The sequence below is a fragment of the Streptomyces cyaneochromogenes genome, from assembly GCF_003963535.1.
In the GTDB taxonomy this organism is placed as follows: Bacteria; Actinomycetota; Actinomycetes; order Streptomycetales; family Streptomycetaceae; genus Streptomyces; species Streptomyces shaanxiensis.
Map to the genome: position 1 here is coordinate 8,153,796 of NZ_CP034539.1, position 57,671 is coordinate 8,211,466.

The following is a 57,671-nucleotide window of genomic DNA, read 5'->3' on the forward strand; positions in this document are numbered from 1 at the left end:
CGCTGTTGTCCCAGAAGCCGGGGCGCAGCCGCCCGGGCAGACCGGAGTGCGTGACGGTGTGCCAGCAGCGGTCGGCGAGGGCCGACCAGGCGGGATCGGCGGTGAGGTCCCGCAGCAGCCGGAAGGCGTGCGCGTCGCCGGCCGGGCCGTGGCACCAGCCGTAGCTGTGGCGGTCGATCAGGTCGGGCAGCCGCTGGGGGTCGGAGTGCGGCACGAGGAACCCCTCGGGGCCGCCCTCGTCGCGGGCCACGACGTCCGCGACCCCGGCCAGCCCCAGCTCGGTGAGATCCGTACGGCCGGTCGCCGACCCCACGGCGGCCAACGCGTACGCGATCCCGAGCGTGCCGTGCGACATGTGGTGCAGCCGCGACTCGACACCCCGCCGGAACTCCCATGTGACGCCCGCGCTCGTCGCCTCGGCCGTCCGCGCGTACGGCTCCAGCGCCAGTACGGCCAGCTCGGCGTCGCCCGCCGCCAACGCGCCCAGCCCGATGCCCGCGTTGCCGCCCATCAGCTCGAACAGCTCGCCCCAGCGCGTCCCGTCGAACCGTGACCGCACCCGGTCGAGGGCACGACCGGCGGCCAGGCCGGCGTCCGCGCAGCCGAGTTCACGATGGAGGGTCCGCAGGGCGAGCGCGATGCCGGTGAGACCGAAGTAGAGCGAGTCGTCCGGGTACGCGTCGACCACGTCCGCGAGGGAACGCGCGGCGCGCAGCGCGAGGTCGGCATACGCGTCGTCACCGAAGTGCCGCCACGCCTCCAGCAGCACCGGCACGACCCCGGCCGTACCGTTGTAGAACATCGGGTCGACCTCGGCGTCCGACCTCCGGACGGGCCAGCCGAGCCCACCGTTCCCCGCCTCCCGCGCACCCGACAGCAGCCACCGCAGCCCGTCCACGGCGAGCGCCTCGACCTCGTCCGGCCCCATGCCCGTTGCCTCAGCCTCCGTCATGGCGCCCACTCTGGAACGGCGGATTCCGGGGCCTCACGCCCGCAGCAGGAAACACCGCGCCTCGCCGGGTGCCGGCACCTCCCGCCCTCGCTCCCCGACCGCCCGCTCCGCCATGAAGGCGATGACGAGTCGCATCGCCACGAGGTCGAAACCGGCTCGCGGCAGTCTGGCCCGCACCTCGGCCGCGTCCTCGAAGTCCAGCCGATGCCCAGGGCCCGGGTGCCCGCGCGGGGCGCACCGCCTGGCCGGGCAGCCGCAGTTCCCGCTCACGGACGCCCCGAAAGCCTCGCCCCCGCGCGAAGTGGTCGTCCCAGCGGGATCGTTCGACGGGCGTCACGCCCGCCTCAGCAACCGGTTCATCGCCCGCCCGAACACATACCTGGCCGCCCGCTCCACCACACCGTCCAAGACCCCCGGCACGAACCGCACCCGCAGCTCCTCCCGCCACACCACCCGCGCACGTCCGCCCGGCCCGGGCCGCACCTCGATCTCGGCCCAGCCCGTGATCACGCGCCCGCGCTTCTCCAGCCGGCACCGGCCCGGGGTGTCGTCACCCGGGGGCTGCCACACCGTGACCTCCATCGGGTCCTCGAAGGAGAGCGGGCCGAGACCGGAGCGGGCCACGAAGCGTGTGCCCTCGTGGGTCGGTTCGGGGGTCGTGACGCGGACGCGGGTCAGGGGGACGACGTCGGCATGGCGGGGCCACTCCGTCAGGCGGCGCCACGCCTCCGGGAGGGGGAGCGGAACCGTGCGTTCGAGGAGGAAGTTCGCCACGGGGGCGATCTTACGGAACGGTCCTGTGGAATCCGGGCTGGTCACGGCGCGGTCGTATACGGGTCGTGCAGGCGGTCCAGCCGGATGTCGGCGGGCGGACGTACGTGAGGTGAACTCGGCTTCGGACACCGGGCCCTGCCCTTACGCTTCCCCCCAAGGGTGGGCATTCCGCCCGCCTTCAGGGGGAGTTGGTCGCCATGCCACTGAAGACCTACGGCGTACTCATCGCACGGGCCGTCGACACCCGGCGCGAGGGCGCCGACGACACACCGCACTACCAGATCCACCTCACCGACGACAGCGGCACGAACTACCGTGCCGCAGTCAACGTCCTCTCCCAGCAGCAGCCTTCCGAACTGCTCTACTTCGTCAGCGAGGACTTCCGGCACCCGATCACGGACCGTCTGGCGGGGCTGGGAAGCGGCTGGCACACCCTGCCGGCCGGACCCGGCGGCCCGAACCTCGACTACGTGCGCGGCAACCTCTTCGACCCGGCCCTGCTGCGGAAGCTGCCCCCGGACCTCGAAGGCCCCGACAACGACCTCGCCGACCTCCTCGACCACTCCGTCCGCCGCGCGGTGGCCGACTCCGAGGCCCGCGTGTATCTGTTCGGCGAGCGCTGGGGGCCCGAGGCCAGGGTCAAGGACAAGGTCTTCGGCTTCCAGCCCGGCAACGGCGTCCACGACATCCACATGAACCAGGGCAACAGCCGCCGCTTCCGCGACGACGACGGCGTCTGGCAGGACGGCGGGATGCTCATCCACTTCCCGGCGCGGTCCCGCTGGGTCGGCATCTTCCTCGCCTTCCAGAGCCAGTCCTGGAAGACGGACGACGTCACCGGCCATGCCGTCGAGGACGTCGACGGCTCACGTCCGGTGCCCGGCAGCCGGCCCGTCCGGATCGTCGCGGCCCTGGTCAACCCGCGCGGCCCGGCCCCCGAGGCCGAGACGGTGACCCTTCTCAACGCCTCGCCCGACGCCGTCGACCTGACCGGCTGGCACCTCCAGGACCGGCTCGGTCAGCGGTCCGCCGTCCCGCCCGGCCCGCTCGCCGCCGGCGCCTGCCTCACCGTCCGACTGAGCGGGGGCGCCCAACTCGGCAACCATGGCGGGGAGATCAGCCTCCTCGACGCCAGGAGGAGCAAGGTCGACGGAGTCTCCTACACCGCCGAGCAGGCCGGGCGGGAGGGCTGGTCCGTCGTCTTCTGACGGAGCGTGCGGGCCGGGGGCGGCCGCCGATACGCCGTCTACCGCATCCGTACACCCGTACGGCACGATGAGCGCGACCCGCACCACCGTCGGGGGAGGGGCGTTTCGTGGACGGTCAACCGCACGACGTACGCGACGAGTTGCAGCGCGATCCCTACCCGCACTACGACCGCGCCCGCCGTGCGAAGGGACTGACCCGCGTCCCCGAGCTCGATGCCTGGCTGGTCGCCCGGGACGCCGACGTACGCGAAGTGCTGCGCAGGCCGCAGGACTTCTCGTCGGCGAACAGCCTTCTGCCCGACGTGCTGCCCTCGCCCGCCGCGCTCGCCGTCCTCGGCGGCGGATTCGGCGGGCGGCCCGTCGTCGTCACCTCCGACGGCGCCCGGCACCAGCGGTTGCGGGCCCCCATCGTGCGCGGGCTGTCCCCGTCCCGGGTCGCCGCCGTCCTGCCCTACGCCGCCGAGCGCGCCGCCGCTCTGGTCGACGCCTTCGCCCTGGACCCGAAGAACGGCCGGGTCGAGCTGATGTCGGCCTACGCCCAGCGCCTTCCAGGCGACGTCATCGGCAGGATCGTCGGCCTCGACCCCGCCGACGTGCCGGCCGTCGTGCACGGCGGCCGTCGCGCCGAGGAACTGCTGTTCCGTCCGCTGGAGGAGGACGAGCAGATCGCCGCCGCCGAGGACGTCGTGGCGATGCAGCACATCCTCGACCGGTACGTCCGCGAGCGGCACGCACGGCCCCGGGAGGACCTGGTCACGGAGATCGTCGCGTCGGTCGCCGAGGGCGCCGAGGCCACCGGGGCCACCAAGGGCACCGAGGGCGAACTCACCCTGGAGCAGCGGCACGAAGCCGTCGCCCACCTCCAGAACCTGCTCATCGCGGGCCACCTGACGACCACCGCCCTGATCGGCACGAGCGTCATGCACCTCCTGCGGCATCCCCGCCAGTGGGAGCTGCTGTGCGCCGAGCCCGAGAGGATCCCCGCGGCGGTCGAGGAGGCCGCCCGCTACGACAGCGCCCTCCAGGGCTTCCGCCGGGTCACCACCCGCACGGTCACCGTGGCGGGCACCGAACTCCCGGCCGGATCCGAGGTGTTCGTGGCGTTCGGCGCCGCCAACCGCGATCCCGGGCGCCATCCGGACCCGGACACCTTCGACATCACCCGCACCCCCGGCCGCCACCTCGCCTTCGGCCTCGGCGTGCACGGCTGCCCGGGCGCACAGCTCGCCCGCGAGCAACTGCGCCTGACCCTTGAGGAGTTGACCCGCAGACTTCCCGGCATACGGCTGGCGGTGGACCACCCGGTCACCATGCGACCGACGATGATCCACCGCTCTCCGTACCGTCTGCACCTCACCTGGTGAGGTGGTGCCTCACTGGGCGTAGAACGTGGCGTCCGCCCTGTCCGTCGCCGTGCTCGGCGTCTGGATGTACAGCAGGTACGCGTAGTGCCTGATGTAGCGCCCCGTGTAGTTGTACGACTCGTACGAGACCCCCGCCGAGTCGGACAGTCCCGCCCGCTTGTAGAAGCTGGCGTCGGACGCGAACGACGCCGTGCCGTCGTTCTTCTCCACCCACACCTCGGAGTTCTTGTGCCGCAGGTAGTAGCCGGGGAAGTTCGCCGACTCCAGGGAGACCGTGCCGGTGCCGGCGAGACCGGTGACGACCCGGAACTGCGAGTCGGCGAGCGGCGAGACGTTCGCCTCGATCTTGGCGCGGTACTCCCAGTGCCGGATGAACCGGTCCGCGAAGTTGTACGACGAGAAGCGCTGCGGCGTGACTCCGTCGGCCACCGGGATGCCGAAGTCGGGGGTGCCGTCGGCCTTCCAGTACAGCTTCTGGAAGCGGGTGCGGCGGTTGGGGTCGGCGAGCGCGTCGCCGCTGATGTTCTTGTAGTCGCGGTCGTGGTAGACGAGGATGTCCGACTTGCCGTCCTCGGAGACGGTGAAGCTGTTGTGACCGGGACCGTACTGGCCGGTGGCGTCGTTGCTCTTGAAGACCGGCTCGGGGTTCTTGGTCCAGGACGCCGGGTTCATCAGGTCGGCCGTGGCGTCGGCGGTCAGCAGGCCGAGGCAGTAGTTGGCGTCGGTGGCGCTGGCGGAGAAGGTCATGAAGACCTTGCTGCCGTGCTGGATGAAGGCCGGGCCCTCGTTGACCGTCGCGCCGACCTTCTCCCAGGCGTGGGTGGGCCGGGCGATCATCACGGGGCTGCCGGTGATGGTCCATGGGCTGGACATCCGGGCCAGGTAGATGTTGGTGCCCGCGCCGACGGCGGGGTCGTTCTGCGCCCAGCTGAGGTAGCGGGTGCCGTTGTGCACGAACGTCGTGGCGTCGAGCGAGAAGGTGTCCAGGGGCAGGGAGATGCGGCCCTTCTCGGTCCAGGTGCCGGTGAGCGGGTTGGCGGAGCTGGACTCCAGGACGTACGGCCGGATCCGCCACTTGTCGTTGGACCAGCCGGCGGTGAAGTAGACGTACCACTTGCCGTCGATGAAGTGGATCTCCGGGGCCCAGATGTGGGCGCCCATCTCACCGCTCGCGTGCTTGGTCCAGATCGTGGTCTCCGGGGCGGTGGAGAGCCCCTGCAGAGTGGTGGCCCGGCGCATGACGATCCTGTCGTACGCCGGAACGGTCGCCGTGAAGTAGTAGAAGCCGTCGGTGTGCTTGAAGATGTGTGGATCGGCGCGCTGCAGCGCGATCGGGTTGGTGAAGGTCACGGCGGGGGAGGCGGGCACGGCCGCCCGGGCGGCGGGACCGGGCCCGGCGAGGCAGGCCGCGAGGGCCATCAGGACGGCCATGAGCAGCCGTACGGCATTGCGTCTCAAGGTGCTTCTCCAATGCGGGAGTCGGAAGATCAGGTCGCGGGTACGAGGCGCCACTGCTGGCAGTTGTTGTTCAGCCACGTCCACTGCCGTACGTCGGTGCCGTTCGCGGTGCCGCAGTCGGCGACGTCGGCGACCTTGCCGCTGGACTCGTTGACGATCCGCACGTAGTCGCCGCTCGCGGTGAACACGAGGCGGTAGCGCTGGCACTTGTTGTTGAGCCAGGACCACTGCCGGATGTCGGCGCCGTCGGCGGCGGAGCACGCGGCGGTGTCCATCACCTTGCCGGTGGCGACGTTGACCAGCCGGTTGGTGTCGTCGCCGAGGTCCTCGACCCGCCACTTCTGGTTGGCGCCGCCGGTGCAGGTCCACTGGAAGATGTTGGTGCCGTCGGCGGTGTTGCCGCCGTTCACATCCAGGCACTTGCCGCTGCCCCGGTTGACGAGGGTGTACGACGTCGGCGTCGCGGCCGTCTCGCCGGACGGGCCGGGGAGCGTGGTGCCGAGGGCGACGGGGGTGCCGAAGTTCGGGGTGCCGTCGGCGTTCCAGGTGAACTCCTGGGCGCGGGTGGCGCGTCCGTTGCCGCAGCCGCCGTTCGACGCGGAGTTGGCGTGGTAGACGATCCAGTTCTCGGTGCCGTCGGGCGAGGTGAAGAAGCCGTTGTGGCCGGGGCCGTAGACGCTGTTGGCGTCACTGCGCTGGAAGACGGGCGTCTGCTTCTTGGTCCAGGATGCCGGGTTGAGCGGGTCGGAGCCGGTCAGCTCGAGCTGGCCGAGCTTGTAGTCGGCGGTACCGCAGAAGCTCGCGGAGTACGTCAGGAAGGTGCGGCCGTTGTGGTAGAGCGGCTCGGGGCCCTCGTTGACGGGGCTGCCGGAGCGTTCCCAGTCCAGGGTCGGGCTGGAGATGATGGTGAAGGTGCTGCTCGCGAGGGTGTACGGATTGCTCATGGGCGCGATGACCAGGCTCTGCGTGCTGCCGTTGATGAACCCGCTGCCCACCAGGTACAGCTTGTTGTTCGCCTGCAGCACACTCGCGTCGATCAGCCAGCCGCCCGGCGTGAGATTGGAGCCGGTGAGCGAGCCCTTGTAGGTGTACGGCCCCATCGGGTCGGTGCCGGCGCTCTCCAGGACGTGCGTGCGCTGCGAGTCGCAGCAGGCGACGCCGCTCTGGCCGGCCGAGTAGTACACGTACCAGCGGCCGTTGAGGAGGTGCATTTCCGGGGCCCAGAAGTTGGTGTTGCGCGTCGACGTGGTGTCCGCATACACCTGCACGTTGGGCGCGGTGGCGAGGCCCGCGAGGGTCGGCGACTTGCGGATGCCGAGGATGCCGGTGAACGTCGTGGTGATCAGGTAGTAGTTGCCGTCGTGGTACTGCAGCCAGGGGTCGGCGCCCTTGAACGACTTCAGCGGGTTCGTGTACGGGCGGCCGTCCGCCGCGGACGCCGGTTGTGTGGTCGCCACCAGGGCCAGCAGGGCGGTGAGCACACAGAGGATCAGTGATCTGCGGCGTTTCCTGAGCGACCGGTGAGACATCCGGGGCATACGAAACCGTCCCTATCCGTAATTCTGTCCGTGATTTCGAACGGAGTTCGTGATTCCGATCGTTGCTGGGTCAGAAGATAAAAGTGGGGCATGTCTCCGTCAACGGTTTCGTCATACGTGCTTTACAAACCCGCGTGCGGACGCACGCCCGGCGCGGGTGTGCGATGGTGCGCTTGCCCGTTCAGGTGATCAACCGACGGATGGCTCCCGAAACCCCAACTGCCCCCGTATCCAGGGCATATGGAAAATCACCGCGCGTCCGACGGCCCGACTTCCCTCTCCCGGCGGACGTTCGCGACCGCGTCCGCCACGACGGCCGTCGCCCTCGCCGCTTTGACTCCCGCGTCGGCGGCCGCCGCACCCGCGGCGCCCGCCGCCCCTCACCGACCGAAGTCCACCGCCGACTGGGACACCTGCCTGGCCGTCGCCCGCGCCCTGCTGGTGGTCGACGAACACGACCGGCCGCTCGTGCCGGAGTACCGCAGGATCCTCGACTCCGGACTCCCGCGCACGGCGACGAAGACCGCGAGAAAGATCCTCGTCGTGGGCGCAGGACCGGCCGGCCTGGTCGCCGCCTGGCTGCTGAAGCGGGCCGGGCACCACGTCACCCTCGTCGAGGCCAACGGCAACCGCGTCGGCGGCCGTATCAAGACCTTCCGCACCGGCGGGCACGAGCACGCGGCGCAGGCCTTCGCCGACCCCGCCCAGTACGCGGAGGCCGGCGCCATGCGCATCCCCGGCAGCCACCCGCTGGTGATGCAACTGATCGACCAACTCGGTGTGAAACGCCGCCGGTTCCACCTCGTCGACGTCGACGGCGAGGGCAAGCCCGTCAACAACGCCTGGCTGCACGTCAACGGCGTCCGCGTGCGCCGCTCCGCGTACGCGAAGGAGCCGCGCAGGATCAACCGCTCCTTCGGCGTGCCCCGCGAGTACTGGGACACGCCCTCCTCGACCATCCTGCGCCGGGCCCTGGACCCCGTACGCGACGAGTTCAGCACCGTCGGCCCGGACGGCAAACGCGTCGACAAGCCGATGCCCGAGCGGGTCAAGGGCTGGGCGCGGGTCGTGCAGAAGTACGGCGACTGGTCGATGTACCGCTTCCTGACCGAGGAGGCCGGCTTCGACGAGCGGACCATCGACCTGATCGGCACCCTGGAGAACCTCACCTCACGGCTGCCGCTCTCCTTCATCCACAGCTTCATCAGCCAGTCGCTGATCAGCCCGGACACCGCGTTCTGGGAGCTGGTCGGCGGCACGGCGACGCTTCCCGACGCGCTGCTGAAGGAGGTCGCCGACGTCCTGCGCCTCGACCGGCGGGCCACGCACATCGAGTACTGGGCCCCCGGCCGGCCCGGCGCCGACGACACCTCCCACGTGGGCGCCAAGGGCCCGCACGTCTGGATCGACACCGTCTCCGAGGGCCGGGACGGCAAGGTCGTGCGCGAGGGGTTCACCGGTGACCTCGCGATCGTCACGGTGCCGTTCTCGGGGCTCAGGCAGGTGCAGGTCAGCCCGCTGATGTCGTACCGGAAGCGGCGGGCGGTGGCCGAGCTGCACTACGACAGCGCGACCAAGGTGCTGCTCGAATTCGGCCTGCGCTGGTGGGAGTTCACGGAGGCCGACTGGAAGCGCGAGCTCGACTCCGTACGGCCCGGCCTCTACGACGACTACCGCAAGGGCAAGGCGCCCGCCGACGGCAGCCTCCTCGGCGCCCACCCCTCCGTCCCGGACGGCCACATCAGCGAGGCGCAGCGCGTGCACTACGCCGCCAACCGCTGGGGCACCCGTGACCAGCCCGAGGCGGCGCACATCATCGGCGGCGGCTCGGTCTCCGACAACTCCAACCGGTTCATGATCAACCCCTCCCACCCGATCGAGGGCAGCAAGGGCGGCGTCGTCCTCGCTTCCTACAGCTGGGCCGACGACGCCTCCCGCTGGGACTCCCTCGACGAGGACGCCCGCTACCCGCACGCGCTGCGGGGCCTGCAACAGGTCTACGGCCAGCGCGTCGAGGTGTTCTACACCGGGGCCGGGCGCACACAGAGCTGGCTGCGCGACCCGTACGCGTACGGGGAGGCGTCCGTGCTTCTCCCCGGCCAGCACACGGAACTGCTGGAAGCGATCCGCACCCCCGAGGGCCCGTTGTACTTCGCCGGGGACCACACGTCGGTGAAGCCGTCGTGGATCGAGGGTGCGCTCGAGTCGGGCGTGCGGGCGGCGCTGGAGGCGCACGGGGACTGAGCCCCCGTGCGGCTAGGCGGCGTCCGCCTCCGCCCTGGCCCGTACCGCGTCGGCCGGATCCCATCCCCGGCGCGGTACGGAGGCCGGCGACGGACGGGTGTACGGGTCCTGGGGCGCGCCGAGCACCCGGTCCGTCGGGCCCTGCTCGACCAGCGTGCCGCGCCGCATCACCATCGTCTCCCTGAGCTGGGAGAGGTCTTCGAGGACCGGGTCGACGCCGTCCTCACCGCGCCCCACACCCCGACCGGCAACACGAACGAGGCCCTCACCGGCCTGGTCGTCGCCGACGCGCTCGTACTCGCCCTGACCACCCTGGACGAGACCCGGGCCGGGGAGCACTCCCACCAGCTGACGGCACTGCGCGAACAGCTTCTCGCGCAGAAGGAGCCGCGTACGCGCAAGGCCTGAGGCCACTGACTGCCGTCGTATCGCGCGTTACGGCCGTTACAGCGCGGTCGGGTCGCTCCCTGGGCTTCCCGCCAGCGGCTGCTCCGTCCAGATCACCTTGCCGTGCGCCGAGTACCGCGTGCCCCAGCGCTCGGCGAACTGGGCCACCAGGAACAGCCCCCGGCCGCCCTCGTCCGTCGTCGCCGCGCTGCGCAGATGCGGGGCGGTGCTGCTGGCGTCGGAGACCTCGCAGATCAGGGCGCGGTCGCGGATCAGGCGGACGCGGATGGGGCCGGTGGCGTGGCGCAGGGCGTTCGTGACCAGCTCGCTGAGGATCAGCTCGGTCGTGAACGCCTCCTCCGTCAGGCCCCAGTCGTCCAGCGTCCGCGTGGCCGCCGCCCGGACCCGGGCCACCGCGGCGGGATCGTCCGGGACGTCCCAGGCCGCCGTGCGGTCGGGGCTGAGCATCCGCGTCCGGGAGACGACGAGGGCGACGTCGTCGCGCGGCCGCTCCGGGAGCAGGGCCTCCAGGACCGCCTTGCAGGTCTCCTCCGGCGTCCGGCCGTGCGTCGGCGGCGCCGCGGCGAGCGCCCCGCGCAGCAGCTCCAGCCCCTCGTCGATGTCCCGCGCCTGGTGCTCGACCAGCCCGTCCGTGTACAGGACCAGCCCGCTGCCCTCGGCGAGCCGCAGCTCGGTCGCCTCGAAGGGCAGGCTGCCGCTCAGGCCCAGCGGCGGCCCGCCCGGGACGCTCGGGAACTCGACCTCGCCGTCCGGGTGGACGAGGGCCGGTTCGAGGTGGCCGGCGCGGGAGAGGGTGCACAGCCCGGTGGACGGGTCGTACACGGCGTACAGGCACGTCGCTCCGGTGACCGGCGCGATCTCGCCGTCGCCGCCCTCGTCCTGGTCGATGCGGGCGACCAACTCGTCCAGATGGCCGAGGAGCTCGTCGGGCGGGAGGTCCAGGGTGGAGAAGTTGTGGACCGCCGTACGCAGCCGCCCCATCGTGGCCGCCGCGTGCAGGCCGTGCCCCACGACATCCCCCACGACCAGCGCCACCCGCGCCCCCGGCAGCGGGATGACGTCGAACCAGTCCCCGCCGACGCCGCCCTGGGCCGCGTGCGCGGGCAGATAGCGGTAGGCGACGTCCAAGGCGCTCTGCTCCGGCAGGGCCCGGGGCAGCAGGCTGCGCTGGAGGGTGTCCGCCAGGGTGTGCTCGCGGGTGTAGCGGCGGGCGTTGTCGATGCTGACGGCGGCGCGCGCCACCAGCTCCTCGGCCAGGGAGACGTCGTCCTGCTCGAAGGCCTCGGGCCGGTCGGCGCGCCAGAAGGTGGCCATGCCCATGATGACGCCGCGGGCGCGCAGCGGAACCGTGAGCATCGTGTGGATCCCGAAGCCGACGATCCTGCGGGCGTTGTCGGGATCCTGCTCCTGCCAGCCGGAGAAGGCGGGCATGTCCGCCTCCAGCACGGTCCTGCCCGTGCCGAAGCCGAAGGCCTGCGGGGTGGCCGGGGCGAAGTGGATCAGCTTGCCGATCGGGAAGAGCGGGCTGCCCTCCCGCACGCCGCGGAAGGCGACCCGGCGCATGTCGGTGCGGCCCTGCTTCGGCTCCCCGCCGCGCAGGACCGGGTCCGCGAGATCGACGGAGACGAAGTCGGCGAACCGCGGCACCGCGAAGTCGGCCAGCTCCTGCGAGGTGCGCGTGACGTCGAGGGTGGTGCCGATCTCCAGCCCCGCGTCGTACAGCAGCTTCAGCCGCTCCTGGGCCACGTCCGCCCGGCCGGTCATGGTGCGCAGCTCGGTGGTGTCCCGCAGCGTCGCCACACTGCCGGGGGGTCCGCCGTCCCGGTCGGTCGAGCGCTGGCTGACGGCGAGCAGCCGGCCCTGCGTGAGGTGCACCTCGTCGGTGGCTTCCCGGCCGGAGGCGAACAGCCGGGCGAGGTCGCTGCCGATGCCCAGGGCGAGACAGGGCCGCCCCTCCGCGTCCGGGGTCAGCCCGAGCAGCCGGCGCGCCTCGTCGTTCGCCAGCGCCAGGCGCCGCTTGCCGTCCAGGATCAGCACGCCCTCCCGTACGGCGTGCAGAACGGCGTCGTGGTGTTCGTACATCCGGGTCATCTCGGCGGGCCCCAGCCCGTGCGTCTGCCGCAGCAGCCGCCGGCTGACCAGCGCGGTCCCGGCGGTGGCGAGGACGAGCGCGGCGGCCGCCGCGCCGAGCAGCATCGGCAGCTGGTTGTCCACGACGCCGCCCACGCTGGCCAGCGTCACCCCGGCGGCCACCAGGCCGACGACCTTGCCTTCGCCGTCGGTCACGGGGACCACGGCCCGCACGGACGGGCCCAGGGTTCCGGTGTACGTCTCCCGTACGATCCCGCCCGCCGCGGCCGGGGCGATGGTGCCGACGAAGTGCCGGCCGATCCGGTCGGGGTTGGGGTGGGTGTAGCGGATCCCGTCCTTGGTCATCACGACGACGAAGTCCACCTCGGTCGCCTTGCGGGCCGCCTCCGCACGCGGCTGGAGCAGCGCGGTCGGGTCCGGGTCCGCCAGGGCCTCGACGAGACCGGGCGCGTTCGCGAACGCCTCGGCCACGGCGAGGGAGCGGTTGCGGGCCTCCCGCTCGGTATCGGTGCGGACCTGCAGCACCAGGGCCACCACCGCGGCGACGACGAGGAGCGCGACGATCGCCGCCTGCAGTATGAAGACCTGCCGGGCGACGGTACGCGCGCTCAACAGCGAGCGCAGGCGGCCGAGGAATCCGGCCATGCGTCTTTTTTAACACCGTTGGGTGGGGGTGGGCAGGGTTACGGGGACGGGGACGGGGTTCGCCCCGGGCTGACGGGGGGAGGATCGGGCGGTCAGCCGATCCGGGGCGAGCACGAGTCCATTTCGTGGGACTCGGCCGGCGCGTGGAGGACGGGGGCTTCGGGGGCGGCGGCCGGCTTGTGGAGGAGAAGCAGGGCAGCGTCGTCGTGGAGGCGGCCGCCCACGTGGGCCAGCAGTTCGTCGTGGAGGGCGGTGACGGTGCGGGACGGCTCCTCGCAGGTGTGCCGGGCCAGGCCGTCGGCGAGCGGGTAGAACTCGCGGGCGTGGTTGCGGGCCTCGGTGACGCCGTCGGTGTACAGCAGCAGCTGGTCGCCGTCGGCGAAGGGCAGCACCTGCAGCGCGGGCGTCTCGCCCGAGAGCGTGCGCAGCCCGAGGGGCGGGGCCGGACGGTCCGGGTCGACCGGGACGACGCCGGAGTCGCGCACCAGCAGCGGCGGCGCGTGGCCGCAGTTGACCACCTCCAGCTGCCCTTCCCGCGGGTACCCGGCGACCACGGCGGTCACGAAGTCGTCGCTGCCCAGGTTGCGCGCCAGGCTCCGCTCGATCCGCGCGACGACGGCGAGGAGGTCGGGCTCGTCGTAGGCGGCCTCACGGAAGACCCCGACCACGAGCGCGGCCGTACTCACGGCCGGCAGCCCCTTGCCGCGCACGTCGCCGACGATCATCCGGACCCCGTACGGCGTCGACACGAGCGCGTAGAGGTCGCCGCCGATCCGGGCCTCCGCGGCGGCGGCGCTGTAGCGCACGGCCACCCGGAACGGTCCGACCGTCGCCGGTATGGGCTGCAGCAGCGCGTGCTGGGCGGCCTCGGCGACGGAGCGGACCGCCGCCAGCACCCGCTCGCGCCGCCCGCGCAGCGCGCTGGCCAGGCAGCCCGCCAGGGTGACGGCCAGCAGCGCGGCCAGGACGACCGCCAGCTGGTCGTCGGGAGCATCGTCGCGGATGCCGAGGACCGCGCCCACGGCCGCGCCCAGCAGCCCCACACAGAGGACCCCGCGCGGCCCGTTGGTCGTCGCGGCGAGCGCCGGTCCCGTGGCGAGCAGCGGCAGCCAGGTCATCCCGGAGCCGCCGAGGTCGACGAGCACGACGGCGGAGACGATCACGATGGGCAGAAGGGGCAGAGCGGCGACCGATCGCCTCGGCCAGTGATCGTGACCATGGTGCGGGGCCTGGCGCATGTCTCGTCCGCTGTCCTCACCTGTGCGGGGGTGCTGCACCCGGGGCAGGGCGCACGAACCCTTGGAAATGTCCGTTTCGTCTAGGAAACGGGCTCGACCCCGGACGGGACAAGGCGCGGGATTTCAGATAGTGAGCGACAGCCCCCTGGTCACACGGCTCGCGGTCGGGATCAGCCGCGCCCTGACCTCCTCCAGCCGGGAGAGCCGGTCCTTGCGCAGCGAGACGCCGAGCGAGCCGAGCGTGGTCCCGCTGTAGACGGGGACCGCGACGCAGACCGTGCCGAGGGAGTACTCCTCCATGTCCGTGACGGCCGGCGCCATGGGCGAGGAGTCGATCCGCCGGATCAGCTCCGGGGCATCGGTGATCGTCCTGGGCGTGAGGTCGGAGAGGGTGTGCCGGGACAGGTACTCCTTGCGCGACTCGGTGTCCAGCTCGCGCAGCACCGACTTGCCGAGCGCCGTGGCGTGCCCGGCGTCCTCGAACCCGACCCAGAGATCGACCCGGGGAGCGCGCGGCCCGTCGACGATCTCGGCGACCCGGATCTCCCCCTCCTCGTAGAAGGTGAGATAGGCCGCGGTCGACAGTTCGTCCCGCAGCGCGGCGAGCGTGGGCCGGATCCGGCTGAGCAGCGCCTGCGTCCGGCCCGCCGTGTGCAGCGTCTGGAGCCGCTCGCCCAGGATGAACCCGCCGTCGGCGAGCTTGCGCACGTATCCGTCGTGGACCAGCGTGCGCAGCAAGTGGTACGCCGTGGCCAGGGGCAGGCCCGTCTCCCGGGCCAGCTGTTTGGCCGGCGCGCCGTTCTCGTGCGCGCTCACCGCCTCCAGCAGGCGGAACGCGCGCTGGACGGAGCTGATGAGCGTAGGGCCAGGGCCGTTGTCAGCACCCATGACAACAGGGTGCTCCGGGTGCGGCGAGGGGGCAAGCCGCCGCCTGCCCGGTGGCTGGCGTGTGCGGCTAGAGAACCCGCGCGACGAGCAGGGCGACGTCGTCGTGGTCGTCGGGATGACGCAGGCCGTACAGCAGGAGGTCGCAGATCTCCTCCAGGGGGCGGCTGGGTTCGTCGAGGAAGCCGAGGAGCACGTTCAGACGGTCGTCGATGGGGTGGAGGCGGGTCTCGACGAGGCCGTCGGTGTAGAGGACCAGCAGGTCGCCGGGGTCGAGGGCGACGGTGGTGGTCCCGAAGGGAATGCCGCCGACGCCGAGCGGGGCTCCGGCGGGCAGCTCGAGCAGTTCGGGCGGGTGGCCGGGGCGGGAGAGCGCGGGCGGCATGTGTCCGGCGTTGGCGATCTGGCACCGCCTGGTGCGGGGGTCGTACGCGGCGTAGAGGCAGGTGACGATGTAGTGCTCCAGATCGCAGGTGATCTTGTCGAGGTGCTGGAGCACGGCGCCGGGTTCGAGGTCGAGGTCCGCGTAGGCGCAGGTGGCGGTGCGCAGCCGGCCCATGGTGGCGGCGGCGTCGATGCCGTTGCCCATGACGTCGCCGACGACCAGGGCGGTTCTGTCGTCGGCCAGCGGGAGGACGTCGTACCAGTCGCCGCCGACCTCGCTGGTGGCCTGGGCGGGCTGGTAGCGGGAGGCGAGCTCCAGGCCGGTGTGGTGCGGGGCGTGGTCGGGCAGCAGGCTGCGCTGCAGGGTGAGGGCGGTGTTGCGCACGCTCTGGAACCAGCGGGCGTTGTCGATGGCCACGGCGGCACGGGAGGCCAGCTCGCCCGCCAGGACCACGTCGTCCTGGTCGAACGGCACCGGGTTGCGGGTTCGCTTCAGGTCCAGGGCGCCGAGCACCTCGCCGTGGGCGATCAACGGCACCGCCAGATAGGAGTGGACGCCGGCCCGCGCCAGCAGGGAGGTGCCCTCCTCGTCCCGGGCGATGCGCCGCAGATCGTGCTCGCCGACATGGCGCACCAGCACCGGGCGGGCCGTGTGCACGCACAGGGTGACCAGGCGGTCGCCGTCGTAGGCGGCGAGGTCACCGGGCGGGTCGGCGGCGCGCAGGGCCACGCTGGGGTAGGCCGCCTTCAGGGCGAGGGCGCGGAACAGCTCGGGGCCGTTGTCCGGCCTGCGCATACGGCGGCAGGCCAGGGCGGAGTCCAGGACGTCCACGGCGACCACGTCGGCCAGCTCGGGGGCGGCGATCTCGGCCAGCTCGCGGGCGGTCTGCTCCACCTCCAGCGTGGTGCCCACGCGCGTGGAGGCGTCGGCGACGAGGGCGAGGCGCCGGCGGGCCCGGTCGGCCTCGGCGGCCGCGCGGTGCCGCTCGGTGACGTCGACGAACGAGATGGCCGCGCCCAGGACCCGCCCGCCGGAGTCGTCCAGCCGGTAGAACGACAGCGACCAGGCGTGCTCGTGGTCGGGGTCGGCCGGCGGCCGGCCCACGTGGTACTGGTCCAGCAGCGGGGTACCGGTGGTGAGCACCTGGCGCAGCGCGGACTCGATGGTGTCGATGTCGGGCAGCGGCAGGGTCTCCCGCAGCCGGCGGCCGATGTGCTCCTCGGCCGGGGTGGCGTCGATGCGCTCCAGTGCCGGGTTGACCAGCAGATAGTGCAGGTCGGGGTCGAGGAGGGCGATACCGATCGGGGACTGGCTGATCAGCCGCTCGCACAGCGCCAGGTCGGTCTCGACCCGCTTGAGCAGGGAGTGGTCGGCCGCGATGCCCAGCGCGTAGACGTCGCCGAGATCGTCCAGCAGCCGCATGTTGCGGAACTCCGTCAGCCGGGTGCTGCCGTCCTTGTGCCGCACCGGGAACGCGCCGGCCCAGCTGCGGCCCGTCTCCAGCACCTCGGCGAACAGCTTCGCCACAGCCGGCAGGTGCTCGGGCTGGATGAACAGCCGCGCCGCGTACGTACCGAGCGCCTCCTCGGAGGTGTAGCCGAAGAGGTCCTCGGCCTGCGGTGTCCAGAACACGATGCGCCCGGCGGCGTCGACGACCACCGCGGCCACGCTCAGCACGTCCAGCAGACCGGTCGGACGCGGCGGCTGCGGGCCGTACCCGCCACCGTCGGGTTCGTAGGATTCGGATTCGGCTGTCATCCCAGCTCCTCCGCCACAGACCGCCACACCCTGCCGCCCCCGGCCCCACCCGGGTACCACGACAAGGCCGACCGGCACCTCCATGCTCCCTCCGCTGTTGCGCCTTGCCCAGTCAGGGTGGGGCGGGGGGCTTGGAGGGTCGGGGGTGGAGCCGTCGGCCGGGGTGGCTTGGGGGCGGGGCGCCCCGTTTGCGGAGGTCGTTTCGACGTGCTCGGCGTGGGCCCTGGCGTTGGTGGTGTCGCCTTGGGGCCGTGGGGCTGCCTCCGACTCCGGGCCCAGCCCGGTCCGGGTAGGCCGGGGCGGCTTCGAGGAAGCCTCCGCCCTGCAGACCAGGCTGCCTCCACCCCCCGCAGACCAAGGCTGCCTCCGCCCGCGCAGACCGGACCCCCGCGCCCCACCCCTCGCCCACCCCCACGCACGCAGCCCCGTCCTCCGGGCGGGACAGTGGTCGTCGGGCCCGTGCACATCGGGCGGACTAGCAGGAACATGGTCGTGTACGGGATGGGACCCATGGACGCTGCGTGAGGACCCATGGATGCTCCGCGAGAGGAACCGGACGCGCTCACGTCCGAAGGAGCGCGCGCGCCCTTCGACGCGTCCTCCGACGCGGCTGCGGTGGTGTCCGGTCACGGCGTGGTGCTCGGCTGGACCAAGGCCGCAGAGGAACTGCTCGGCCACCCCGCGTCGGAGATCGTCGGCGGTCCGGCCGCGCGCCTGCTGGCGATGCCCGGCGATCCGGTGCGGGTGGCCGGGGTCGCGGAGCGCTGCCGTGCCGGCATGGGGTGGAGCGGGCTCATCCCCCTACGGCACCGCGGCGGCCGCCGTATCGAGGCGCACCTGCGCGTCTCCGCGTCCTTCCGGCTCGGCGCGGACGAGTGCTTTCTGATCTCCGCACGGGAGCAGCGCCAGCAGTGGACGGTGGACCAGTCCGTCCTCGACGGCTTCCTGACCCGCTCGCCGGTCGGCATGGCCATGATGGACACGCAGCTGCGCTACGTCTGGCTGAACGACACCCTGGAGCGCTTCGGCGGAGTGCCCCGCGAGCAGCGCCTCGGCCGGCGGCTGAGCGAGCTGCTGCCCGGGCTGCAGGCGGAGACCATCGAGGGCCTGATGCGCAAGGTCATCGACACCGGAGTCCCGGTCACCGACTACGAGTACGTCGGCTGGAGCTGGGCCGACCCGCACCGCCGGCACGCCTACTCCACGTCCTTCTTCCCGCTGGTGGACTCCGACAACTCGATCACCGGGGTCTGCTACATGGTCCTGGACGTCACCGAGCGCTGGAACGCCCGCCAGCTGCTCGCGCTGGTCAACGAGGCCGGCACCCGGATCGGCACGACGCTGGACGTGCTGCGCACCGCCCAGGAGCTCGCCGACTTCGCCGTCCCACGCTTCGCTGACTTCGTCGTCGTGGACCTGCTGGAGCCCGTTCTCAGCACCGAGGGACACGGAACGTGGCTCACCGACGCGGGACCCGCCCCCGTCAAGCCCGTCATGCGCCGGGCCGGCCTGAGCTCCGTGCGCGAAGGCGCCCCCGAGGCCGTGGCGCAGGTCGGCGACCGGGTGGACTTCGTGCCCCCGCCGCACGACGCGCATCTGCTCATCGACGGCGAGCCGATCCTCATCCCGGTCCTCGATCCGTCCGACGAGCTGTGGGCCACCGAACAGCCCGAGCGGGCGGCCAGCATGCGCGAGTTCGGCCTGCACTCCCTGATCTCCGTGCCGATGCGGGCCCGGAACACCGTCCTCGGCCTCACCACGTTCGTACGCTCGCTCAACCCCGTGTCGTTCCAGCCCGACGACGTCCTGGTCGCCCGCGAGCTGGTGGCCCGCGCGGCCCTGTGCGTCGACAACGCCCGCCGCTACACCCGGGAACACACGGCTGCGGTCACCCTGCAGCGCAGTCTGCTGCCCCAGGCCCTGACGGGCGGTACGGCGCTGGAGGTGGCGTCCTCCTATCGCCCGGCGGACGCGACGGGCGGCGTCGGCGGCGACTGGTTCGACGTGATCCCGCTGTCCGGCGCCCGGGTGGGTCTCGTCGTGGGCGACGTCGTCGGCCACGGCATCACGGCGGCCGCGACCATGGGCCGGCTGCGCACCGCCGTGCAGACCCTCGCCGACATGGAGATGCCGCCCGACGAACTGCTGGCGCACCTCGACGACCTGGTGCTCCGCCTCAGCGAGGAACAGCCCGGCGAGGCGGTGGCCGGGGCGGCCGACGAGGCGGTGACGGGGGCGGCCGGGACGGCCGAGGCGGCCCACCGCAGCGCGACCGCCTTCCTCGGCGCGACGTGTCTCTACGCCGTCTACGATCCGGTGACCCGGCGCTGCACGATGGCCCGCGCCGGACATCCGCCCCCGGTCGTCATCACCCCCGACGGGCAGGTCTCCTTCCCCGAGCCCCCTGCCGGCCCGCCGCTCGGCCTGGGCGGGATGGCGTTCGAGGCCGCCGAGATCGAGCTCGCCGAGAACAGCCTGTTCGGCCTCTACACCAACGGCCTCGTGGAGGCGGCCGACGGCGACATGGAACGGGGCATGTCCCGGCTCGGCGATCTGCTGTCCCGCCCCGAACTCGACCTCCGTGCCCTGTGCTCGTCCGCGGTCGGGCAGCTGGTGCCCGTGCCGCAGCCCGACGACATCGCCCTGCTCCTGACGCGCACCCACGCCCTGGGCGCCGAACACGTCGTCTCGTGGGAGGTGCCCGTGGACCCGGCCGCCGTCGCCGACGTCCGGGCCCGGGCGACCCGCCAGGTGGAGGCATGGGGCTTCGAGGAACTGGCCATGACGACGGAGCTGATCGTGAGCGAGCTGGTCACCAACGCGATCCGCTACGCCGACCCCCCCATCCGCCTACGACTGCTCCGCGACTCCCGGCTGACCTGCGAGGTCGCCGACGCCAGCAGCACCGCACCACGGCTGCGCCATGCCCGCAGCATGGACGAGGGCGGCCGCGGCCTGTTCCTGGTGGCGCAACTCGCCCACCGCTGGGGCGCCCGCTACACGGCCGACGGAAAGATCATCTGGGCCGAGCAGGAGATTCCCTAGGGATTTGACGGCAGGACAGCGACAACGGGGCATGGGCAACGGGGCGGCGACGGGGCAGCGACGACCGGGTGGCCCGGACCGTCAGTGTCCGCCTGCCCCGGGAGCACGCCGTGCATGACGGTGACCGCTCACGAACGCAGCGCGTCCGAGAGCGACTTGACGCCGCCGTGCGCCGTGAGGCCCCCGTCCACGGGGATCTCGGCGCCGGTGATGAAGGACGCTCCGTCGGAGAGCAGGAACACCACGAGCGGGGTGATCTCGTCCACGGTCCCGGTGCGGCCGAGCGGGGTCTCGCGGATGTTCGCCTCGCGGAAGGCGGGGGCCGCGGAGGCGGTCATCTCGGTCTCGATGTAGCCGGGGTGGATGATGTTGACGCGTATGCCGCGCGGGCCGAGCTCCAGGGCGGCCGCCTTCGACAGGCCCCGCAGCGCCCACTTGCCGGCCGTGTAGGCGACCGGGTAGTGACCGGTGAGCGCGGCCGTCGAGCCGACGTTGACGATGGACGACCCCGGCGGCATCAGCGGGGCGAGGCGCTGGATGCCGAGCAGCGGGCCGGTGACGTTGACCGCGTGGACACGGTCGAAGTCCTCCGGCCGCACCTCACCGATCCGGGCCCGCCAGGTGATGCCCGCGTTGTTCACCAGGCCGTGGACCTGGCCGTACGACTGCCTGAGGTCGGCGGCGAGTTCGGCCCACTCCTCGTCGCTGGTGACGTCGAGGCGGCGGCAGCCGGGGGCGTCCGTCACGTCGGTGGCGATCACCCGGGCGCCCTCGCGGGTCAGCGCCTCGGCCTCGGCGGCGCCCTGGCCGCGGGCCGCGCCCGTGACGACCACGACCTTGCCGAGGAGCCGCCCGGCGGGGAGGCCGTTCACGGCCGCTCCCTGGGACGACGTCGAGCGACCGGAACCGGCACCGGATCAGGGCCGGCCACCACGGTGTTGGACACCGAACCGATGCCCTCCACGGTGAGGGTGACGGTGTCGCCGGGCTTCAGAGGCGGCGGGTCCTGTCTGCCGCGCACCCCCCCCACAGCTCGGCCAGACAGCCGCCGTTGCCGCAGGTCCCGGAGCCGAGCACGTCCCCGGGACGCACCCACGTCCCGCGCGAGGCGTACGCGACCATCTCCTCGAAGGTCCAGCTCATGTTGGACAGCAGGTCCTTGCCGATCACCTCGCCGTTGACCTCGGCGGTCAGCGCCAGGCGCAGGAAACCGTCGGTGTCGCGTTACGGCTCCAGCTCGTCGGCGGTGACCAGGTACGGCCCCAGCGTCGTGGCCGTGTCCTTGCCCTTGCACGGGCCCAGCCCCACCCGCATCTCCGCCGACTGAAGGTCGCGGGCCGACCAGTCGTTGAAGACGGTGTAGCCGACGATGTGCTCGCGGGCCTGCTCCGGGGTGAGGTCACGGCCCTCGCGGCCGATCACGGCGGCGACCTCCAGCTCGAAGTCGAGCACGGCCGACCCCGGCGGCACGGGGATGTCGTCGTGCGGGCCGTACACGGCGTAGGGGTTGGTGAAGTAGAAGGTCGGCGCCGCGTACCAGCGCTCCGGCACCCCCGCGGCGCCGTCCACCGACCGCCGTACACCCTCCACATGCTCCTCGAAGGTGACGAAGTCCCGCACGGTGGGCGGCTGGAGGGGCGGCAGCAGACGTACGTCCGACAGCGGGACGGCCGCGCCCAGGGGGTGGGCGCCGATGGCGTCGAGGGGGGAGGTGCCGTCCGGCAGGGCCCGTACGACGGTGCCCTCCACGACCCCGCACCGACGGCGTCCCTCGTACTCGTAGGTGGCGATGCGCACTGGCCGGCGCCCCTTACACCGGCGGGGCGACGAACACGCCGCGGTCGACGTCGTTGAACGACTCCTTGGCGACCAGCTCGTTCATCGGGTTCGCCGTGCCCCACTGGTCGGTGACCTCGGGCTGGGAGAAGTCGTAGACGTGCGGGTGCCAGGTGTCCTCGTCCAGCTCCTCCAGTTCGGTGGTGTACTCGACGGTGTTGCCGTGCGGGTCGAGGAAGTACGTGAAGGTGTTGTCGCCCGCCATGTGCCGCCCGGGACCCCATATCTTGCGGACACCGGCCCGCATCACCCGCCCCGAGCCGCGCATGTACTCGTCCAGGCCACGCATCTCGAAGGAGATGTGATGCAGGGAGGTGTGCGGGCACTGGGCGATGGCCATCGAGTGGTGCTGGTTGCTGATCCGCATGAAGTGCATGACCTCGCCCATGTGCGGCGAGCTGAGCGTGTCGGAGAGACGGAAGCCGAGGTGGGTCTCGTACCACTGACGGGTCTTGTTCAGGTCGGGGGAGTTGAGGACGACGTGCGACAGGCGGACCGGGATCGCCTCCTTCTCCTCGATGCGACGGTGCCGCCGCGCCGCGACGTCGGCGGAGACCTCGACCGTACGGCCGTCGCCGTCGAAGAAGCGGAAGCCGTAGCCGCCACCGGGAGTGTCGAGCTTCCCCGGCCGGGACACCAACTGCACGCCCCGCGCGAGCAGTTGCTCGGCGAGCGTGTCCACGTCGGCCGGGCTGCCCGCACCGTACGAGACCAGGTCGAGGCGCTTCTCCTCGGCCTTGCGAAGCCGTACGACGTACTGCTCGGGCGAGCCCTCGGCGGCCAGGAAGGAGATGCCGGAGTCCTCGGCGACCTTGGTCAGGCCCCAGACGCCGGCGTAGAAGTCGAGTTGCCTGTCGTAGTCGGGTACGGCGAGGTCGACGTGGCGGAGGTGGGTGAGCAGACGCATGGTGTCAGTCCTTCCGGAGGAGCAGGGCGGCGTTGCCGCCTCGTACGGCGTCGAAGTCGGCATCGGACAGCCGCGCGGCGCGCAGCGCGCCGACGGGGTCCTCGGTGCCCATGTCGAAGGGGAAGTCGGAGCCGAGCAGGACCCGGTCGGCACCCGCCACCCGGATCAACTCCCGCAGGACGTACGGGTCGTGGACGAGGGAGTCGAAGTACAGGCGCTTGAGATAGCTGCTGGGCAGGTGGGCGCAGCCCGCACCCGCGTCGGAGCGCGCGGACCAGGCGTGGTCGGAGCGGCCGAGGTGCGTCGGCAGATAGCCGCCGCCGTGCGCCGCGATCAGCTTGAGTCCTGGATGGCGGTCCAGGACGCCCGAGAAGATGAGATGGGACAGCGCGACGGCGTTCTCCGTCGGCTGCCCGACCGTGTTGGACAGGTACCACCGGTCCAGGCGTTCGTCGAGCGTGCAGCCGAAGGGGTGCAGGAAGAGGATCGCGCCCGTGTCCTCGGCCCGCGTCCAGAAGGGTTCGTACGCCGGGTCCGACAGCTCGCGGCCCGGGGCGTGCGAGGAGATCTCGACTCCCAGCAGGCCGAGCCCCATGGCGTGTTCGAGGGTGCGCACCGCCAACTTCGGGTGCTGCAGGGGCGCGAGACCGAGGCCGTGGAGCCGGCCGGGCGCCCGGGCGCAGTGCGCGGCCGTCGCCTCACCCGCCAGCAGGCAGAGCTTCTCGGCCGTCTCCTCGTCCGCCCAGTAGTGGTAGTGCGACGGGGAGGGGCTGACGAGCTGCACGTCCACGCCCTGCGCGTCCATCGCGGAGAGGCGCACGGCGACGTCGGTCAGGGCCGGGACGCGCTCGCGCACCATGGGGCCGTTGACGGCGAGCGCGGCCGGGCCGTTGCGGAGGGCGTCCAGCGCCCTGGCCTCGGCGAGTCCGGGCCGGCCGGCCACCAGGGCGTCGACCTCGGGGAGCAGGACGTGCGCGTGCACGTCGACGGTGGGCGCGGTCACGGACGCTCCTTCAGCAGGGTCATCGTGCGGCCGAGCAGCCCGGCCATGTCGGGGTCGCGCACGCCGTCCAGCTGCCACTGGCCGATCTGCACCGACGCCTCGACGACGGTGCGCACTCGGGCGATGCGGCGGTCGTAGTAGGCCTGGAACAGCTCGTCGTCCCACTCCCGACCGCTGCTCAGCAGCTCGGCGAGGACGGCGGAGTCCTCCAGGGACATGGCCGCGCCCTGCGCGATCGTGGGCGGGCAGCAGTGGGCGGCGTCGCCGACGAGCACGACCCGGCCCCGGTGCCAGGAGCCCTCGACCAGCAGCCGGTCGAACCAGGTGTAGTTGACCTGCTTCGGATCGGTGATGTGCTCGGTGATCTCCGGCCAGACCCCGCCGTAGGCCCGCGCCAGCCGGCGCATCTCGTCGGCGTACGCGGCCGGGTCGAGCGCGGCGCGGTCGCGGCACGCCTCGACGACGTAGGCATAGAGGGTGTGCTCGCCGGTGGGGGTGTAGCCGGCGATGTAGGCGGGGCCGCCGTAGGCGAGGTCGGTGCGCGTCACGCCCGCCGGCCGCGGGGCGGCGATACGCCAGATGGCCATGCCCGTGGGCTCGGGTCTCTCGGTGATGCCGATCGCGGCACGGGTGGCGGAATTGAGCCCGTCGGCGCCGATCACCAGGTCGTAGCGGCCCTCGCTGCCGTCGCTGAAGCGCACCGAGACCCCGTCGGCGCCCTGCTCCAGGGACTCGGCGGTGGTGCCGAGCCGAACCCGCGCGCCGGACTCACGGACCGCGTCGATGAGGATCTGCTGGAGCTGCGGGCGCTGCATGCCGAGGGTGGCGGGCAGGTCCTCCCCGCCGGTCCGGAAGTCCTCGGCGACGAAGAGGACGGTGCCGTCGGGGGTGGTCACGCCCAGCGAGCCGTACGGGTAGCCGCAGGCGGCTATGCGCTCCCACACGCCCAGTTCGCGCAGGACCCGCAGGGCATTGCCCTGGAGGGTGATGCCGGAGCCTGTGGTGGCGTTCCAGTCGGGCCTGGCCTCGATCAGGTCGACGGCGATGCCGGCGCGGCGCAGCAGGATGGCTGCGGCGTTGCCGGAGGCGCCCCCGCCGATGACGAGGACGGTGGGGGTGGCGGTGCCCCCAGCGGGAGGCTGGGGGAGGGTGCGGCTGTCGGTCATGTCGGGGTCCCTCCCGAGGTGGGGCCGCGCGGCGTCGGGCGGCGGGGGTGCGGGTGTGCAGGGGAGACGCGGTGTGCATGGGAGTGCGGGGGTGCATGGGAGTGCGTGTGTGCGGGGGTGCGGCTCGTGCGCTCCGAGTGCGAGCCGGACAAATCCGGCGGATACTCGGTTGCGGTGGTGTGAGAGGCCACCCGTCAGTGAGCGGACTGACGGGTGGCCAGGGGGCCGGATGCCGGACGGGCCACCGTGGCGGGGGAGAAGGACGTGGCCGACAGGCGTGCGGGCGCTACTTGACGGCGATGGGATTGACGGGGGAGCCCACGGCCCCGGTGATGGGCAGCGGAGCGGCGGTGAGCCAGAACTCGTACACGCCGTCCGTCGCGCAGTCCCCGGCGAGCGCCTCCAGGTCCCACATCTCGCCGATCAGCAGTCCCAGGTGGGGGATGACGACCTGGTGCAGCGGCTGGAAGGCGTTCTCGAACTCGTTCGGCCGTACCTCGAACCCCCATGTGTCGGTGGCGATCGCGGCGATCTCGCCGCGGTGCAGCCAGCCGGCCGTGGTGAACGACAGCCCCGGCGCGGGCCCGCCCGCGTAGTCGCCCCAGCCGTCGCGGCGCACCCGGGCCAGCTGCCCGGTCCGTACGACGACGATGTCGCCGCGGCCCACGCTCACCCCGTGCGCCGCGGCGGTCGCGGTCAGGTGCTCCTCGGTGACGGCGAACCCGTCGGGCAGCTCGCCGTCCTGGCCGACCACGCGGCCCACGTCCAGCAGCACACCACGCCCGGCGACGTGGGGCGCCATGTGCTCGATGCCGGTGACCAGGTCGCCGTCGGAGGTGACGACCTTCTCCGCCGCCCGCCCGTTCCAGGCGTTGCCGTGGTCGAAGATGTGCCCGAGCCCGTCCCACTGGGTGGAGCACTGCAGCGGCATCGCGATCACGTCGTCGGCGCCGCCGATGCCGTGTGGGAAGCCCTGGTTGCCCAGCGCCGCGTCGGTGCCCGTGTCGAGCATCGTGTGCACGGGGTTGGTGCGCCGGCGCCAGCCCTTCTGCGGCCCGTTCATGTCGAACCGCTGCGACAGCGAGAAGCTCACGCCCCGCCGCACCAGCGCGGCGCCCTCCCGGCGCTTGGCCTCGTCGAGGAGGTTCAGGGTGCCGAGCACGTCGTTCGCGCCCCAGCGCCCCCAGTTGGAGTAGGCCTTGGCGGCTTCGGCGATCGCGCCCTCGGGGTCGGTCCGGTCCAGGCTCACGACGCCTCCTCCACACACCGCGTGCGCTGTACGCCCAGCCCGGTGATCGTCCCCTCCATGACGTCGCCGTCGCGCAGCAGCCGCCCCCAGTGCAGGCCGTTGCCGGCCGGGCTGCCGGTCAGCACCAGGTCGCCCGGCAGGAGCCGGGAGGTCTGCGAGATGTACGACACCAGCCGCGCGACGCCGAAGAGCATGTCCTTGGTGGACTCGTCCTGCATGGTGTCGCCGTTGAGCTTGAGGGTGACCCGCAGACCACCCGGGTCGGCGATCGACTCGGCCGGCACGAGCCACGGCCCGAGCGGGGTGAAGCCCGGCGCGTTCTTGCAGCGCAGCCAGTCGGTGCCGATGGCCTTCATGTCCCGCCGGAACACGGTCGCACGATCGGTGAGGTCGTTGGCGATGGTGTACCCGGCGACGTGCCCCAGCGCCTCCTCCACCGACACCCGGTAAGCGGGCTCGGCGATCACGGCCGCCAACTCCAGCTCCCAGTCCGGCTGTTCGGCCCACGCGGGCAGGACGACGTCGTCGTACGGACCGGCGACGGTGCTCGGCAGACCGATGAACACGTACGGCAGGTCCTCGGCGGCCCGCCGGTCCATGACCGCCGCTACCTCGGCCCGCGCCTCCTCGACCGTGCGCGGATCGTCGGGGGAGCGGTGCGCGACCTCCAGGTCGATCACGTGCTGCCGGTAGTTGGCGCCGGACTGGAAGATCTGCCGGGGCTCGACCGGGGCGTGCACCCGCAGCCCCTCCAGCGGCTGCCAGTCCCGGGCGTCGTCGTCGGCCAGGGCGCGCAGCAGGGGGAGCGTGTCCGCCCACCGTCCCAGTACGGCACGCACGTCGGACGGCGCCGAGTCCAGGGCCCGGCTCAGGTCGAGCACTCGTTCCCCGGCCAGGAGACCGGGGAACGGGTCCCCGTCCGGGGCGGAGAACGTGCCGAGTGCGAACGGGCCGGCAGGTTGCACGAGCGTTGCCATCAGATTTCCTCCTGCTGGGTTGCGGTCTACTCTGGCCCTGGTCGACGAATCACGGAAATCAATCTTGTGGATGTGCCGTATCCACGACACGGATGGCTTTCGCTCGCTAGGTGGTGCCCGGTGAACCTGTCCCGACTCGACCTCAACCTGGTCGTGGCCCTGCGCGCGCTGCTGGAGGAACGCAACGTCACCCGGGCCGGCGAGCGCATCGGACTGAGCCAGCCGGCGATGAGCGCGGCCCTGTCCCGGCTGCGCCGCCATTTCGACGACGAACTGCTCGCCCGGACCGGCAACGCCTACGAACTGACGCCGCTCGGCGTCGCGCTGCGGGACCGCAGCGCCACCGCCTGCGATCTGCTGGAACGCGTCTTCGCCAGCCAGGCCGACTTCGACCCGGCCGCCGAGTCACGCGAGTTCACCCTCCTCGCCTCCGACTACAGCGCGTCCGTGTTCGGCTCCGCGCTCGCCCGCGCCGTACACCACGAGGCCCCCGGAATCCGGGTCGCCTTCCAGCACCCGGCGCCCTCCGTCGACGAGAACACCGCCGCCCTGCTGAGCACCGTCGACGGACTGCTGATGCCGCACGGTGTCATCGACGGCTTCCCCTCCATCGACCTCTACCAGGACCGCTGGCTGTGCATGATCGCCGACGACCACCCCGAGGTCGGCGACGCCCTCACCCTCGACAACCTCGCCCGACTGCCCTGGGCCGTCTACCAGCGCCCCTACGACGCCCCGGCCGCCCGCCAGCTGAGCATGCTCGGCATCAGCCCCCAAGTGGAGGTCTCCGTCCAGACGTTCCAACTGCTGCCGCACATGGTCGAGGGCACCCGCCGGGTCGCGATGATCCAGGAACGGCTGGCGCGCAGGGCGGTGCGCTCGGCGGCGGTGCGTGTGCTGCCCTGTCCCTTCGAGGCGGTGCCGGTGCAGGTGGCGTTGTGGTGGCATCCGGTGCATGCGCAGGACGCGGCGCACATCTGGCTGCGGGAGAAGGCGGCGGAGGTGGGGGCGGGGCTGATGGAGGGGGGGTGAGACGGGCCGAGGCGGGCCGGCTGCGGGCCCGTCCTGGCCGGCCGCGCTCACGCGGCGGGGCCGCATGTCTCATTGCGGCCCCGCGCCCCTGGGGCGTTGCCGCGCCGCCGTCCACAATCCGGCCGCGGCCAGCGCCGCGGCCAGCCCCAGCACACCTACCGCACCGACCAGCGAACCCATCCACGCCTCCAAGGCCAGCAGCACCAGCGGGCAGACGAACTCACCCCCGAAGAAGGCCGCCGTCCACAGCCCCGTCCCGCGCCCCCGGTCCTCGAACGCCAGCCGGGACATCGCGCTCGTCAGCAACGCGGGCAGCAGCATCCCCGTACCCAGGCAGTTGACCACCGCTCCGGCCACCAGCAGCGGCGCGTTCTCCGCGAGGAACATCACCCCGAAGCCGACCGCGCAGATCGCGAAGACGGCGGGCAGCATCGGGTCCGGGGCGCGCTTCAGCCGGGCGAACGCTATCGCTCCGCCCACGGTCGCGGCACTGGCGATCGCGGTGGCCAGCCCGATCACACCGGAGTTCTCCACTCCGAGGTCGTCGAGCAGGTACGCCATCTCCACCGGGACGGTGTAGAAGACCATCGCCCCGAAGAAGGTGAGGGCGCTGATGCCCGCCAACTGTCGCCAGGGGAAGGGGCGTTGGAGTCGAGGTGTGGCCTCGTAGGTGTCCCCGGCGGTGGCCGCGTCGGTGGCTTCGTCGGTGGCCGCGCGGGCCGCCGGTCTGGGGAGCGCGGAGGCCATCAGCGGGGCGAGGGCGAGGCTCACGGCGTAGACCCAGAAGGGCACCTTCCAGCCCGCCGCGCCCACGGCGCCGCCGAGCACGAAGAAGACGGTGGCCGACGCGGAGGCGCACATCGTCTGCAGCGCCAGGTACTTCACCCGACGGTGACCGGTGTAGTAGTCGCCGATGAGGGTGGTGCAGCAGGTCATGATGGCGGCCTCGGCGACACCGACCAGGGCCCGGCTCGCGATGATCGCGCCGAGCGAGTCCAGCCAGAGCGGTGCCGTGCCGAACACGGCGTACAGGACGGTCGTGACGACCAGCAGCCGCTTGCGGCCCAGCCGGTCCACGATCACCCCGGCGAACGGGGCCAGCAGCGCCAACGACAGCGCCGGAACGGTCAGGGCGAGGGGGACGAGCGCCTTGGCGCCCGGCGTCGAGGCGAAGTGGTCCTGCATCTTCGGCAGCACCGGGGCGATCAGCACGGCCCCCAGGATCGGCAGACAACTGCCCGCCATCAGCAGGGTCACGCGCAGGAGGTGGGCGGGGCCCGACACGGCGAGGGGCGACGGGGCGGCGTCGTCGACCGTGGCGGAAGGCGGGGTCGGGGACACGGAACCGGGCATGGCGACTCCAGGGGACGGCGTACGGGAGCGGGCATGCCTTTCACGGGCACCGACGGCGCACGGCATGCTGTGGACGCCCACACGGCGGATGCGGTGGACGACCGCGCGCCGGCGGCTGGTCCGGACAGCGGCGTGCGGGTAGGGACGACTATGAGCCGCCCGGCTCCCCGCCGCCATCCTCCGGGCGATCCGAATCGCGGATCGGTCTCATCCATGCCCTGGATGACCTCCTGGAACGCCGACTTCGCACCGGACGGCCCGCGCCGGCCACCCGAGGCGCCTGCGAGCCTGCGCACCCGGCCCGGAACAGCGCAGTGCCGGGCCCGGATACCCGGGCCCGGCATACGGCCGAACCTGCGCCGTCCCTTGAGGGACAGCGGATCAGCTTCTCCTTGTCCTGGTCACCAGTCCTGGTCCTTGGAGTGGTCGGACTTCTTCGGGTGGTCGGGCTTGGAGGGCTTGTCCGGGAGCGACGGCTTGGAGGGCTTGGAGGGAAGTGAAGGCTTCGAGGGGATTGAAGGCTTCGAGGGGATTGAGGGCTTGGAGGGGATTGAAGGCTTCTGCGGGATCGTCGGCTTGGAGGGGATTGAGGGCTTCGCCGGGATGGTGGGCTTGGAGGGGATTGAAGGCTTCTGCGGGATCGTCGGCTTGGAGGGGATTGAGGGCTTCGCCGGGATGGTGGGCTTGGACGGGAGTGAAGGCTTCTGCGGGATCGTCGGCTTGGAGGGGATTGAAGGCTTCGCCGGGATCGCGGGCTTGGACGGGAGCGAAGGCTTCTGTGGAATGGTGGGCTTGGACGGGAGCGAAGGCTTCGCCGGGATGGTGGGCTTGGACGGGAGCGAGGGCTTCTGCGGGATCGCCGGTTTGGCGGGAAGCGAGGGCTTCTCGGGGAGCTTGGGCTTTGCCGGTAGTTCTGGCTTGGCGGGGAGTGCGGGCTTCGCGGGCAGCTCTGGCTTGGCCGGGAGCGAGGGCTTCTCGGGGAGCTTGGGCTTGGCCGGCAGCTCTGGCTTGGCGGGGAGTGCGGGCTTGGCCGGTAGTTCTGGCTTGGCGGGGAGTGCGGGCTTCGCGGGCAGCTCTGGCTTGGCCGGGAGCGAGGGCTTCTCGGGGAGCTTGGGCTTGGCCGGCAGCTCTGGCTTGGCGGGGAGTGCGGGCTTGGCCGGTAGTTCTGGCTTGGCGGGGAGTGCGGGCTTCGCGGGCAGCTCTGGCTTGGCCGGGAGCGAGGGCTTCTCGGGGAGCTTGGGCTTGGCCGGCAGCTCTGGCTTTGCCGGGAGCGCGGGCTTCGCGGGCAGTACCGGCTTGGCGGGGTGCACGGGCTTTGCCGGTAGTTCTGGCTTTGCCGGGAGCGCGGGCTTCGCGGGCAGTACCGGCTTGGCGGGGTGCACGGGCTTTGCCGGTAGTTCTGGCTTGGCGGGGATCGCGGGTTTGACCGGCAGCGCAGGCTTCTCAGGCAGCGCAGGCTTGACAGGGTGGACCGGGTGCGCGGGCTTGGCCGGGAGCGCGGGCTTGACCGGGTAGGCCGGCTTCACCGGGTGAACCGGCTTGACGGGGTGGTCGGGCTTGACCGGGTAGGCCGGCTTCACCGGGTGAACCGGCTTGACGGGGTGGTCGGGCTTGACCGGGTAGGCCGGCTTCACCGGGTGAACCGGCTTCACCGGGTGAACCGGCTTCACCGGGTGAACCGGCTTGACGGGGTGGTCCGGCTTGACCGGGTAGGCCGGCTTGATGGGGTGGTCCGGCTTGATGGGGTGGTCCGGCTTGATCGGATAGGCCGGCTTGATCGGATAGGCCGGCTTGACGGGGGGCCCCGGCTTGATCGGGTACGCCGGCTTCACCGGGTGCCCCGGCTTCACCGGGTGCCCCGGCTTCACCGGATGAACCGGCTTCTCCCCGTGCGGAGGATGGGCGGGCTTCGCCGGGTAAGGCGGGTGCGGGGTGGTGTGGTCCTGTGCGTTGGCGGGGCTCGCGCTACCCAGCGCGGCTGCGGCGAGCGCGGCAGCCATTGCGGCCGGCGCCAGAACAGATCGCCATTTCGGCGATGACGTCATTGTCTCCACTCTCCTCGACTTGGTTCAGGGCCTCGTGACGGCTGGTCAGCACCAAGAGCCGGACAGTGGAATGAATAGGAAATCGGCTGATATGAATAACGCTGCGACGGCCATAAGCCACCGGATGGTGTAGTACTCGGGGTCACGGATTGGCCCGGGTGGTCGCAGCACAGAACGGCCGGTGCGCCACACGCATCCGACGGACCGTCACATCGCCTGCAGACCGCGACCGTCAGCAGTTCAGCGTGCCGATGAGCACCTTGGAGACGTCGTCGGTCGCTCGGAGAGGCGACGACGGCCGACGACACCCTGCACCCGACTCGCGCCCGTGCCGGGCCGAAGGCGAAGCGCAAGATCTGCTCACAGCCCCCTCGGTGAACAGGGCCGACGGGACAGTCACTTCACCGCCTGATCCGCGCCCGCCGACATGCCAGGGACGCCGAGGCTCCCGTACGCCCCCCGGGGGGCGGGCGTCGAGGAGGGCGCGGCCCCGGTGGCGGCCGGCCCGTGCTCCTCCCGCACCGCACCACGACCCGTTCCGTCTCGGTGCCGACCGAAGCGCCGGCCTCCCTTGGCCTCCTCCCTGGCCCCTGGCCTCCCCCTGGGCTGCCCCGGACTGGCCGTCGCCCCCCGGTGCTCTCAGCCGGCGTGAAGAACCCGAAAGCGATCCGGTGCCCCGGGGTCCCGATCGACGACCTGGACCGGTGGCCAAGCCCATTGCCAAACGCCGATGCCCGGCGTGCGGGAGAACTGGATCCGCCCCCGGGTGCCTTCGACTGCGACGCGCGGCCAGGATTCGGCGGTGCGCGCCCGGTCCGTACCGTGAGAACGCAGCAGATCGGCGAGGACGGCGACCGTGTCGTAGCCCTCGTAGGCGACGAAGGAGGGCGCTTCGCCCAGCCGCTCGCGGAGGACCTTCTCGACTCGTGCACCCAGTGGGCCGAGACGCTCGGGCAGGTAGCGCAGGAACGGGACCCCGGCGCCGTCGTCCCCCAGCGCGGTCGCCCACTCGGCGAACTCCGGTTGTCCGGCCGGAGCGCCGATCAAGATCTCGGCGAGGCGCTGGTCACGGCGGACGGACTCGACGATCGGCACGGCCGGATCCGGGTGGCCGACCAGAAGAAGGAGGGCCGTCGCGCGTTGGTCGACGAGTTCGTCGCGCACGGCCGCGGGGCTGAGCGCGCTCATGTCGAGTTCGATGACGGTGCCGCCGCGTGGCGCGAGGCAGTCCCGCAGAATGCGGGTCCCGGCCGCCCAGTAGACACTCGGCTGCGCTGCTACGGCGATTCGGCGGTGGCCCGCGCCGAGGAGGAAGTCCGCGTAGATCTGCCAGCCCCGGGACTGCGGCGGGGACAGGCGCGCGACCCATTCCGTCGGCTGTTCGGTGAGCGCGTCGAGAACCGCCGACGAGCACAGGTACGGCAGGCCGAGGGCGTCGGCCCGGGTGGCGGCGGCGCGGGCGACGACGCTGTGATACTCGCCCGCCAGGGCGGCCACGCCCAGGCCGGCCAGTTCGTCCACGGCCGTCGCGGCCCGCTGCGGATCGGCCGCGGTGTCCCGGACCACCAGTTCGAGCGGCCTCCCGACGATCCCGCCGGCCTCATTGACTTCGCCAACGGCCAGCTCGAGGCCGGCGAGCAAGTGCCGGCCCGCCTCGACCCAGCCGGGCCGAGTCAGCGGAACGAGAGCACCGATCCGGACGGACGGTCCGTCAGCCCGCCCCACTCCAGGCGGCGATGGTGGCGTACTCATGCGTTGACGTCCCCTTCGTGGCGATTCGGCGTGCTGGGCGCGCCTGGCTGATCACGCCGGACATTGCATCCACCCCTGCCGCCGACGGACAACCGAATATTCTCGCAACGACGACAGCCGCCGCACCGACTGCCGGATGACCAACTGCGTGCCGAGCACAACATGGTCGTCACCGGCCGGTGACACCTCGTGCTCCAGGGTCAGACGTACGGCGGTACGGCCGAGTTCTTCGTACGGCACCCGGACCGTGGTGAGGGGCGGGTGAGCTGGGTCTGGCGGCGTCCACCGCCTGTGACGTGCGGGTTGGTCATGGCGGGCCTCCGGTCGACGGGGCGGACGCCTCAATACTTGCACATGGGTGAGCAATTAACTAGCCTGCGCATCGTCGGGCAATCATCTGCTCCGCCAGTGCCGAGACCGTGCCCGCACAGCACCCGCCGATCCGCCGGGGCGGGGGCGTTCGCCGCCGTCTCGGTGCAGCCGGCTCCGCGGGCTGTCACGACCGCCGTTGAGCCGGTGAACCAGCTGGGCAACTCCCGGTGGGCATCGGGCAGATCACTCGGAGTGGGCACAGCCTGTCAGGACCCACCCACTCCAGCGTCGCACGGACACCGCGGGCCCGCACCGCGCAAATCGTGTTGGGCCAGTGCTCAGGAGGCGAAAGCGACTAATTCCATGAAGTTTTGGGATATGGGGATCCGTCCGCCTCTCGGTGTCGAATCAAGAGCATGGGTGGTTTTGGCCCCAGCCCGCGCCATTCGCACTCCGTAGCAGTGCGAAACCGGTGTGCGACGCACGCCGGTCAGAGCGGGTCGGTACTTCCTCGGCACCCTTCGTAGGAGCTGACATGGTGGAAAAGCCAGTGGAAACGTTGCCCTCCGCTCGGGAGGAATCCACGGCCCACCTGGATGGGTGCGGCGAACCGGCCGCAATCGAGACCACCCTCGCCGCGGTGCTCGCCGGGGTCGTACGGACCGAACAGGTGCCGGTCGACGGTCACTTCTTCAATGACCTGGGCGCCGACTCGCTGGTGATGGCGCACTTCTGCGCGCGCGTCAGGAAGCGTGCGGATCTGCCGTCGGTGTCGATGAAGGACGTCTATCGGCATCCGACGATCAGGAGCCTGGCGACGGCGCTCGCGGACACCCCGCCGGTTCACCGAGCGGAGTCGGCGGGCAGGGCCCCGGCCGAGGAGGCGTTCGCGCCCCCACCCCCTGCCCCGGTGCCGGTCGGGTCCCCGGCGGGCATGCGCCGGTACGTCCTGTGCGGCGCCCTCCAGTGTGCGGCCTTCCTCGGGTACGTCTATCTCCTCGCCTTCGGCACCGCCCGGGGCTACGGGTGGATCTCCGCCGGATCGGGTGTGCTCGACGTGTACCTGCGCTCGGCCCTGTTCGGGGGTGCGGCCTTTGTGGTCCTGTGTGTCCTTCCCGTCCTCGCCAAGTGGACGCTCGTCGGCCGGTGGAAGGCCCGGCACTTCCCTGTCTGGAGCCTTGCGTACGTCCGCTTCTGGATCGTCAAGACACTGGTGCGGTCCGGTCCGATGGTGCTGTTCAGCGGCTCGCCGCTCTACCTGCTCTACCTCAGGGCACTGGGCGCGAAGGTCGGGAGGGGCGCCGTGGTCCTGTCCCGGACCGTGCCCGTGTGCACCGACCTGCTCACCATCGGTGACGGCACGGTCGTCCGCAAGGACTCGTCCTTCGCCTGCTACCGGGCCCACGCCGGACTGATCCAGACCGGCCCGGTCACCCTCGGCAGAAACGTGCTGGTCAGCGAGGCCACAGTGCTCGACATCGACACGTCGCTGGGCGACGGGGCCCAGCTCGGACACGCCTCCTCGCTGCATCGCGGGCAGGCGGTGCCCGACGGCGAGCACTGGCACGGGTCCCCGGCACAGCGGACCGACGTGGACTATCAGGTGGTGGGGCAGGCCCGCTGCGGTGCGGTGCGCAGGGCGACCCACAGCGTGGTGCAGCTGCTGCTCGCGCTGGTCGTGTACGTACCCCTGACGGTCGGCGGCGTGGCCGCGCTGCTCGTCGCCGTCCCGCAGCTCAGCACGGCTCTGGAGCCCGGTCCCGCGGTCTTCAGCGACGGGATGTTCTACCTCGAGGCCCTGGTGACGGCATTCGTGCTCGTCTTCGGCGCCGTGCCCGCCGGTCTCCTCGTCCTGACCGCCCTTCCCCGTCTGCTCAGCCTCACGATCACACCGGGCAGGACCTACCCTCTGTACGGCTTCCATTTCGAGGTGCACCGGACGATCGCGCTCCTGACCAACTGGCGGTTCCTGAAGCGCCTGTTCGGTGACAGCTCCGCCATCGTCCACTACCTGCGGGGCCTCGGGTACGACCTCTCCCGCGTCGAGCAGACCGGGTCGAACTTCGGCACCGAGATGAAGCACGAGACGCCGTACCTGAGTTCCGTCGGGCGCGGGACGATGGTCGCGGACGGTCTGTCGATCATGAATGCCGACTTCTCCAGTACCGCGTTCCGCGTGTCCCGGGTGTCGATCGGGCCGCGCAACTTCCTCGGGAACCGGATCGCGTACCCCACGCGAGGCAGGACCGGCGACAACTGCCTCCTCGCGACGAAGGTGATGGTGCCGGTCGACGGGGAGGTCCGCGAGGGCGTCGGCCTGCTGGGCTCGCCCAGCTTCGAGATTCCCCGTTCGGTCCTGCGGGACAGCACGTTCGACGGGCTCAAGGGCCGTGCGGAGCTGCGGCGCGGCCTGGCCGCCAAGAACCGGCACAACGTCGCCACCATGGCGTGGTACCTGCTGACGCGCTGGATCTACGTCTTCGCTCTCACCCTGCTCGTCACCGCGGCCGCGGAGCTGTACGGGCCGCTCGGCGTGACGGGGCTCATGCTGGCCGACCTCCTCGTCCTGCCGTTCACCGTCGCGTACTTCGTGCTGGTCGAACGCCTCGTCACAGCGCTGCGTCCCGTGAAGCCGGTGTTCTGCTCGATCTACACCCCGGATTTCTGGCAGCGCGAGCGCTACTGGAAGGTGCCGTCGGAGACGTACCTGAAGGTCTTCGACGGGACCCCGTTCAAGAACCTGATCTGGCGGTTGCTGGGGGTGCGGATCGGCCGCATGGTCTTCGACGACGGCTGCTATCTGACGGAACGGGCCATGGCCGCCATCGGAGACGGCTGCACGCTCAACTCGGGAAGCGTGCTCCAGTGCCACTCGCAGGAGGACGGCGCCTTCAAGTCCGACCGGAGCACGATCGGCGCCGGATGCACCCTCGGGGTCGGCGCCTTCGTCCACTACGGCGTGACGGTGGGCGACGGCGCGGTGCTCGGCCCCGACTCCTTCCTGATGAAGGGAGAGGCGGTCCCGCGGGAGGCGTGGTGGGGCGGGAATCCGGCCAGGCCGTTCCGCTCGCACGGCGAGGACGGCTCGCACAGCGGGGACGGCTCACACAGCGATGACGAGGGGAGGCCGGCCCCATGGCAGCCATGACGACGTCCGCGGAGACCGGCCGGGAGTTCTGGCGGGGCGTGCTCGCCGTCGGCGGGGTCACCACGGTCCCCCGGTGGACCCTCGACCCGGTGACCGGCGTCGCCGAGCACGAGGCGACGCTTCCCGAGGATCTGATGGGCGAGTTGAGCCGCCTGGCGGACGAACTGGCGGTCCCCCTCCGCTCCGTGCTGCTGGCCGCGCACGCCAAGGTGCTGGCCGCCCTGTCCGGCGAGCAGGAGGTCACGACCGGGTACGTCGCCGGGTCGGCCGGGCGGCCGCTGCCCTGCCGACTGACCGTCGACCCCGACTCGTGGCGGACGCTGGTCCTCCACACCCACCGGGCCGCGTCGGAACTGCTGGCGCACAAGGACTTCCCCGTCGACGGTCTCCGGCGTGAGCTGGGCCTGCCCGGACCGTCCAGCGAGGCCGAGTTCGATCCGGTCGGCGACGGCGGCGAACTCGCCGCGCATGCCGTGCTGCGGCTGGAGATCCCGCGACCCGGCGCTCCGCGCACACTGCGGCTGCGGTACCGGACCGAGTCGTTCGACGCGGACTGCGCCGCGCGGATCGTGGGCTACCACCTCACCGCGCTCACGCAGATCGCCGCCGATCCGGACGCCGCGCATGCCCGGCAGAGCCTGCTCTCCGCCGAGGAGCGCCGCTTCCAGCTCGAAGGACTCGCCGGCCCCCGCCGGGAGTTGCCCGACCGCCGCTTCCACGAGCTGTTCGAACAACGTGTCAGGGCGCACCCGGACGCCGTGGCGGCCGTATGCGGCGACCAGCGGTGGACGTACGGGGAACTCAACGCGCGGGCCAACCGGCTGGCGCGGGCCCTGCTGGCGCGGGGGCTCGGCAGGGAAGGCGTCGTCGCGGTGGTGACGGAGCGGAACCTGGACTGGGCGGCCGCCGTCATCGCGGTCTTCAAGAGCGGCGGTGTGTACCTGCCCGTCGAGCCGCACTTCCCGGCCGAGCGCATCGCGACCATGCTCACGCGTGCCGGGTGCCGGCTCGTGCTGACCGAGCCGGGCAGCACCACGATGCTCGACCGGGCCCTCGACACGCTGCCCGCGGTCCGGGCGCTCCCGGTCGACGCGGCCTACGCGGAGGGACACCCGGACTCCGACCCCGGCGTCGGCGTCGAGCCGGACCAACTCGCCTACATCTACTTCACGTCCGGCTCCACCGGCGAGCCCAAGGGAGCCATGTGCGAGCACGCGGGCATGCTCAACCACCTCTACGCCAAGATCGACGACCTGGGGATCGGCGAGGGGCAGGTGGTCGCCCAGACCGCGCCCCAGTGCTTCGACATCTCCCTGTGGCAGCTGGCCTGCGCGCTTCTGAGCGGCGGGCGGACCCTGCTCGTGGAACAGGACGCGATCCTGGACGTCCCGCGGTTCGTCGACACGATCGCCCGCGGCGGGGTCAACGTGCTCCAGGTCGTGCCGTCGTACCTCGACGCCGTCGTGTCCTACCTGGAGCGCCACCCGCGCGCCCTGCCGGATCTGCGCTGCGTGTCGGTCACCGGCGAGGCGCTGAAAGGGGAGCTCGTACAGCGCTGGTTCGCGGCCCGGCCCGGCGTCAGACTCGTCAACGCGTATGGCCTGACCGAGACATCGGACGACACCAACCACGAGGTGATGGACCGGGCGCCGGACGACGGACGGATCTCGCTCGGCTCGCCCATCGGCAACGTGCACGTCCACGTCGTCGACGAGAACCTGTCACCGGTGCCGCTCGGCGCCCCCGGCGCGATCGTCTTCTCCGGCATCTGCGTCGGCCGGGGCTACGTCAACGACCCCGAGCGCACCCGGCATGCCTTCATGGCGGACCCGCACCACGCGGGCCGACGGCTCTACCGGGGCGGCGACTACGGCCGCTGGACGCCCGCGGGCAAGCTGGAGTTCCTCGGCCGCCAGGACCACCAGGTCAAGATCCGCGGTTTCCGGATCGAGATCGGCGAGGTCGAGAGCGCCATGCTGCGGGCACCCGGGGTCCGAGACGGCGCGGTGGTGGCCGTCGACGGGGCCGGCCAGGGCGGGCGCCTGGTGGCCTTCTACTCCGGTCAGGACCCGCTGGAGGACAGTGCCCTCAGGGACCGGCTGGGCCGGTCGCTGCCCGGGTACATGGTGCCCTCGGAGTTCCACTGGCGGGAGAGCCTGCCCCTGACCGCCAACGGCAAGGTCGACCGCAAGGCGCTGACCGCGCTCGCCGTCCGACTCGCCGCACAGCTCGGCACCGTGGTACCGGACGCCGGATCCGCCGGCACCCACCTCGACACCGCCGAGGAGGACCGCGACACGCCCCGCACGCCGACCGAGCGGCGGATGGCCGCCCTGTGGGCCCGGGAGCTCGACATACCGGAGTGCACGATCCGCAGGCACGACCACTTCTTCGACCGTGGCGGCACCTCTCTGGCGGCGGTGCGGCTCGCGATCGCCCTGGACCGTGCGGTGGACATCAAGGACCTCACGCGCCACCCGGTCCTGGCCGACCTGGCCCGCGTCGTCGACGGCAGGTCCCGGGCCGCCGCCCGCCCGGCCGCCGCGGCAACGGTCGGCCCCGCACCACCGGCTTCCTCCTGAACCACGACCGAAAGGAGACCGCGATGCCGTCCTTGCTCCCCGTGTCGACGCTCGCCGTCGACCTGCAGCCCGGCAAACCCCCGATCGTGCGTGCCGACTCCACCGGCGACGCGGCGAGTTGGGCTGCCGAGCACCGGGACGCGGTGCGGGCCCTCGTCGCCGAGCACGGTTCGGTCCTGGTCCGCGGCCTCGGGCTCGGCGACCAGGCCGCGGCCGCGGCCGTCTTCCGGCGGCTGGCGTCCGGTCTGATGACCGAGAAGGAGGCGTTCGCATCCCGGCGGACCTACGCCGACGGCGTGTACTCCTCCTCGAAGTGGCCGCCCCACCAGCCGATGTGCATGCACCACGAACTCAGCTACATCCTGGAGTTCCCCGGCCTCATGCTGTTCGCCTGCCTCGGTGCCCCCGCCGCCGGCGGCGCGACCGCGCTGGCCGACGCGCCGACCGTGCTGGGCGCGCTGCCCACCGATCTCGTCGAACGGTTCCTCAGAGACGGCTGGCTGCTCACCCGCACCTACAACGAGGAGATCGGGGCGTCCTTGGCCGACGCCTTCGGCACGGAGGACCGCGGTGCGGTCGAGAGCCACTGCCGAGCGAACGCGATCGAGTTCGAGTGGCAACCCGACGGCGCACTGCGCACCTGGCAGCGCCGCAGCGCCGTGGTGCGGCACCCGGTCACCGGCCGGCGCTGCTGGTTCAACCAGATCGCCTTCCTCAACGAGTGGACGCTCGCCCCCGAGATACGTGAGTACCTGGTGGACGTCTACGGCGCCGACGGGCTGCCGTTCAACACCCGCTACGGCGACGGCGCACCGATCGGCGAGGACACCGTCCAGTTGCTGAACGAGGTCTACCAGTCCCACACCGTGCGCGAGCCATGGCAGGCCGGCGACCTGATGCTCGTCGACAACGTGCGCACCGCCCACAGCAGGGAGCCGTACGAGGGGCCGCGCGAGGTGCTCGTCGCGATGACGGACGCGGTGCGCCTGGCCGACTGCTCGCCGACCGTGGAGGTGATCACCGAATGACCACCACCCGTTCCACCGGTATGTCCGACACCCCGTCGACCACCTGGGCGGCCGCACCGCCCGGACCGGTCACCGTGCCGCCGTTCGCGGTCGTGTCCGGCGGCCAGGTCCAGCAAGCGCTGCAGGGGCGCGAGAAGCAGATCGTGGAGGTGGTCGAGGACACCTACCGGCTGCACAGCGCCGGCGACTCGGTGAACCCGCCGTCGCACTTCCTGCGCTTCCCCGACCGCCCCACCTCACGGATCATCGCCCTGCCCGCCTCGATCGGCGGGGAGGCGGGGGTGGACGGCCTGAAATGGATCTCCAGCTTCCCGCAGAACGTGGCGGAAGGTATCCCGAGGGCCTCGGCGGTACTCATCCTCAACGACCGCCACACCGGCTATCCCTTCGCCTGCATGGAAGCCTCGATCATCAGCGCCACCAGGACGGCCGCCTCGGCGGCACTGGCGGCGGACACGCTCAGCCGCGGCCGACGGCGCCCGACGCGCGTCGGATTCGTCGGGACGGGCCTGATCGCCCGCTACATCCACACCTTCCTGGCCGGTACCGGCTGGTCCTTCGACTCGATCGGCGTACACGACCTGTCCGCCGACAGCGCGGCCGGTTTCCGCTGCTACCTGGAGCAGTCCGGCGCCACCGGCTCGATCGTCGTGCACGACGGCCCGGAGCAGCTGATCCGCCGGAGCGACCTGGTCGTCTTCGCCACGGTCGCCGCCCGGCCGCACGTCAGCGATCCCTCGTGGTTCGCACACCATCCGCTCGTGCTGCACGTGTCACTGCGCGACCTGGCCCCGGAGGTCGTGCTCGCCTCGGACAACTTCGTCGACGACGTCGACCACTGTCTGAGGGCGGAGACCTCCGTCCACCTGACCGAACGGCTCACGGGCAACCGGGATTTCCTGACGGGCACGCTGGCGGACGTGCTGGCCGCACGCGTGACGCCGTCCACGGACCGGACGGTGGTGTTCTCGCCCTTCGGCCTCGGGGTGCTCGACCTGGCAGTCGGCAAGTACGTCTACGACGAGGTGGCGGGCTCCGGAGAGCTGCACGTCGTCGACGGCTTCTTCCATGAGCTGCGCCGGTACGGATGAACAACGCCGGCCCGGCCGCTCTTCGATCCGCGGAGGCCATCGTGTCAGTCATATCCGCTCCCTACACCTTCAACGAGGAGGATCTCTACGTCGACCTCGAGTCGATACTGGGGCGCAGGCTCTTCCTGAAATGCGAGGGCTTCAACTTCGCCGGCTCGATCAAGCTGAAGCCCGCGACCGAGATGGTGGAGGCCGCCGAGCAACTGGGCGTCCTGACCCCGCGGTCGGTCCTGCTGGAGTCCTCGTCGGGCAACATGGGCGTGGCACTCAGCATGATCGCGGCGAGCAAGGGCTACCGGTTCCTGTGCGTGACGGACTCCCGCTGCAACCTGTCGACCAGGCTGGTGATGGAGGCCCTGGGCGCCCAGGTGCACGTGATCACGGAGCCGAGCGCCCACGGTGGCTTCCTCCGTGCGCGGCTCGACTACGTCCGCGCGCTGTCCGCCCTCGACAAGCGGTACGTGTGGCTCAGCCAGTACACCAACCCGGGCAACTGGAGAGCGCACTACCGCAGGACGGCACCGTCGATCGCCCGCTCCTTCCCGGGACTGGACGTGTTGTTCGTCGGGGCCGGCACCACCGGGACCCTGATGGGATGCGCCCGCTACTTCCGGCAGTGGCACCGGCCGGTGCGCATCGTGGCGGTGGACAGCGTCGGCTCGGTGACCTTCGGCGGCACCCCCGGACGCCGCATGCTTCCCGGCCTGGGCATGAGCGTCAGCCCTCCGCTGCTCGACGAGTCCTACGTGGACGAGGCGGTGCACGTCGAGGAGGCGGACACCATCCGCGCCTGCCACCACCTGGCCCGACGCGGCTTCCTCTTCGGCGGCTCCACCGGAACCGTCGTCAGCGGCGCGATGCGCTGGCTGGCCGCGCACGACTCGGCCGGCCTCACCTCCGTGGCCATAGCCCCTGACCTGGGCGAGCGCTACCTCGAAACCGTTTACCAGGCCAACTGGGTCCAGGCCCTCTACGGCGCCGACGCGCTCCACCCCGACGACGCGGTCGCCGTCGGCGCCCCGGGCTCCTGGGAAACCGAACCCGCCCGGCTGCGAGATGCGGACGGCGGCCGGGCCTCGGACACTGGGGGAGGGCGGGTGAACCCAACATGATGGATCGGGGCAGACACACAGGTAGGAGGGGGTGTGGCGAAACGGCAGGCCCCTGGGGCCGGGCACATCCGTACATCCGAGACGGATCGGCTGCTGGTGTCCGTCGCTGCCGGCAGCCAGGACGCCTTCGCCCGGCTGTACGACGCGGCCGCCGGCCCGATCTACGGAATCGCGTGCCGGGTGCTGCAGGACCCGGCCCGCGCCGAGGAGGTCACCCAGGAGGTCATGCTCGAGGTCTGGCAGAGCGCCCCCCGCTATCGGCCCGAGAGCGGGCACGCCATGACCTGGATGATGACGATCGCCCACCACCGCGCCGTGGACAGCGTCCGCACGCTGCGCAGGTCGGCTGAGCGCGAGCGCGCCGTCTCCCAGCACGAGTCGACTCTCGCCTTCGACGACGTCGTGGAGACGGTGGAGGCGCTCGGCGAACGCGAACAGGTCCGCTCGTGCCTGAAGGAGCTCACCGCCGAGCTGCGACAACCGGTCGTGCTCGCCTACTACCAGGGCCTGACCCATACCGAGATCGCCGCGGCGCTGTCCCTGCCGCTCGGCACCGTCAAGAGCCGCCTGCGCAGGGCACTGACCCGCCTGCGGCACTGTCTGGGAGCTCCGCCGTGATCACCGCCGATCCACACGACCTCGCGGGTGCCTACGCGGCGGACGCCCTCACCGGGGAGGAGCGGGAGACGTTCCTGCGGCACGTCGCCGACTGCCCCGACTGCGCCACCGAGACCGCCCTGCAGCAGGAGGCCGCGGCCTGGCTCGCCCTCGCGGCGGCCCGCACCTCGCCGCCGGGTCTGAGAGAACGGGTTCTCGCCGAGGCGGCCCGGACCCCCCAGCTCCCCCCGACGCTCCCCGCTCAGGCGGGCGAGCGCCGCAGGCGGCGATCCACGCCACGCCTGGTGCATCTCGCGCTGGCCGCCAGCCTGGCCGCGGCCGCCGCGCTCGGAGGTCTGGCGGCCTGGCAGCACCAGGAGGCGCGGCAGACCCGCCAGGAGGCCGCGAGCCAGGCCGCCGACTTCGCCCGGCTCCTCGCCGCCCCCGACACCGCGTTCGTCAAGAAGGACCTGTCCTACGGCGGCTCCGGCACCGTCGCGGTCTCACGCCGACTGAACCAGGCCGCCTACTTCTGCCGGGGACTGACTCCGCTGCCCGCCGACAAGATCTACCAGTTGTGGTACGTCGCCCCCGGGAACAAGGTCCGCTCCGCAGGCCTCCTTCGCGCCGAATCCACCCTCCAGGCCGTGTCCCTTCCCCCGCCCGACACCGCCGCCGCCCTTGCCGTCACCGTCGAACCGAGCACGGGCTCCGCCAAGCCCACCACCGATCCCCTCACCACCTGGCTCCTGCCCACCGCCTGACCGCCGACAACTCGACAAAATCGAGGAGTAGTTGGCTAGGGTGGCAAGTAGGGGTTGATTCCGATGCCCGGCTGGCCGGGCGGTCTTCAAGAGGGCCTGGAGCAGGGGAAAGGAAGCCGCTGTCCATGGCTGTCCACCGGTCGGACGAAGAGTCGCACGCTCACCCCGCCTCAAGAAGTCAAGATCCGGAACACCCTCCACCGGTCACGGCAGAGCACGGCAGGCGGCCGGCGCCCGTGGTGCTGCCCCCGTCTCTGCGCGGGTGGCTCGGGACGATTGCGGCTCTTGCCGCGCTGGTGGTCGTCGTGATCGGGGTCCTGTATGCCGGCCATGACGAGCCCGGCACGGTGGACAGGTGGATCGTCCGGCCGACGGCGGACAGCGTGCGGCCGCCGTGGCGGAACGTAGCTCTGGCCACGGACTTCCTGGGTGAGCCCGCCGGAGCGGCGACGCTGGTCGTGGCCGCCGTGGCGGGCTGCCTGCTGCTTCGGCGTCCTCGCGCAGCGGTGCTCGTCGTCGCCGGCGCCGGCCAGGCCGTGGTGACGACGACGCTGCTCAAGCCCGTGGTGGGACGCACCATCCACGACGGGCACCTGTCCTACCCGAGCGGACACACCGCCTTCCTCACCGCGCTCGCCCTCGTGGTGGCGCTGCTCGCGACCGGCCGGCTCGGCCTCGGCAGGACGGCCGGCACGTCACTCGTGCTCGCCGCGGCGCTGGTTGCCGGCGCCGCCATGGGCTGGGCGCAGGTCGCCCTGGGTGCGCACTACCCGACCGACGTCCTGGGCGGCTGGTGCACCGCGCTGGCGGTGGTACCGGCGACCGCCTGGCTGGTGGATCGGACGGTCGACGCCGAGGTGTGGCAGCAGCGGCGGCGGCAGCGCCGCTGACGTCACGTCACGCCAAGCGGCGGAATACCGGCTTCACCGGTCGCCCCGCCAGCCAGGGGGTGGGGTCGGCGGCGTCAAGTGCCTTCCGGTACACCGCACATGCCTCGGCCACCACATCGACGGTGCGATCGATGTCGGCGTCGTCGAGCGCGCTGCTCACCACGAACGACGGGGCCAGCACCCCGCCCGCCAGGAGCCGACGCAGGAACAGGGTGCGGTACTGCTGCGACGGCTGCCGGTTCTCGTCGAGGGTGGCGAAGACCAGGTTGCTGGCCCGGCCCCGGACGACGATGTGGTCGCCGACGCCCATGCCGGCCGCGGCCTCGCGGACACCGGCGGCCAACCGCTCGCCGAGCGCGTGCAGTCGGGCGGTGATGCCCTCCTCGACGTACGTGCTCTGCACGGCCATCGCGGCTGCCAGGGAATGCGTCTCCGCACCGTGCGTGGTGGACAGCAGGAACACCCGGTCGCCGGAGTGACGCAGCCCGCCCAGCTCCATCAGGTCGCGGCGCCCGGCCAGCGCGGAGACGGCGAACCCGTTGCCCAGCGCCTTGCCGAACGTGGAGAGGTCGGGGACGACGCCGTACAGGCCCTGGGCGCCCGCCTCGGACCAGCGGAAGCCGGTGATCATCTCGTCGAAGATCAGTACGCAGCCGTGCCGGTCGGCCAGTTCGCGCAGGCCGGCGAGATATCCGGGCGGTGGCTCGGTGTGGGTGGCGGGTTCGAGGATCAGGCAGGCGATTTCGTCTTGGTGGCGGGTGAGCAACTCCTCCGTGGCGGCCAGGTCCCCGTAGGGGAACGCCACGGTGAGGTCGGTGGTCGTTGCCGGGATGCCGGCGGACATCGGCGTGGTGCCGATGAACCAGTCGTCGACGGAGAAGAACGGATGGTCGGCGCACAGGGCCACCCGCGGGCGTCCGGTGGCGGCGCGGGCGAGACGCACCGCGGCGGTGGTGGCGTCGGAGCCGTTCTTGGCGAACTTCACCATCTCGGCGGTCGGCACCGTGGCCAGGAAGCGTTCCGCGGCCTCGACTTCGACCATGGACGGCCGGACGAAGTTGCTGCCGCGGTCGAGTTCCCGCCGCACCGCCTCGATCACGCGTGGGTGGGCGTGGCCGAGGCTGACCGAACGCAGTCCGGAGCCGTACTCGATGTAGCGGTTGCCGTCGATGTCCCACACGTGGGCACCATGGCCGTGGCTGATGACCGGGGCCAGGTTCTCGGGGTACTGGTCGTCGCCCTTGGCGTAGGTGTGCGCGCCCCCGGGGACCATGGCGTGCAGCCGCTCGTTCGCCTCCCGCGACCGGGGCAGGAAGAACTCCTCAGTGTCCACGCTGACTTCAGCTCTCTCTCTGCTTCAGGACCTCGGCGAGGCTCGGCGCCTCCCGGTCCCGCTGGGACATCGATGTGGGCGCAAGCGGCCAGGGGATGGCGAGCTCCGGGTCGTCGAAGGCGATCGTCACGTCCTCGGCCGGGTCGTGCGGGCGGTCGATCCGGTACGAGGTGTCGGCGGTCTCGGTCAGCGCCTGGAAGCCGTGCGCGCACCCCGCCGGGATGTACAGGGTCACCTGCGTCTCGCCGGACAGGTCGAAGGAGGCGACGTTGCGGTAGGTCGGCGAGTCCGGGCGCAGGTCCACGACGACGTCGAAGATCCTCCCGTACGAGCACCGCACGAGCTTGGCCTCGCCCGCGCCGGAGCGCAGGTGCAGGCCGCGCAGCACACCCCGGACCGAGCGGGACACGCTGTCCTGGACGAAGGCCTCCGGGTCGAGGCCCACCGAGCGGACCACGTCGGCGTCGAAGGTGCGGCAGAAGAAGCCGCGTTCGTCGGCGTACGGGGTCGGCTCGAAGAGGTGTGCTCCGGCGATTTCCGGTACTCGGGTCGCTTTCATGAAGCCTCCTGCCGGGCGTGGGTGCGGGCGCGGGCCTGGTCGGTCGCGGGGAACAGAGCCGCGGTCAACTCGGCGAACTGATCCCTGAGTTGACGGACGGCGACCAAATTCCGCTCGGCGAGGGTCCGCCGTAGCTCAGCCGATCTCTTCTCCAACGCCCTGAACTGTGCGAGCAGTTGGTCGGCGTCGACCTCGCGGGCCGGGTGGCAGAAGGTGTCCAGCCCCATCCGAGCCATGAGCGCGTCGCTCTTCGCCGCATAGCTGAGCGCGAGCGTCGGCGTGCCGGCCTTCAGCGCGCAGACCAGGTTGTGGTACCGGGTCGCCACCACGGTGTCGGCGGCCGCCGTCTCCTTCATCAGGTCGGCCAGCGAGGTCGCCTGGGCAGCTGTGACCAGCGGCGAGTCCACCGCGTCGAGGATCGCGGCGACCACCGGCGCGTCGCACTCGTCGCCGGTGAGCAGCCGGACCGGCCTGCCGTCCTCGACCAGGGCGCGGACGAAACGGGTCGTCCCGTCGAGGTAGCGCCGGTGGATCCCCTCGGCCCGGGCGCGGTCGTCGTTGCCGCCGTGGAAGTCCATGACGCCGACGCAGACCTGGCCGGGCCGACCGGAGGGCGGCGCGCTCGCCGACGGTGTCGGCAGGGCGAAGGCGAGGTCCGGGTAGACCTCGTCGCGCGCGGTGTCCACGCCCATCTCCCGCATCGCGTCGCGGGATTGGGTGTCCCGGTAAGACCGGTACGCGGCCAGCCGCGCCGCCCAGCGCACCAGGGTTCGGGTCGGCCGGTTGCCGATCGGGGCGGCGCCGACGCCGACGAGCGCGACCCGGGTGCCGACCAGCCGGCCGCTCGCGCAGAGCAGGAACAGCGAGTACGGGAAGCCCCACGGCCGCAGTGGCAGCGTGGCCTCCAGGACGCCCATGCCCGGCACGATCACCACGTCGTGCTTGCGCACCCAGGCGGCGGTGCGGACGACGTCGACGAGTTTGCCCAGCCCTTTGCCCGCGACAGCGCCCGCACGTGACGCGGTCCGATACTCCCCGCGGTACCAGTGCAGCCGCGTCGCGGGGATCCCGTACCGGGCCGTGACGACCTCGGGACCGCCGCACAGCGCGTCCACGACCGCCTCCGGGTGCTCGGCGCGGAGGTACCCGAGCACCGCCTCCAGCGACCCGTCGTTGCCGAGGTTGCCTGAGCCGAGCAGGCCGAACACCCCGACGCGCACCGGGGTTTCGTCCTTGGGTCTCATGCCTTCCCTCCGGTGCGACCCTCACGGCCGGCGACGAGGGCGTCGACCGAGACGGTGAGCCGGTCAGGGTCGGCCGGGGCGCGGTCCTCGACCCGCTCGCCGGCGCCCGGCCGGGCCCGGCTCGTCATCCACTCGCCGAGGTGGCGGTAGCACGCGCGCCGGTCGGCCGCGGTCAGCGGCGCCCGCCGGATCGCCGAGACGAAGCCCAGGACGTACTCGGCGAGCAGCCGGGGCGTCGGGTGCAGCGGGCCCGCCCGGCGCGGGTCCAGGTTGACGCACCGGGAACGCTTGCTCGGGTTCGCCCGCTCGGCGCGGGTGGGGTGGTCGCGGCGGAAGTACAGCAGCTCCGGCACCTGATGGAAGGGCCCCTGCAGGACGAGCTGGGCGACGAACGTGCGGTCCGCGTGGTGGTAGCTGTCGTGCGGCCGCACCCGGCGCAGCGTGTCGGCGCGCATCACCCCGTAGAAGTCGTCGCCGCCGGGCTCGAACAGGAAGCTGCGGAAGCGCTCCGGGGCGTGCGGCGAGGCGGTGGCGAGCCCGTACTCGTAGGGGACCTTCACCTGACCGTCGCCGTCGATGACCGCCTGGTCGGAGTGCGCGAGGACGACGTCCGGCCGCTCGTCCAGCGCCTCGACGCACCGGCGCAGCAGGTCCCGGGCGTAGAGGTCGTCGTGCGAGGCCCACTTGAACAACTCGCCGCGGCACTGGGTGAACACGTAGTTGTGGTTCGGTGCGGCGCCGATGTTGCGGGTCAGCCGGATGTACCGGACGCGCGAGTCCTGCGCGACGTACTTGCGGCAGATGTCCTCGGTCCCGTCGGTCGAGGCGTTGTCGGAGATGACCAGCTCGAAGTCCTCGTATGTCTGGCCGAGGAGGGCGTCGAGCGATTCGGCGAGGTACTCCTCGCCGTTGTACACGGGCAGGCCGATGCTCAGCCTGGGGCGGGCGGTCATGGCGTCCTCACTTCGGGGATGGAGTTCTGGTGGTGCTCGCGCAGGGCGGAGTGCAGCTGGAGCCACCACACGGCGGAGGCGGTAAGGGTCGCGGTGGCGACGCCCCAGGCCGAGCCGACCGTGCCGGCCAGGGCAGCTCCGCCGAGCCCGCCCGCCACGTAGCAGGCGGAGGCGAACAGTTGGCAGCGCAGGCTGCGCCGGGCCGCGGCGAGCGCGCGCAGCCCCGCCGCCGCGCCGGTGCCGAGGCCGGCGCCCGCGACGCCGAAGGTGACCGGCACGATGAGCTGTGCGGCGGAGTGCCAGACGTCGCCGAGCACGAGCTCGCCGAGCCGGTCCGGCATCAGCAGCAGCGCCCCGCCCCAGAGCAGGGCGGCGACGGCCTGCCCGCCTCCCAGCAACAGACAGAACCTGCCGAGGCGGTGCGGGGCCCGCCGCAGTACCCGTGCCGCCTCCGCGACGGTGACCAGCGAGAGGCCCATCAGCACGGCGAGGAACGGGCCGAGCAGCAGCTCGGCGCCCCGGACCGCACCCACCGCGCCGATCCCGACGATCGCGCCGAGCCCGTACGCACGCAGCTGGCTCGCCCCGCTGAGGCTGACGTTCTCGACGAGGTAGCGGTAGCCGAGGTCGCGTTGCTCGCGGAGCCACGCGCGTGCCTGTGCTGTGCGGGGCAGGATGCCGGACTGGACGTAGCCGTACCCCGCGGCCACCGTGGCGGACGCGCCCCAGGCGAGCACGAAAGCGGCCACGGTGCCCACGCGGGCCGCCACCACCATGGCCGGGACGAGCGCGACGCCCCACACGAGGTCGTTGACGAACGCCTTTTTCCCGGTGCCCGCGGCGAAGAACGAGTACCGCCAGGCGTCCTGGAGGAGCAGCCCCGGCAGCATGACGCCGAGGCAGGCGAACGCGGGGCCCACGCTGCCGCCGAGAGCGAGCCCGGCCACCAGGCAGGCCGCACCGATCGCGGCACCGACGCCGAGCGCCGTACCCGACGACCGGGCCACCGCCCCGCGCCAGGCCGTGTCCGGCACGCCGCTGAAGCGCACCACGAGCGGGTCGGTGGCCAGGCCCCGGGAGACGTTGAGCACGACGCCGTAGGTCACCCAGGCGAGGCTGAACACGCCGAACGCGGTCACCCCCAGTGAGCGGGCCACGTAGATCCCCACCGCGAAGTTGCTGATGCTGGAGGCCGCCTGGTCGGCCAGCCCCCAGGACAGCCGGCCGGCGAAGGCCCGTCGGGTGGATCCCGCCGGCGCCGTCGCCTTCTCCTCCTCGGTGGTCATCCGCGTCATGCCTTGATCAGCCCGGCGCCGTGCAGGGCACCGGCCGCGACGGCGACGGTGTCGAACGGCAGCCCGGACCGCTCGGCGACATCCAGCAGACTGTGCTCGCCGTCGGAGAGGCTGAGCACCCAGAGCATGGCCATCTGGGCCTGCTTCGCGTCGCTGCGGCCGCCGAGCGAGTCGTACAACCCACGTCGGCCCAGCTGCGGTTCGCCGTAGGGACTGAGATTGACGTACCGCCGGTTGCGGTCCAGCAGCGCGAACGCCTCTCGGCAGACCGCGAGGGTGTCCGCCATCGCCTCCGGGGAGACGAAGTCCGGGTTGTCCGCCGAGGTGTGGTACTCGGGGTAGCCGGCGTACGGGGTCCGGCTGAGCGAGCCCACGCCGAGATCGAACCCGGGGGAGCAGTACTGCCGCTCGTCGTAGCCGTACGGAGTGAACTCGGCGATGCGGTGCGGGCGTTCGGAGGCGTCCAGCACGTGCCGCACCACCCGGTCGATCTCCGCGTCGCCGCGCCTGCTCTGCTTGTACGTCAGTTGGCCCGGGTCGCCGGCGCAGGCCAGCACCAGGCCGTGCTTGACCCGGTCGATCCGCTCCGCGTTGCGGGCCAGCCAGGTGATCGCCCCGATGGTGCCGGGCGCGAAGATGAACCGGTAGGTGTAGTACGGCGTCCGCTCCGCCAGCGCCCGGGCCAGGAACGTCGCCACCGCGATGCCGGCCAGGTTGTCGTTGGCCAGCGACGGGTGGCAGACGTGGCAGGAGACGATCACCTCGTCGGTGACCTGCCCGGGGACCACGTGCTCGGCGTAGGTGAGGTGGCCGTCGGCGAGGGTGGAGTCGATGCGCACCTCGTACTCGCCGTCGGGCAGCGCGTCCAAGGTGTCCTGGGCCAGGCAGAACCCCCATTCCGGCTGGTAGTAGCTGGTGCGGTACGGCACCCAGCTCGGGTGTTCCGGCAGGGTGTGCAGGTGTTCTCGCAGCTCGGCCAGCGGCATGGTCGCCGACACCGGCACGCTGTAGCCGAGCACGTGCAGGCTGGACGCGGCGAAGTCGACGACCCGGTGGCCGGTGGCGTCGGCGACGTACGCGTCCCGGATGTTCCACTCCTGCGGCACCGTCCAGTCGAGCACCTGCGTCCCGGTCGGTACCTCGTGCACCTGCAGCGGGACGTACTCGCCGACGATCTCCAGGGTGGCGCGCACACCGTCGCCGGTGATGCTCCGGCAGAGCGGGTACAGCCGCTCCACCAGTGCGTGCATCTCTTCGCCGACTGCGGTCATCGGCGCCACCGCAGGGTGTCGTCGACGGTGCCGGCCTCGGACGCCGCGCGCAGCACGGCAAGGCGGGTGAAGCGTCGGTCGAAGTCCTCCCGGGTCAGCCCGAACTCCCGGTAGGCGTCGGCAAGTTCGAGCGCGCCGCGCTTCACCGTCCACTCGCAGTCGAAGCCGGGGATCGCGGCGCGGAACCGGGAGAAGTCCACCCGGTACGACCGAGGATCGGCGCCGGTCTCCCCGGTGATCACCACCTTCGAGCCGGACACCGCCTCGGCGACCTGCTCGGCGATCTCGGCGACCGTGACGTTGTTGATCTCGCTACCGATGTTGAACGCCCGGTCGTGCACCGCTTCGCGCGGCGCGGTCAGCGCGGCCGTGAAGGCCCGTGCGATGTCGGCGGCGTGCACCAGCGGGCGCCAGGGCGTGCCGTCGGAGAGCACCAGCACCTCGCCGGACAGGAGCGCGTGGCCCACCAGGTTGTTCAGCACGATGTCGGCGCGCAGCCGGGGCGAGTAGCCGAAGGCGGTGGCGTTGCGCATGTACACCGGGGTGAAGTCGCCGTCGGCCAGCGCGTGCAGGTCGTCCTCCACCCGCACCTTGGACTCCGCGTACGGCGTCACCGGGCGCAGCGGGGCCTCCTCGGCCACCAGGTCGTCACCGCCTGCGGCACCGTAGACGGAGCAGGTCGACGCGTACAGGAAGCGCTCCACTCCGGCGTCGCGGGCCAGCCGGGCCAGCCGTACGGAGGCCTGGTGGTTGATGTCGTAGGTGAGTTCCGGCGCCAGCGATCCCAGCGGGTCGTTGGAGAGCGCGGCCAGGTGGATCACGGCGTCCACCCCGGCCACGTGCTCGGCCGTGACGTCACGCAGGTCCACCCGGTGCCCGAACGGGTCGGCGGGCGGCTCGCCCAGCACGCAGTCGGCGAACAGGCCGGCGTCGAGGCCGACGACCTCGTGCCCGGCGGCCGCGAGGATCGGGGCCATCACGGTGCCCAGGTAGCCCTGGTGTCCGGTCAGCAGTACGCGCAAAGTTCAGTCCCCCACAGTGGAAGTGCCCAGATCGAGCGTGAGTTTGGTGACGGCGAACGCCTCCGCGTAGCGGGCGTGGCATTCGATGCCGCGGATCCGGGCAAGGCCGAGGAAGGCCTCCCGGTCGTACCAGGGCCGGTGCCGCTGCGAGGGGTAGTGCTCCTGCAGCAGCCGCACCTTCTGTTCGGCGGTCTCCGGCGACAGCGGCTGGTAAGCCGACGGACGGCCGAGATCGCCGTCCCACTTGACGATCTCGTAGCCGAGGACCATGTGGTCACGGAACGCGGTGGGTATCAGCTGCGCCAGGCCGCGGTGGTCCTGGTGCGCGTCGTCGGTACGCGGGGCGAGGATCAGGTCCGGGTCGGTCTGCCCGCGCAGTTCCTCGACCGCGGCCTTGGCCTCGTCCCAGTGCACGGGCATCCGGCCGTCCGGCAGCTTGAGCACGGTCAGCCGCAGGTCGGCGCCCGGGCAGAAGGCGGCGAGCGCGGCCTTCTCCTCCTGCTCCCGGTCGGTGCCGCCGCCGGAGAGCACCAGCGCGTCGACGCGGATGCCCGGCCGTGCGTGGCACAGCGTCAGCAGCGTGCCGCCGGCGCCGATGGCGATGTCGTCGCAGTGCGCGCCCACCGCCACGATCCGGTCCAGGGGTCCGGCCCCGAGGCGGATCACGCCCTCGCTCCGGCGGTGTCCCGCTCCCAGACGGCCCAGGGGCGCTCGCCCCGCGCGTACGCGTCGTCGAGCGCGGCCCGTTCCTTCACGGTGTCGGTCGGCTTCCAGAAGCCGCGGTGCTGGTGCGCCACCAACCGGCCGCGCTTGGCCAGTTGGGCGCATCCGTCGGCGACCAGGTCCCCGTTCTCGGGTATGTGGTCGAAGACCTCCTGGCGGAGCACGAAGTAGCCGCCGTTCTCCCACAGCGGCATGTCGCTCACCGCGGTGATGCCCCCGACCAGGCCGTCCTCACCCAGGTCCACGCAGTGGAACGAGGACTGGGGCGGCACCACCATCATCGACGCACCGGCGTCGCGCCGGGCGAACCGGTCGATCATCTCCGGCAGCGGGGCGTCGGTGAGCACGTCGGCGTAGTTGGCGAGGAACATCTCGTCGCCGTCGAGATGGTGGCGCACCCGGCGCAGCCGCTCCCCGATCGGCGACTCGATGCCGGTCTGCGCGAACGTGATCGTCCAGTCGGCTATGTCGGTGGACAGCAGCTCGGTGCGCCCGCCGCGCAGCACGAAGTCGTTGGACGTCGTCTCCTCGTAGTTGAGGAAGAACTCCTTGATGTGGTGCGCCCCGTACCCGAGGCACAGGATGAACTCCGTGTGCCCGAAGTGCGCGTAGTAGCGCATGACATGCCAGATCAGCGGTCGCGGGCCGACCATCGCCATCGGCTTGGGCACGTCGTCCGCGGCGCCGCTGCGCATCCGCATCCCGTAACCGCCGCAGAACAGAACGACCTTCATCGCTTTACCTCGACAATGCTCAGTTCCGGGATGGGAAAGACCAGCCGGCCGCCCCAGTCGCCCACGAAGGACAGTTGCTCGATCAGCTCGGCCCGCAGGTTCCACGGGAGGACCAGGACGTAGTCCGGCCGGTCGGCGGCTATCTGCTCGGGCGGCAGGATCGGGATGCGGGTGCCCGGGGTGAACCTGCCGTGCTTGTAGGGGTTGCGGTCGACCGTGTACGGCAGCAGGTCGGGCCGGATGCCGCAGTGGTTGAGCAGGGTGTTGCCCTTGCCCGGGGCGCCGTAGCCGACGACCGTCTCGCCGCGCTCGGCCGCCTCGATGAGGAACCGCAGCAGATCCCGGCGCACCTTGGCCACCCGCGCGGCGAACTCGGCGTACCCGGACAGCTCCTGCAGCCCGGCGGCCTTCTCCCGGGCCAGCACGTCCGCCACGCGCTGTGTCGGCTCGCCGGCCACCTCGGCGGGCCGGGCCCACAGCCGGATGGAGCCGCCGTGCGTGGGCAGCAACTCGACGTCCACGAGCGCCAGTCCGCCGCTCGCCAGCGCCCGGATCGCGGAGGCGACCGTGTAGTACTGGAAGTGCTCGTGGTAGATCGTGTCGTACTGGTTCTCCTCGATCAGGGTCAGCAGGTGCTGCACCTCGATGGAGACCCAGCCGTCTTCGGCGACCAGGGCGCGCAGCCCCTGGGTGAACCCGACCACGTCGGGAATGTGCGCGTACACGTTGTTGGCCACGACCAGGTCCGCCGGGCCGTGCTCGGTGCGGACGGCCGAGCCGGTGTCCGGGGACAGGAACTCCGTGAGCGTGGGCACACCCGCGTCCCGCGCCGCGGCGCCGACGTTCACCGAGGGCTCGATGCCGAGGCAGCGGATCCCCCGGTCCACCACGTGCCTGAGCAGGTACCCGTCGTTGCTCGCGACCTCGACGACGAAGGCGTCGGGGCCGAGAGCCAGCCGCTGTACGGCGTCGGTGACGAACGTCCGCGCGTGCTCCACCCACGAGGTCGAGTACGAGGAGAAGTACGCGTACTCCTTGAACGTCTCCTCCGGCGTGATCAGCGGAGGGATCTGCGCCAGCCAGCAGTCGGTGCAGACCCGCAGGTGCAGCGGGTACGCCGGTTCCGGCTGGTCCAGTTGGTCCGCGGCGAGAAAGCTCTCGCACGGTGGCGTCGCCCCCAGATCGACGACGCTCGCCAGCGTCGCCGAGCCGCAGAGTCGGCATCGTGTCATTTACTGCCCCCCATTGATTCGGTCCCCCATCGATTCGGGCCCCATTGATTCGGTCCCCATTGATTCCGTCCGCCCCGCGATCGCGGTGCGGTACCCCTCCACCAGGCGCTCCAGCCCGACGGCCGGGCTGAACCCCTGCTCGTAACGGCGCCGGGCCGCCCGGCCCATCTCCTGGTTGCGGGCCTGCTCGGCCGTGATCCGGCGTATGCAGTCCGCGAGTGAGGCTGCTTCGCCCGGCCGGTGCAGCAGTCCGGTCGTCCCGTCCTCGACGAGTTCGACGAAGGCACCGTGACCGGCGGCGACGGTCGGGACGCCGGCCGCCATCGCCTCCACGACCACCAGGCCGAACGCCTCCAGCCACGTCGAGGGAGCCACCACGGCGACCGATCGCGCGATGGCCTTCCGGCACTCCGCCGTGTCATACAGGCCGACGTACCGGACGTCGTCCCGGTCCGCCGCCCAAGCTGTCACCTCTTGCTCCAGCGGCCCCGCGCCGGCGATCACGAGCGGCACGCCCACACCGCCGCCGGCGGCGAGCTCGTCCCACGCGGCCATGAGCAGCCGCACGCCCTTGGCCTCCGCGAGCCGGCCGAGATAGAGCACCTGCTCGCCGATGCCCTCCCGGCAAGTTCCAGGCTCCGGCACGAAGTTGTGCTTCACCGCAAGGCGCTCGGCAGGCATACCGGCCCCCACCAGGACGTCGCGCTGCGCCGCGGAGATGCAGAAGAACCGCTCCACGCCGGACCACCACCGCCGCCGGTTGACCGACAGGCTGACCGCGAGCGGCACCGTCGCCAGCCGTGAGTTCCGGTAGCAGCCGTGCCGGACGGCGGGCAGCGGCGCCGCCCCGACGCACTCGGCGCACGGCCGGCCGTCCCGCTGCAGCGTGCCGGGCGGGCAGACCTGGGTGTAGTTGTGCAGCGTGGCGACGGCGGGTACGCCGGCGTCGGCGCAGGCGGCGAGCACCGCGGGCGACAGGAGCGGGAAGACGTTGTGGATGTGCACCACGTCCGGCCGCTCGCTGCGCAGCCGGGCCGCGAGCTCCGTGCGCACCGCCGGGTTCCACGGCACTAGGAGCGGCACCGCGGCCTTGGCCAGGAGAGACCGGTCGGCGATGGTGTCGCTGCGCCGCTCGAACACCTCGACCCGGTGGCCGGCCCCGCGCAGCAGCGCCACCTCCTGGTCGACGACCTTGTTCTCCCCGCTCGGCTGCGCCGAGGCGTAGCGGTTGTGCACCACGAGGACGTGCATGCTCAGGTCACCTCCGATCTACGGGCCCAGCGCGGTACGCGCCGTTGAGGGACTTCGGGCGTCGACAGTCGAGGGACCTCGGGCGTCGAGAGGGGAGCGGCTGTGGCAGGCGCCGCCAGCAGGGAGGCGGCCACGGCGAGATGCAGCAGATACGGCGAGGCGTCGCCCAGCCCGGCCTCGGTGTACGACGCGATCGCGCAGTAGCTGATCAGGAAGATCGCGCATGCCCTCTGCAGCGACGGTGGCCGCAGCAACGCGACACCGCCCAGCACGATGATGACCGCCGCGACGAGGGTGACGCCGATCAGACCCTGCTCGTTGTAGACGGCCAGCCAGCTGTTGTCGATCGGCAGCCCGCCGAACGACTTGTCGCCCAGGCCCGCGCCGAACAGCTGCTCCGAGGTCGACCGGGGCGCGGCCAGCAGGGCGTCCCAGACCTTGGCCCGACCGGTGAGGTTGGAGAAGTTCTCCTGGCTCTGCCCGCGCAGGAACCACGCCTGCAGCGCGGAGCTGAACGCCACCGCGGCCACCGTGGCGCACAGCACCGCCCAGGCGAAGAACCGGCGGGCGGCGGCGCTGGTCAGGACGAGCGAGCCGATCGCCAGCACCAGCCCGATGAGCAGGCCGAGCGTGGCCGTCCGGGTGTGGGTCAGCGCGAGCAGGACGAGTGACGGCACGATGACCACCGCCGCACTGGTCCTGTCGGTCCGGCGGCCCAGGGCGAGCAGCACGGTGAGGCCGATGATCACCGCGGCGTACTGTCCGATCTGCGGCGGGGTGAGCGGCCACAACGCGCCGACCAGCCGGCCGCCGTAGAGCTCGGGCAGGGCGGCGCCCGGTGAGATGACCAGCCCGGCGGCGACCGACCCGAGCACCGCGAAGTACATCCGGATGTGGTGCCGGGCGAAGGTCAGGCCGCCGTCCCACCAGCGGCTGAGCAGCCACAGCGTGGCGACGAAGAGAGCCAGCCGGGCGCAGCGGAAGACCGCGCCGAACCCGGACTCCAGGTTGGCGCTGGAGATCACGCTGGGCACCAGCAGCAGGGTGAGCAGGAACACGAAGGCGCTGGCCCGGATGCGCAGCCGGAGATTGACCGCGAGCGCCAGCATGAACGCGGCGACCAGCGCGCCCATGGTGGCCATCTGGATGAGGGAACGGGGCAGCGGGACGATGGTCTTGGCCCCGGCGGAGCCGAGCGTGTTGAGGATCAGCAGTCC

General features: G+C 71.9%; 43 protein-coding genes and 3 pseudogenes (2 of these 46 cut by a window edge). 14 read left to right on the plus strand and 32 right to left on the minus strand.

Features of this window, described 5'->3' with window-relative positions:
• From EJ357_RS36885 to EJ357_RS36895, 3 genes are all read right to left on the minus strand, one after another.
• Nucleotides 1–952, minus strand: the 5' portion of a protein-coding gene (locus EJ357_RS36885; protein ID WP_126396003.1) for a lanthionine synthetase LanC family protein. Its footprint begins 359 nt before the window's first position; 952 of the gene's 1,311 nt are visible here — the first part of the coding sequence; the start codon lies at nt 950–952; its stop codon lies off the left edge, out of view.
• Nucleotides 953–985: 33 nt separating this feature from the next.
• Complete coding sequence (locus EJ357_RS36890) at nt 986–1,222, minus strand: hypothetical protein (RefSeq protein ID WP_126396004.1); 237 nt, start codon at nt 1,220–1,222, stop codon at nt 986–988.
• 63 nt (nt 1,223–1,285) lie between these two features.
• On the minus strand, nt 1,286–1,726 hold the full coding sequence (locus EJ357_RS36895) for an SRPBCC family protein (protein WP_126396005.1): 441 nt from the start codon (nt 1,724–1,726) through the stop codon (nt 1,286–1,288).
• A 197-nt stretch (nt 1,727–1,923) separates the two neighbouring features.
• On the opposite strand from EJ357_RS36895, the gene EJ357_RS36900 reads away from it, so the two are divergent.
• Both EJ357_RS36900 and EJ357_RS36905 read left to right on the plus strand, forming a co-directional pair.
• Nucleotides 1,924–2,934, plus strand: coding sequence for a DUF2278 family protein (locus EJ357_RS36900; RefSeq protein ID WP_126396006.1), 1,011 nt, complete (start codon nt 1,924–1,926; stop codon nt 2,932–2,934).
• A gap of 107 nt (nt 2,935–3,041) precedes the next feature.
• Complete coding sequence (locus tag EJ357_RS36905) at nt 3,042–4,298, plus strand: cytochrome P450 (RefSeq protein ID WP_126396007.1); 1,257 nt, start codon at nt 3,042–3,044, stop codon at nt 4,296–4,298.
• 9 nt (nt 4,299–4,307) lie between these two features.
• Here the strand turns inward: EJ357_RS36905 and EJ357_RS36910 are convergent, their stop codons facing one another.
• A complete protein-coding gene (locus tag EJ357_RS36910) occupies nt 4,308–5,729 on the minus strand; it encodes a family 43 glycosylhydrolase (RefSeq protein ID WP_126400510.1) in 1,422 nt (473 codons plus the stop codon).
• Between the two features lie 56 nt (nt 5,730–5,785).
• The gene (locus tag EJ357_RS36915) at nt 5,786–7,294 is read right to left on the minus strand and encodes a family 43 glycosylhydrolase (RefSeq protein WP_126396008.1); all 1,509 of its coding nucleotides are present in this window, start codon (nt 7,292–7,294) and stop codon (nt 5,786–5,788) included.
• Nucleotides 7,295–7,534: 240 nt separating this feature from the next.
• Here EJ357_RS36915 and EJ357_RS36920 point away from each other — a divergent pair, with 240 nt between their 5' ends.
• Together EJ357_RS36920 and EJ357_RS49690 are read left to right on the plus strand one after the other, a co-directional pair.
• A complete protein-coding gene (locus EJ357_RS36920; protein ID WP_126396009.1) occupies nt 7,535–9,538 on the plus strand; it encodes a flavin monoamine oxidase family protein in 2,004 nt (667 codons plus the stop codon).
• 183 nt (nt 9,539–9,721) lie between these two features.
• A pseudogene (locus tag EJ357_RS49690) lies at nt 9,722–9,946 on the plus strand (MurR/RpiR family transcriptional regulator); the annotation flags it as partial.
• Between the two features lie 36 nt (nt 9,947–9,982).
• Here the strand turns inward: EJ357_RS49690 and EJ357_RS36930 are convergent.
• The 4 genes from EJ357_RS36930 to EJ357_RS36945 form a co-directional block, all read right to left on the minus strand.
• Nucleotides 9,983–12,682, minus strand: coding sequence for a SpoIIE family protein phosphatase/ATP-binding protein (locus tag EJ357_RS36930; RefSeq protein WP_126396010.1), 2,700 nt, complete (start codon nt 12,680–12,682; stop codon nt 9,983–9,985).
• 92 nt (nt 12,683–12,774) lie between these two features.
• On the minus strand, nt 12,775–13,920 hold the full coding sequence (locus EJ357_RS36935) for a PP2C family protein-serine/threonine phosphatase (protein ID WP_126396011.1): 1,146 nt from the start codon (nt 13,918–13,920) through the stop codon (nt 12,775–12,777).
• A gap of 123 nt (nt 13,921–14,043) precedes the next feature.
• A complete protein-coding gene (locus EJ357_RS36940) occupies nt 14,044–14,808 on the minus strand; it encodes an IclR family transcriptional regulator (RefSeq protein WP_126396012.1) in 765 nt (254 codons plus the stop codon).
• A gap of 67 nt (nt 14,809–14,875) precedes the next feature.
• Nucleotides 14,876–16,948 (minus strand): SpoIIE family protein phosphatase, encoded by a 2,073-nt coding sequence (locus EJ357_RS36945; RefSeq protein ID WP_126396013.1) that lies wholly within the window; start codon nt 16,946–16,948, stop codon nt 14,876–14,878.
• A gap of 531 nt (nt 16,949–17,479) precedes the next feature.
• Here EJ357_RS36945 and EJ357_RS36950 point away from each other — a divergent pair.
• Nucleotides 17,480–19,993, plus strand: coding sequence for a SpoIIE family protein phosphatase (locus tag EJ357_RS36950; RefSeq protein ID WP_126396014.1), 2,514 nt, complete (start codon nt 17,480–17,482; stop codon nt 19,991–19,993).
• Between the two features lie 128 nt (nt 19,994–20,121).
• Here EJ357_RS36950 and EJ357_RS36955 read toward each other — a convergent pair whose 3' ends face one another.
• The 7 genes and pseudogenes from EJ357_RS36955 to EJ357_RS36985 all read right to left on the minus strand — a co-directional run bounded on the left by EJ357_RS36955 (nt 20,122) and on the right by EJ357_RS36985 (nt 27,131).
• Nucleotides 20,122–20,865, minus strand: a complete 744-nt coding sequence (locus EJ357_RS36955) for an SDR family NAD(P)-dependent oxidoreductase (RefSeq protein WP_126396015.1) — start codon at nt 20,863–20,865, stop codon at nt 20,122–20,124.
• Nucleotides 20,862–21,790 (minus strand): annotated as a pseudogene (locus EJ357_RS36960) (fumarylacetoacetate hydrolase family protein). The gene EJ357_RS36955 and the pseudogene EJ357_RS36960 overlap by 4 nt, the downstream one beginning before the upstream one ends.
• Nucleotides 21,791–21,803: 13 nt before the next feature.
• The gene (locus EJ357_RS36965; protein WP_126396016.1) at nt 21,804–22,736 is read right to left on the minus strand and encodes a VOC family protein; all 933 of its coding nucleotides are present in this window, start codon (nt 22,734–22,736) and stop codon (nt 21,804–21,806) included.
• Between the two features lie 4 nt (nt 22,737–22,740).
• Nucleotides 22,741–23,739, minus strand: coding sequence for an amidohydrolase family protein (locus EJ357_RS36970; protein WP_175647651.1), 999 nt, complete (start codon nt 23,737–23,739; stop codon nt 22,741–22,743).
• Nucleotides 23,736–24,905 carry an FAD-dependent oxidoreductase gene (locus tag EJ357_RS36975; RefSeq protein ID WP_126396018.1) on the minus strand — a complete coding sequence of 390 codons (1,170 nt, stop codon included), beginning with the start codon at nt 24,903–24,905 and terminating at the stop codon, nt 23,736–23,738. The genes EJ357_RS36970 and EJ357_RS36975 overlap by 4 nt, the downstream gene beginning before the upstream one ends.
• A gap of 286 nt (nt 24,906–25,191) precedes the next feature.
• Nucleotides 25,192–26,154 (minus strand): cyclase family protein, encoded by a 963-nt coding sequence (locus EJ357_RS36980; protein WP_126396019.1) that lies wholly within the window; start codon nt 26,152–26,154, stop codon nt 25,192–25,194.
• A complete protein-coding gene (locus tag EJ357_RS36985) occupies nt 26,151–27,131 on the minus strand; it encodes a fumarylacetoacetate hydrolase family protein (RefSeq protein WP_126396020.1) in 981 nt (326 codons plus the stop codon). The genes EJ357_RS36980 and EJ357_RS36985 overlap by 4 nt, the downstream gene beginning before the upstream one ends.
• A gap of 120 nt (nt 27,132–27,251) precedes the next feature.
• Here EJ357_RS36985 and EJ357_RS36990 point away from each other — a divergent pair, with 120 nt between their 5' ends.
• Nucleotides 27,252–28,163, plus strand: coding sequence for a LysR family transcriptional regulator (locus EJ357_RS36990; protein WP_126396021.1), 912 nt, complete (start codon nt 27,252–27,254; stop codon nt 28,161–28,163).
• A gap of 69 nt (nt 28,164–28,232) precedes the next feature.
• Here EJ357_RS36990 and EJ357_RS36995 read toward each other — a convergent pair whose 3' ends face one another.
• The 4 genes and pseudogenes from EJ357_RS36995 to EJ357_RS37010 all read right to left on the minus strand — a co-directional run.
• A complete protein-coding gene (locus EJ357_RS36995) occupies nt 28,233–29,516 on the minus strand; it encodes an MFS transporter (RefSeq protein ID WP_126396022.1) in 1,284 nt (427 codons plus the stop codon).
• Nucleotides 29,517–29,917: 401 nt separating this feature from the next.
• On the minus strand, nt 29,918–31,561 hold the full coding sequence (locus EJ357_RS49695) for a hypothetical protein (protein ID WP_228472723.1): 1,644 nt from the start codon (nt 31,559–31,561) through the stop codon (nt 29,918–29,920).
• A gap of 639 nt (nt 31,562–32,200) precedes the next feature.
• Complete coding sequence (locus tag EJ357_RS37005; RefSeq protein WP_126396024.1) at nt 32,201–33,313, minus strand: ABC transporter substrate-binding protein; 1,113 nt, start codon at nt 33,311–33,313, stop codon at nt 32,201–32,203.
• Nucleotides 33,314–33,364: 51 nt separating this feature from the next.
• Nucleotides 33,365–33,574, minus strand: a pseudogene (locus EJ357_RS37010) (substrate-binding domain-containing protein); the annotation flags it as partial.
• Nucleotides 33,575–34,160: 586 nt separating this feature from the next.
• Between EJ357_RS37010 and EJ357_RS37015 the strand changes: the two are divergent.
• The 8 genes from EJ357_RS37015 to EJ357_RS37050 all read left to right on the plus strand — a co-directional run bounded on the left by EJ357_RS37015 (nt 34,161) and on the right by EJ357_RS37050 (nt 44,837).
• Nucleotides 34,161–36,773 carry a Pls/PosA family non-ribosomal peptide synthetase gene (locus EJ357_RS37015; protein ID WP_126396025.1) on the plus strand — a complete coding sequence of 871 codons (2,613 nt, stop codon included), beginning with the start codon at nt 34,161–34,163 and terminating at the stop codon, nt 36,771–36,773.
• Nucleotides 36,770–39,355, plus strand: a complete 2,586-nt coding sequence (locus EJ357_RS37020) for a non-ribosomal peptide synthetase (RefSeq protein ID WP_126400512.1) — start codon at nt 36,770–36,772, stop codon at nt 39,353–39,355. Before EJ357_RS37015 ends, EJ357_RS37020 begins: the two co-directional genes overlap by 4 nt.
• A gap of 23 nt (nt 39,356–39,378) precedes the next feature.
• Entirely contained in the window at nt 39,379–40,383 is a 1,005-nt protein-coding gene (locus EJ357_RS37025) for a TauD/TfdA family dioxygenase (protein WP_126396026.1), read from the plus strand.
• Nucleotides 40,384–40,403: 20 nt separating this feature from the next.
• The gene (gene sbnB, locus EJ357_RS37030; protein ID WP_126400515.1) at nt 40,404–41,474 is read left to right on the plus strand and encodes a 2,3-diaminopropionate biosynthesis protein SbnB; all 1,071 of its coding nucleotides are present in this window, start codon (nt 40,404–40,406) and stop codon (nt 41,472–41,474) included.
• A 41-nt stretch (nt 41,475–41,515) separates the two neighbouring features.
• The gene (gene sbnA, locus EJ357_RS37035; RefSeq protein WP_126396027.1) at nt 41,516–42,586 is read left to right on the plus strand and encodes a 2,3-diaminopropionate biosynthesis protein SbnA; all 1,071 of its coding nucleotides are present in this window, start codon (nt 41,516–41,518) and stop codon (nt 42,584–42,586) included.
• A 33-nt stretch (nt 42,587–42,619) separates the two neighbouring features.
• Entirely contained in the window at nt 42,620–43,204 is a 585-nt protein-coding gene (gene sigK, locus EJ357_RS37040) for an ECF RNA polymerase sigma factor SigK (RefSeq protein ID WP_126396028.1), read from the plus strand.
• Nucleotides 43,201–43,947 (plus strand): anti-sigma factor, encoded by a 747-nt coding sequence (locus EJ357_RS37045; protein WP_175647653.1) that lies wholly within the window; start codon nt 43,201–43,203, stop codon nt 43,945–43,947. Before sigK ends, EJ357_RS37045 begins: the two co-directional genes overlap by 4 nt.
• 236 nt (nt 43,948–44,183) lie before the next feature.
• Nucleotides 44,184–44,837 carry a phosphatase PAP2 family protein gene (locus tag EJ357_RS37050; RefSeq protein WP_228472724.1) on the plus strand — a complete coding sequence of 218 codons (654 nt, stop codon included), beginning with the start codon at nt 44,184–44,186 and terminating at the stop codon, nt 44,835–44,837.
• Between the two features lie 7 nt (nt 44,838–44,844).
• Here the strand turns inward: EJ357_RS37050 and EJ357_RS37055 are convergent, their stop codons facing one another.
• The 12 genes in view from EJ357_RS37055 to EJ357_RS37110 are tightly spaced (at most 7 nt apart) and all read right to left on the minus strand, a layout consistent with a single transcriptional unit that may run on beyond the window.
• Nucleotides 44,845–46,170: a glutamate-1-semialdehyde 2,1-aminomutase gene (locus tag EJ357_RS37055; protein ID WP_126396031.1), complete on the minus strand. Its 1,326-nt coding sequence runs from the start codon at nt 46,168–46,170 to the stop codon at nt 44,845–44,847.
• 7 nt (nt 46,171–46,177) lie between these two features.
• Nucleotides 46,178–46,729 (minus strand): dTDP-4-dehydrorhamnose 3,5-epimerase, encoded by a 552-nt coding sequence (gene rfbC / locus EJ357_RS37060; RefSeq protein ID WP_126396032.1) that lies wholly within the window; start codon nt 46,727–46,729, stop codon nt 46,178–46,180.
• Nucleotides 46,726–47,973 (minus strand): polysaccharide pyruvyl transferase family protein, encoded by a 1,248-nt coding sequence (locus EJ357_RS37065; RefSeq protein WP_126396033.1) that lies wholly within the window; start codon nt 47,971–47,973, stop codon nt 46,726–46,728. The genes rfbC and EJ357_RS37065 overlap by 4 nt, the downstream gene beginning before the upstream one ends.
• Entirely contained in the window at nt 47,970–48,926 is a 957-nt protein-coding gene (locus EJ357_RS37070; RefSeq protein WP_126396034.1) for a glycosyltransferase family 2 protein, read from the minus strand. The genes EJ357_RS37065 and EJ357_RS37070 overlap by 4 nt, the downstream gene beginning before the upstream one ends.
• Nucleotides 48,923–50,212 (minus strand): MATE family efflux transporter, encoded by a 1,290-nt coding sequence (locus EJ357_RS37075; protein WP_126400518.1) that lies wholly within the window; start codon nt 50,210–50,212, stop codon nt 48,923–48,925. Before EJ357_RS37075 ends, EJ357_RS37070 begins: the two co-directional genes overlap by 4 nt.
• A 5-nt stretch (nt 50,213–50,217) precedes the next feature.
• On the minus strand, nt 50,218–51,501 hold the full coding sequence (locus EJ357_RS37080; protein WP_126396035.1) for a DUF4910 domain-containing protein: 1,284 nt from the start codon (nt 51,499–51,501) through the stop codon (nt 50,218–50,220).
• Nucleotides 51,489–52,514: an NAD-dependent epimerase/dehydratase family protein gene (locus EJ357_RS37085; protein WP_126396036.1), complete on the minus strand. Its 1,026-nt coding sequence runs from the start codon at nt 52,512–52,514 to the stop codon at nt 51,489–51,491. The genes EJ357_RS37080 and EJ357_RS37085 overlap by 13 nt, the downstream gene beginning before the upstream one ends.
• A 3-nt stretch (nt 52,515–52,517) precedes the next feature.
• Nucleotides 52,518–53,180, minus strand: a complete 663-nt coding sequence (locus tag EJ357_RS37090; RefSeq protein WP_126396037.1) for a PIG-L deacetylase family protein — start codon at nt 53,178–53,180, stop codon at nt 52,518–52,520.
• Entirely contained in the window at nt 53,177–53,971 is a 795-nt protein-coding gene (locus EJ357_RS37095) for a glycosyltransferase family protein (RefSeq protein WP_126396038.1), read from the minus strand. The genes EJ357_RS37090 and EJ357_RS37095 overlap by 4 nt, the downstream gene beginning before the upstream one ends.
• Nucleotides 53,968–55,203, minus strand: coding sequence for a class I SAM-dependent methyltransferase (locus EJ357_RS37100; RefSeq protein WP_126396039.1), 1,236 nt, complete (start codon nt 55,201–55,203; stop codon nt 53,968–53,970). The genes EJ357_RS37095 and EJ357_RS37100 overlap by 4 nt, the downstream gene beginning before the upstream one ends.
• Nucleotides 55,204–56,454, minus strand: a complete 1,251-nt coding sequence (locus EJ357_RS37105) for a glycosyltransferase (RefSeq protein ID WP_126396040.1) — start codon at nt 56,452–56,454, stop codon at nt 55,204–55,206.
• A gap of 2 nt (nt 56,455–56,456) precedes the next feature.
• A protein-coding gene (locus EJ357_RS37110; RefSeq protein WP_126396041.1) for an O-antigen ligase domain-containing protein crosses the window boundary here: on the minus strand, nt 56,457–57,671 show its 3' portion. The gene runs 63 nt beyond the window's last position; 1,215 of the gene's 1,278 nt are visible here — the last part of the coding sequence; its start codon lies beyond the right edge, outside the window; the stop codon is at nt 56,457–56,459.

Coding starts and splice junctions, on each gene's coding strand:
- EJ357_RS36940 (WP_126396012.1), bottom strand. CDS start 14,808: ATGGGTGCTGACAACGGCCCTGGCCCTACGCTCATCAGCTCCGTCCAG.
- sbnB (WP_126400515.1), top strand. CDS start 40,404: ATGTCCGACACCCCGTCGACCACCTGGGCGGCCGCACCGCCCGGACCG.
- EJ357_RS36900 (WP_126396006.1), top strand. CDS start 1,924: ATGCCACTGAAGACCTACGGCGTACTCATCGCACGGGCCGTCGACACC.
- EJ357_RS37005 (WP_126396024.1), bottom strand. CDS start 33,313: ATGAGTACGCCACCATCGCCGCCTGGAGTGGGGCGGGCTGACGGACCG.
- EJ357_RS36915 (WP_126396008.1), bottom strand. CDS start 7,294: ATGCCCCGGATGTCTCACCGGTCGCTCAGGAAACGCCGCAGATCACTG.
- rfbC (WP_126396032.1), bottom strand. CDS start 46,729: ATGAAAGCGACCCGAGTACCGGAAATCGCCGGAGCACACCTCTTCGAG.
- EJ357_RS37020 (WP_126400512.1), top strand. CDS start 36,770: ATGACGACGTCCGCGGAGACCGGCCGGGAGTTCTGGCGGGGCGTGCTC.
- EJ357_RS37100 (WP_126396039.1), bottom strand. CDS start 55,203: ATGACACGATGCCGACTCTGCGGCTCGGCGACGCTGGCGAGCGTCGTC.
- EJ357_RS37105 (WP_126396040.1), bottom strand. CDS start 56,454: ATGCACGTCCTCGTGGTGCACAACCGCTACGCCTCGGCGCAGCCGAGC.
- EJ357_RS36910 (WP_126400510.1), bottom strand. CDS start 5,729: ATGGCCGTCCTGATGGCCCTCGCGGCCTGCCTCGCCGGGCCCGGTCCC.
- EJ357_RS36920 (WP_126396009.1), top strand. CDS start 7,535: ATGGAAAATCACCGCGCGTCCGACGGCCCGACTTCCCTCTCCCGGCGG.
- EJ357_RS37075 (WP_126400518.1), bottom strand. CDS start 50,212: ATGACCACCGAGGAGGAGAAGGCGACGGCGCCGGCGGGATCCACCCGA.
- EJ357_RS36985 (WP_126396020.1), bottom strand. CDS start 27,131: ATGGCAACGCTCGTGCAACCTGCCGGCCCGTTCGCACTCGGCACGTTC.
- EJ357_RS49695 (WP_228472723.1), bottom strand. CDS start 31,561: ATGACGTCATCGCCGAAATGGCGATCTGTTCTGGCGCCGGCCGCAATG.
- EJ357_RS37095 (WP_126396038.1), bottom strand. CDS start 53,971: ATGAAGGTCGTTCTGTTCTGCGGCGGTTACGGGATGCGGATGCGCAGC.
- EJ357_RS36935 (WP_126396011.1), bottom strand. CDS start 13,920: ATGCGCCAGGCCCCGCACCATGGTCACGATCACTGGCCGAGGCGATCG.
- EJ357_RS36950 (WP_126396014.1), top strand. CDS start 17,480: ATGGATGCTCCGCGAGAGGAACCGGACGCGCTCACGTCCGAAGGAGCG.
- EJ357_RS37065 (WP_126396033.1), bottom strand. CDS start 47,973: ATGAGACCCAAGGACGAAACCCCGGTGCGCGTCGGGGTGTTCGGCCTG.
- EJ357_RS36975 (WP_126396018.1), bottom strand. CDS start 24,905: ATGACCGACAGCCGCACCCTCCCCCAGCCTCCCGCTGGGGGCACCGCC.
- EJ357_RS37015 (WP_126396025.1), top strand. CDS start 34,161: ATGGTGGAAAAGCCAGTGGAAACGTTGCCCTCCGCTCGGGAGGAATCC.
- EJ357_RS36930 (WP_126396010.1), bottom strand. CDS start 12,682: ATGGCCGGATTCCTCGGCCGCCTGCGCTCGCTGTTGAGCGCGCGTACC.
- EJ357_RS36945 (WP_126396013.1), bottom strand. CDS start 16,948: ATGACAGCCGAATCCGAATCCTACGAACCCGACGGTGGCGGGTACGGC.
- EJ357_RS36995 (WP_126396022.1), bottom strand. CDS start 29,516: ATGCCCGGTTCCGTGTCCCCGACCCCGCCTTCCGCCACGGTCGACGAC.
- EJ357_RS37070 (WP_126396034.1), bottom strand. CDS start 48,926: ATGACCGCCCGCCCCAGGCTGAGCATCGGCCTGCCCGTGTACAACGGC.
- EJ357_RS36965 (WP_126396016.1), bottom strand. CDS start 22,736: ATGCGTCTGCTCACCCACCTCCGCCACGTCGACCTCGCCGTACCCGAC.
- EJ357_RS37025 (WP_126396026.1), top strand. CDS start 39,379: ATGCCGTCCTTGCTCCCCGTGTCGACGCTCGCCGTCGACCTGCAGCCC.